This window comes from Ruegeria sp. CI5 (assembly GCF_056536885.1).
The window spans coordinates 1,626,610-1,681,538 of sequence record NZ_JBQFQN010000001.1 but is presented as its reverse complement, the minus strand read 5'-3'; the positions used below and the strand labels follow the sequence as shown (position 1 = coordinate 1,681,538).

At 63.7% G+C, this 54,929-nt stretch carries 58 protein-coding genes (2 of these 58 only partly in view); 31 read left to right on the top strand and 27 right to left on the bottom strand.

Going from position 1 to position 54,929, the window contains the following annotated elements; translation table 11 throughout:
* The 3 genes in view from ACR0BA_RS08355 to ACR0BA_RS08345 are tightly spaced (at most 56 nt apart) and all read right to left on the bottom strand, a layout consistent with a single transcriptional unit that may run on beyond the window.
* Positions 1-992 carry the 5' portion of a TRAP transporter large permease gene (locus ACR0BA_RS08355; protein ID WP_480727320.1) on the bottom strand. Its footprint begins 361 nt before the window's first position, so 992 of the gene's 1,353 nt are visible here — the first part of the coding sequence; it begins with the start codon at positions 990-992; the stop codon falls past the left edge of the window.
* Positions 989-1,495, bottom strand: coding sequence for a TRAP transporter small permease (locus ACR0BA_RS08350; protein ID WP_170357007.1), 507 nt, complete (start codon positions 1,493-1,495; stop codon positions 989-991). The genes ACR0BA_RS08355 and ACR0BA_RS08350 overlap by 4 nt, the downstream gene beginning before the upstream one ends.
* 56 nt (positions 1,496-1,551) lie before the next feature.
* On the bottom strand, positions 1,552-2,571 hold the full coding sequence (locus ACR0BA_RS08345) for a TRAP transporter substrate-binding protein (RefSeq protein ID WP_480727319.1): 1,020 nt from the start codon (positions 2,569-2,571) through the stop codon (positions 1,552-1,554).
* A 166-nt stretch (positions 2,572-2,737) separates the two neighbouring features.
* Between ACR0BA_RS08345 and paaG the strand changes: the two genes are divergently transcribed.
* The 5 genes from paaG (at position 2,738) to ACR0BA_RS08320 (ending at position 6,167) form a co-directional block, all read left to right on the top strand.
* Positions 2,738-3,523, top strand: coding sequence for a 2-(1,2-epoxy-1,2-dihydrophenyl)acetyl-CoA isomerase PaaG (gene paaG, locus ACR0BA_RS08340; protein ID WP_480727317.1), 786 nt, complete (start codon positions 2,738-2,740; stop codon positions 3,521-3,523).
* A 2-nt stretch (positions 3,524-3,525) separates the two neighbouring features.
* A complete protein-coding gene (gene paaI / locus ACR0BA_RS08335) occupies positions 3,526-3,954 on the top strand; it encodes a hydroxyphenylacetyl-CoA thioesterase PaaI (RefSeq protein ID WP_480727316.1) in 429 nt (142 codons plus the stop codon).
* Between the two features lie 15 nt (positions 3,955-3,969).
* Complete coding sequence (gene paaK / locus ACR0BA_RS08330) at positions 3,970-5,280, top strand: phenylacetate--CoA ligase PaaK (RefSeq protein WP_480727314.1); 1,311 nt, start codon at positions 3,970-3,972, stop codon at positions 5,278-5,280.
* A 3-nt stretch (positions 5,281-5,283) separates the two neighbouring features.
* On the top strand, positions 5,284-5,880 hold the full coding sequence (locus tag ACR0BA_RS08325; protein WP_170340282.1) for a TetR/AcrR family transcriptional regulator: 597 nt from the start codon (positions 5,284-5,286) through the stop codon (positions 5,878-5,880).
* 71 nt (positions 5,881-5,951) lie between these two features.
* On the top strand, positions 5,952-6,167 hold the full coding sequence (locus ACR0BA_RS08320; RefSeq protein WP_480727313.1) for a hypothetical protein: 216 nt from the start codon (positions 5,952-5,954) through the stop codon (positions 6,165-6,167).
* Here ACR0BA_RS08320 and ACR0BA_RS08315 read toward each other — a convergent pair whose 3' ends face one another.
* From ACR0BA_RS08315 to ACR0BA_RS08270, 10 genes are all read right to left on the bottom strand, one after another.
* Positions 6,168-6,926, bottom strand: a complete 759-nt coding sequence (locus tag ACR0BA_RS08315; protein ID WP_480727311.1) for a Phenylacetic acid catabolic protein — start codon at positions 6,924-6,926, stop codon at positions 6,168-6,170. It lies immediately after the preceding gene.
* 13 nt (positions 6,927-6,939) lie between these two features.
* Positions 6,940-8,013: a 2Fe-2S iron-sulfur cluster-binding protein gene (locus ACR0BA_RS08310; protein ID WP_480727309.1), complete on the bottom strand. Its 1,074-nt coding sequence runs from the start codon at positions 8,011-8,013 to the stop codon at positions 6,940-6,942.
* Between the two features lie 10 nt (positions 8,014-8,023).
* The gene (paaD, locus tag ACR0BA_RS08305; protein ID WP_480727308.1) at positions 8,024-8,485 is read right to left on the bottom strand and encodes a 1,2-phenylacetyl-CoA epoxidase subunit PaaD; all 462 of its coding nucleotides are present in this window, start codon (positions 8,483-8,485) and stop codon (positions 8,024-8,026) included.
* Positions 8,486-8,491: 6 nt separating this feature from the next.
* Entirely contained in the window at positions 8,492-9,253 is a 762-nt protein-coding gene (paaC, locus tag ACR0BA_RS08300; protein WP_480727306.1) for a 1,2-phenylacetyl-CoA epoxidase subunit PaaC, read from the bottom strand.
* The gene (paaB, locus tag ACR0BA_RS08295) at positions 9,253-9,537 is read right to left on the bottom strand and encodes a 1,2-phenylacetyl-CoA epoxidase subunit PaaB (protein WP_005978248.1); all 285 of its coding nucleotides are present in this window, start codon (positions 9,535-9,537) and stop codon (positions 9,253-9,255) included. Before paaB ends, paaC begins: the two co-directional genes overlap by 1 nt.
* Positions 9,538-9,560: 23 nt before the next feature.
* Complete coding sequence (gene paaA / locus ACR0BA_RS08290) at positions 9,561-10,553, bottom strand: 1,2-phenylacetyl-CoA epoxidase subunit PaaA (RefSeq protein WP_170340298.1); 993 nt, start codon at positions 10,551-10,553, stop codon at positions 9,561-9,563.
* 15 nt (positions 10,554-10,568) lie between these two features.
* Positions 10,569-11,771 (bottom strand): 3-oxoadipyl-CoA thiolase, encoded by a 1,203-nt coding sequence (pcaF, locus tag ACR0BA_RS08285; protein ID WP_480727304.1) that lies wholly within the window; start codon positions 11,769-11,771, stop codon positions 10,569-10,571.
* Positions 11,772-11,962: 191 nt separating this feature from the next.
* Entirely contained in the window at positions 11,963-12,355 is a 393-nt protein-coding gene (locus tag ACR0BA_RS08280; protein WP_480727302.1) for a carboxymuconolactone decarboxylase family protein, read from the bottom strand.
* Positions 12,339-13,463 carry an aromatic ring-hydroxylating oxygenase subunit alpha gene (locus tag ACR0BA_RS08275; protein WP_480727301.1) on the bottom strand — a complete coding sequence of 375 codons (1,125 nt, stop codon included), beginning with the start codon at positions 13,461-13,463 and terminating at the stop codon, positions 12,339-12,341. Before ACR0BA_RS08275 ends, ACR0BA_RS08280 begins: the two co-directional genes overlap by 17 nt.
* The gene (locus tag ACR0BA_RS08270; protein WP_480727299.1) at positions 13,460-14,347 is read right to left on the bottom strand and encodes a MurR/RpiR family transcriptional regulator; all 888 of its coding nucleotides are present in this window, start codon (positions 14,345-14,347) and stop codon (positions 13,460-13,462) included. The genes ACR0BA_RS08275 and ACR0BA_RS08270 overlap by 4 nt, the downstream gene beginning before the upstream one ends.
* A gap of 68 nt (positions 14,348-14,415) precedes the next feature.
* Between ACR0BA_RS08270 and ACR0BA_RS08265 the strand changes: the two genes are divergently transcribed.
* The 6 genes from ACR0BA_RS08265 to ACR0BA_RS08240 are packed head-to-tail and all read left to right on the top strand — an operon-like array spanning position 14,416 to position 22,035.
* Positions 14,416-16,869, top strand: a complete 2,454-nt coding sequence (locus ACR0BA_RS08265) for an FAD-dependent oxidoreductase (RefSeq protein WP_480727298.1) — start codon at positions 14,416-14,418, stop codon at positions 16,867-16,869.
* On the top strand, positions 16,866-17,945 hold the full coding sequence (locus ACR0BA_RS08260; RefSeq protein ID WP_480727296.1) for an alcohol dehydrogenase family protein: 1,080 nt from the start codon (positions 16,866-16,868) through the stop codon (positions 17,943-17,945). Before ACR0BA_RS08265 ends, ACR0BA_RS08260 begins: the two co-directional genes overlap by 4 nt.
* Positions 17,942-18,520 (top strand): dimethylsulfonioproprionate lyase family protein, encoded by a 579-nt coding sequence (locus ACR0BA_RS08255; RefSeq protein ID WP_480727294.1) that lies wholly within the window; start codon positions 17,942-17,944, stop codon positions 18,518-18,520. Before ACR0BA_RS08260 ends, ACR0BA_RS08255 begins: the two co-directional genes overlap by 4 nt.
* Entirely contained in the window at positions 18,517-19,623 is a 1,107-nt protein-coding gene (locus tag ACR0BA_RS08250) for a mandelate racemase/muconate lactonizing enzyme family protein (RefSeq protein WP_480727293.1), read from the top strand. Before ACR0BA_RS08255 ends, ACR0BA_RS08250 begins: the two co-directional genes overlap by 4 nt.
* Positions 19,620-20,726, top strand: coding sequence for a mandelate racemase/muconate lactonizing enzyme family protein (locus tag ACR0BA_RS08245; protein WP_480727292.1), 1,107 nt, complete (start codon positions 19,620-19,622; stop codon positions 20,724-20,726). Before ACR0BA_RS08250 ends, ACR0BA_RS08245 begins: the two co-directional genes overlap by 4 nt.
* Positions 20,727-20,736: 10 nt before the next feature.
* On the top strand, positions 20,737-22,035 hold the full coding sequence (locus ACR0BA_RS08240) for an aspartate aminotransferase family protein (RefSeq protein WP_480727290.1): 1,299 nt from the start codon (positions 20,737-20,739) through the stop codon (positions 22,033-22,035).
* Here the strand turns inward: ACR0BA_RS08240 and ACR0BA_RS08235 are convergent.
* The 3 genes from ACR0BA_RS08235 to ACR0BA_RS08225 all read right to left on the bottom strand — a co-directional run bounded on the left by ACR0BA_RS08235 (position 22,032) and on the right by ACR0BA_RS08225 (position 23,590).
* Positions 22,032-22,250 (bottom strand): hypothetical protein, encoded by a 219-nt coding sequence (locus ACR0BA_RS08235; RefSeq protein WP_093964526.1) that lies wholly within the window; start codon positions 22,248-22,250, stop codon positions 22,032-22,034. The genes ACR0BA_RS08240 and ACR0BA_RS08235 overlap by 4 nt on opposite strands.
* A 123-nt stretch (positions 22,251-22,373) precedes the next feature.
* Positions 22,374-22,769, bottom strand: a complete 396-nt coding sequence (locus ACR0BA_RS08230; protein ID WP_480727289.1) for a carboxymuconolactone decarboxylase family protein — start codon at positions 22,767-22,769, stop codon at positions 22,374-22,376.
* 2 nt (positions 22,770-22,771) lie between these two features.
* Positions 22,772-23,590: a cyclase family protein gene (locus tag ACR0BA_RS08225; RefSeq protein ID WP_149775580.1), complete on the bottom strand. Its 819-nt coding sequence runs from the start codon at positions 23,588-23,590 to the stop codon at positions 22,772-22,774.
* Between the two features lie 251 nt (positions 23,591-23,841).
* On the opposite strand from ACR0BA_RS08225, the gene ACR0BA_RS08220 reads away from it, so the two are divergent.
* From ACR0BA_RS08220 to ACR0BA_RS08195, 6 genes are all read left to right on the top strand, one after another.
* Positions 23,842-25,938 carry a 3-hydroxyacyl-CoA dehydrogenase NAD-binding domain-containing protein gene (locus ACR0BA_RS08220; protein ID WP_480727287.1) on the top strand — a complete coding sequence of 699 codons (2,097 nt, stop codon included), beginning with the start codon at positions 23,842-23,844 and terminating at the stop codon, positions 25,936-25,938.
* Complete coding sequence (locus tag ACR0BA_RS08215) at positions 25,938-27,113, top strand: acetyl-CoA C-acyltransferase (protein ID WP_480727285.1); 1,176 nt, start codon at positions 25,938-25,940, stop codon at positions 27,111-27,113. Before ACR0BA_RS08220 ends, ACR0BA_RS08215 begins: the two co-directional genes overlap by 1 nt.
* A gap of 102 nt (positions 27,114-27,215) precedes the next feature.
* Positions 27,216-28,406, top strand: coding sequence for an acyl-CoA dehydrogenase family protein (locus ACR0BA_RS08210; RefSeq protein WP_480727283.1), 1,191 nt, complete (start codon positions 27,216-27,218; stop codon positions 28,404-28,406).
* 1 nt (position 28,407) lies between these two features.
* Entirely contained in the window at positions 28,408-29,535 is a 1,128-nt protein-coding gene (locus ACR0BA_RS08205) for an acyl-CoA dehydrogenase family protein (protein WP_480727281.1), read from the top strand.
* On the top strand, positions 29,516-29,935 hold the full coding sequence (locus tag ACR0BA_RS08200) for a PaaI family thioesterase (RefSeq protein ID WP_480727280.1): 420 nt from the start codon (positions 29,516-29,518) through the stop codon (positions 29,933-29,935). Before ACR0BA_RS08205 ends, ACR0BA_RS08200 begins: the two co-directional genes overlap by 20 nt.
* A 39-nt stretch (positions 29,936-29,974) precedes the next feature.
* Positions 29,975-31,465, top strand: coding sequence for a class I adenylate-forming enzyme family protein (locus ACR0BA_RS08195; RefSeq protein WP_480727278.1), 1,491 nt, complete (start codon positions 29,975-29,977; stop codon positions 31,463-31,465).
* A gap of 152 nt (positions 31,466-31,617) precedes the next feature.
* Here ACR0BA_RS08195 and rpe read toward each other — a convergent pair whose 3' ends face one another.
* The gene (rpe, locus tag ACR0BA_RS08190; RefSeq protein WP_480727277.1) at positions 31,618-32,307 is read right to left on the bottom strand and encodes a ribulose-phosphate 3-epimerase; all 690 of its coding nucleotides are present in this window, start codon (positions 32,305-32,307) and stop codon (positions 31,618-31,620) included.
* Between the two features lie 184 nt (positions 32,308-32,491).
* Between rpe and phnC the strand changes: the two genes are divergently transcribed.
* From phnC to ACR0BA_RS08165, 5 genes are all read left to right on the top strand, one after another.
* Positions 32,492-33,313: a phosphonate ABC transporter ATP-binding protein gene (gene phnC / locus ACR0BA_RS08185; RefSeq protein WP_480727275.1), complete on the top strand. Its 822-nt coding sequence runs from the start codon at positions 32,492-32,494 to the stop codon at positions 33,311-33,313.
* A gap of 68 nt (positions 33,314-33,381) precedes the next feature.
* Positions 33,382-34,284 (top strand): phosphonate ABC transporter substrate-binding protein, encoded by a 903-nt coding sequence (gene phnD / locus ACR0BA_RS08180; RefSeq protein WP_170339782.1) that lies wholly within the window; start codon positions 33,382-33,384, stop codon positions 34,282-34,284.
* 66 nt (positions 34,285-34,350) lie between these two features.
* Complete coding sequence (gene phnE / locus ACR0BA_RS08175) at positions 34,351-35,232, top strand: phosphonate ABC transporter, permease protein PhnE (RefSeq protein ID WP_480727273.1); 882 nt, start codon at positions 34,351-34,353, stop codon at positions 35,230-35,232.
* On the top strand, positions 35,229-36,596 hold the full coding sequence (phnE, locus tag ACR0BA_RS08170; protein WP_480727271.1) for a phosphonate ABC transporter, permease protein PhnE: 1,368 nt from the start codon (positions 35,229-35,231) through the stop codon (positions 36,594-36,596). Before phnE (ACR0BA_RS08175) ends, phnE (ACR0BA_RS08170) begins: the two co-directional genes overlap by 4 nt.
* Positions 36,597-36,620: 24 nt before the next feature.
* Entirely contained in the window at positions 36,621-37,238 is a 618-nt protein-coding gene (locus ACR0BA_RS08165; protein WP_170357039.1) for an LbetaH domain-containing protein, read from the top strand.
* Positions 37,239-37,244: 6 nt separating this feature from the next.
* On the opposite strand, the gene phnF is transcribed toward ACR0BA_RS08165, so the two are convergent.
* Positions 37,245-37,961: a phosphonate metabolism transcriptional regulator PhnF gene (phnF, locus tag ACR0BA_RS08160; protein WP_480727270.1), complete on the bottom strand. Its 717-nt coding sequence runs from the start codon at positions 37,959-37,961 to the stop codon at positions 37,245-37,247.
* A gap of 102 nt (positions 37,962-38,063) precedes the next feature.
* Here phnF and phnG point away from each other — a divergent pair, with 102 nt between their 5' ends.
* From phnG to phnN, 7 genes are all read left to right on the top strand, one after another.
* Positions 38,064-38,525, top strand: a complete 462-nt coding sequence (phnG, locus tag ACR0BA_RS08155) for a phosphonate C-P lyase system protein PhnG (RefSeq protein WP_170436272.1) — start codon at positions 38,064-38,066, stop codon at positions 38,523-38,525.
* On the top strand, positions 38,522-39,097 hold the full coding sequence (phnH, locus tag ACR0BA_RS08150) for a phosphonate C-P lyase system protein PhnH (RefSeq protein ID WP_480727268.1): 576 nt from the start codon (positions 38,522-38,524) through the stop codon (positions 39,095-39,097). The genes phnG and phnH overlap by 4 nt, the downstream gene beginning before the upstream one ends.
* A 3-nt stretch (positions 39,098-39,100) precedes the next feature.
* Positions 39,101-40,192 carry a carbon-phosphorus lyase complex subunit gene (locus tag ACR0BA_RS08145; protein WP_170581867.1) on the top strand — a complete coding sequence of 364 codons (1,092 nt, stop codon included), beginning with the start codon at positions 39,101-39,103 and terminating at the stop codon, positions 40,190-40,192.
* Positions 40,193-40,430: 238 nt separating this feature from the next.
* Positions 40,431-41,291: an alpha-D-ribose 1-methylphosphonate 5-phosphate C-P-lyase PhnJ gene (locus ACR0BA_RS08140; RefSeq protein ID WP_480727267.1), complete on the top strand. Its 861-nt coding sequence runs from the start codon at positions 40,431-40,433 to the stop codon at positions 41,289-41,291.
* On the top strand, positions 41,288-42,058 hold the full coding sequence (phnK, locus tag ACR0BA_RS08135; protein ID WP_480727266.1) for a phosphonate C-P lyase system protein PhnK: 771 nt from the start codon (positions 41,288-41,290) through the stop codon (positions 42,056-42,058). Before ACR0BA_RS08140 ends, phnK begins: the two co-directional genes overlap by 4 nt.
* A 24-nt stretch (positions 42,059-42,082) precedes the next feature.
* On the top strand, positions 42,083-42,766 hold the full coding sequence (phnL, locus tag ACR0BA_RS08130) for a phosphonate C-P lyase system protein PhnL (RefSeq protein ID WP_480727265.1): 684 nt from the start codon (positions 42,083-42,085) through the stop codon (positions 42,764-42,766).
* Positions 42,763-43,317 (top strand): phosphonate metabolism protein/1,5-bisphosphokinase (PRPP-forming) PhnN, encoded by a 555-nt coding sequence (gene phnN / locus ACR0BA_RS08125; protein ID WP_480727263.1) that lies wholly within the window; start codon positions 42,763-42,765, stop codon positions 43,315-43,317. The genes phnL and phnN overlap by 4 nt, the downstream gene beginning before the upstream one ends.
* Here phnN and ACR0BA_RS08120 read toward each other — a convergent pair.
* Positions 43,293-43,976, bottom strand: coding sequence for a DUF1045 domain-containing protein (locus ACR0BA_RS08120; protein ID WP_480727262.1), 684 nt, complete (start codon positions 43,974-43,976; stop codon positions 43,293-43,295). The genes phnN and ACR0BA_RS08120 overlap by 25 nt on opposite strands.
* A 52-nt stretch (positions 43,977-44,028) precedes the next feature.
* Between ACR0BA_RS08120 and ACR0BA_RS08115 the strand changes: the two genes are divergently transcribed.
* Positions 44,029-45,171: an alpha-D-ribose 1-methylphosphonate 5-triphosphate diphosphatase gene (locus ACR0BA_RS08115; protein ID WP_480727261.1), complete on the top strand. Its 1,143-nt coding sequence runs from the start codon at positions 44,029-44,031 to the stop codon at positions 45,169-45,171.
* Here ACR0BA_RS08115 and ACR0BA_RS08110 read toward each other — a convergent pair whose 3' ends face one another.
* From ACR0BA_RS08110 to ACR0BA_RS08080, 7 genes are read right to left on the bottom strand one after another with little or no spacing between them, the layout of a single operon-like run.
* The gene (locus ACR0BA_RS08110) at positions 45,172-45,648 is read right to left on the bottom strand and encodes a class I SAM-dependent methyltransferase (protein ID WP_480727260.1); all 477 of its coding nucleotides are present in this window, start codon (positions 45,646-45,648) and stop codon (positions 45,172-45,174) included.
* A gap of 18 nt (positions 45,649-45,666) precedes the next feature.
* Positions 45,667-46,419: a polysaccharide deacetylase family protein gene (locus ACR0BA_RS08105; RefSeq protein ID WP_480727259.1), complete on the bottom strand. Its 753-nt coding sequence runs from the start codon at positions 46,417-46,419 to the stop codon at positions 45,667-45,669.
* Positions 46,416-47,558: a glycosyltransferase family protein gene (locus tag ACR0BA_RS08100; RefSeq protein WP_480727257.1), complete on the bottom strand. Its 1,143-nt coding sequence runs from the start codon at positions 47,556-47,558 to the stop codon at positions 46,416-46,418. The genes ACR0BA_RS08105 and ACR0BA_RS08100 overlap by 4 nt, the downstream gene beginning before the upstream one ends.
* A complete protein-coding gene (locus ACR0BA_RS08095; protein WP_480727255.1) occupies positions 47,555-48,139 on the bottom strand; it encodes a histidine phosphatase family protein in 585 nt (194 codons plus the stop codon). The genes ACR0BA_RS08100 and ACR0BA_RS08095 overlap by 4 nt, the downstream gene beginning before the upstream one ends.
* Positions 48,136-49,212: a glycosyltransferase family 4 protein gene (locus ACR0BA_RS08090; RefSeq protein ID WP_480727253.1), complete on the bottom strand. Its 1,077-nt coding sequence runs from the start codon at positions 49,210-49,212 to the stop codon at positions 48,136-48,138. The genes ACR0BA_RS08095 and ACR0BA_RS08090 overlap by 4 nt, the downstream gene beginning before the upstream one ends.
* Positions 49,212-50,459, bottom strand: a complete 1,248-nt coding sequence (locus ACR0BA_RS08085) for a glycosyltransferase family 4 protein (protein ID WP_480727251.1) — start codon at positions 50,457-50,459, stop codon at positions 49,212-49,214. Before ACR0BA_RS08085 ends, ACR0BA_RS08090 begins: the two co-directional genes overlap by 1 nt.
* Positions 50,456-51,670, bottom strand: coding sequence for a glycosyltransferase family protein (locus tag ACR0BA_RS08080; protein ID WP_170440474.1), 1,215 nt, complete (start codon positions 51,668-51,670; stop codon positions 50,456-50,458). The genes ACR0BA_RS08085 and ACR0BA_RS08080 overlap by 4 nt, the downstream gene beginning before the upstream one ends.
* A 373-nt stretch (positions 51,671-52,043) precedes the next feature.
* Here ACR0BA_RS08080 and ACR0BA_RS08075 point away from each other — a divergent pair, with 373 nt between their 5' ends.
* Positions 52,044-54,416: a mechanosensitive ion channel family protein gene (locus tag ACR0BA_RS08075; protein WP_170357903.1), complete on the top strand. Its 2,373-nt coding sequence runs from the start codon at positions 52,044-52,046 to the stop codon at positions 54,414-54,416.
* An 84-nt stretch (positions 54,417-54,500) separates the two neighbouring features.
* On the opposite strand, the gene ACR0BA_RS08070 is transcribed toward ACR0BA_RS08075, so the two are convergent.
* Positions 54,501-54,929 carry the 3' end of a CoA transferase gene (locus ACR0BA_RS08070; protein WP_480727250.1) on the bottom strand. The gene runs 921 nt beyond the window's last position, so the window shows 429 of its 1,350 coding nt (coding positions 922-1,350); its start codon lies beyond the right edge, outside the window — the gene reads right to left on this strand; its stop codon occupies positions 54,501-54,503.

The window sequence follows — 54,929 nt, the reverse complement described above, 5'->3', positions numbered from 1 at the left end:
GCCACGTCATAGGCGGTGACCATGGCGATCAGCGCCTCGGGCAGGCCGGCCAGGTTGATGAAGTTCGAAAAGATCTGCGCGCCGATCAGCACTGCGAACAGCGCGGCGGCGGTAAAGCAGGTTTCCTTCAGCACTTCGAAGGTCGATCCCACGGTCAGCCCGCCGCGGAACAGCGCGATCAGAAAGGCGCCGGCGGCGCCCATGCCTGCGGCCTCGGTCGGCGAAAAGGTCAGGTTCAGGGGTTCGAAATCGAACACGCCATACAGCCCGCCGATCACCAGGAAGAACAGCAGCAGCACCGCCCAAACGGACCCCAGCGCGCTGATGCGCTCGCACCAGCTGGCGCGCTCACCGGCCGGGCCGGCCTCCGGGTTGCGCCACACGGTCCAGCGCACGGCGAATAGGTAGAACAGGATGCCCAGAATGCCGGGGATGATGCCGGCCATGAACAGCTTGCCGATCGAGGTTTCGGTCAGCAGCCCGTAGATGACCAGGATGACCGAGGGCGGGATCAGAATGCCCAGCGTGCCGCCTGCGGCGATCGAGGCGGTCGAGAGTTCGTCGGAATACCCATAACGGCGCATTTGCGGCATCGCGACTTTAGACATGGTCGCGGCGGTGGCCAGCGACGATCCGCAGATCGCCGAGAACCCGCCGCAGGCCGCGACTGTCGCCATGGCGATGCCGCCGCGCATATGGCCCAGAAAGGCATTGGAAACCGCATAAAGCTCGCGCGCCATGCCGCCCTTGTTGACGAACAGGCCCATCAGGATGAACAGCGGCACGACCGACAGGCCGTAATCCTGCGCGGTATCGGTGATCTGGCGGCCAACCATCGACATCGCGGCCTTCAGCCCGCGCTCGTCAAAGATCGAGCCGCCGCGTTCATAGGCAAAGCCCAACGTGCCGACCAGCCCCATGGCAAAGACGATGGGCAGGCGCATCAGCACCAGGATCAGGACAAGGGCAAATCCGATGAGGGCAGCGGTCATTGAGTGGATTCCGTCAGGGTCTTGGGGGCAAACAGGTGCAGCAGTCCGGTGATGATCATCACCACGGCGGTGATCGCCACCGACGCAGTGATGAACCAGCCGACGAGGTATGTCGGGATGCTGAGGTATTCGGTGACATCACCATAGTCGCGGGCGCGTTCGGCCAGAATCCACACGCGCTGGACCGGCCAATATAGCATGGCGCCGCTGAGGATATAGATCACCGCGTCACGCAGGCGGCTGAGGCGCAGGCGGTGGAAGATACCGTCGGTCAGGTCCACGGCGATATGCCCGTTGGTGACCGAGATGATGGGCAGCACCGAGAACACCAGAATGGCCATCAGGATGCGCGTCAGTTCGGTGGCGGCCTCGATCGGCGCGTTGAAGACCGATCGCAGGATCACGTCGCAGAAGGTCATCACCATCAGGATGAACAGGGCCGTGCAGGCGACGATCACCGGCAGGACGCTGGCGCGCCGTACAAGCTGGATGAGAGGGGTCATCGGGTGGCTCCGAATGGGGCTGGGTGGGGGCGGCCCGCGCCGCCCCGCAGCAGAGATCAGTTCGAGGACATTTCCGACTTGATCTTGTCATAGGCGGCTTGAGCATCGACACCGGCGTCGTTGACTTCGGCAATCACCTTGGCGCGCACGTCCTCGGCGATCGTCGAGAATTTCTCCATGTCCTCGGCGGCGGCTTCGTGGATCGCATTGCCCTCGGTGCTTTGGGTCGCTTCACGACCGATGGCGTCAATCTCGTCCCAGATCTTGCCGATCTCGCGGCTCAGCGGCTCGCCGAACACGTTTTCCTCCAGCGCTTGCTGGATGTCTTCCGGCAGGTCGGCAAACGTGTCTTCGTTCATGATGAAGGCAAACGACCCGCGATACAGGCCACCCGGCATCTCATAGACGTTCGGGGCAACCTCGGTCAGCTTGAAGCCCTTGCGCGATTCGAGGGGCATGACCACGCCGTCGGCGGCCTTCGAGGCCAGTGTCTCATAGACCTTCGGCGCCGGAACCTGGATGCCGGTCGCACCCAGCGCGGTGCCTACGTCGCCACCGACGCCACCGGGGATCCGCACCTTGAGGCCCGATATTTGGTCCATCGAGGTCACCGGACTGCTGGTGTGCAGCTGGGCCGGGCCGTGGGTGTGCAGAGCGATGACCTTAACGCCGCGGTGTTCGTCAGCGGCCTTCAGATACTTGTCATAGGCGCGCCAATAGGCAACCGAGGCGGCCTCGGCCGAGCCTTCATAGCCCGGAAGTTCGATCAACTTGGTCGTCACGAAGCGGCCCGGCTGATAGCCGTGGAAGATGATCGACGCATCCGCCGCACCATCCATGATCAGGTCCATCTGGGCCGGGGGCGGGGCGATGCCCAGCTTCAGCTCGGCGGTCACCTTGCCGTCGGTGGCCTCTTCGACCATCTCGACGAATTTGGGCCACATCTTGGCGTTGATCCCGTGGGTGGGCGGCGCCCAGCTGGAAATCGTCAGGGTGTAATCCGCCGCAAATGCCACGCTGCCCGACACTGCCAAGGCAGCCGTCGCCAACAGCGTTTTGATCCCGTTGAGTTTCATGACTGGTTTCCTCCTCCAAAACATGAGTCATAAATGCGTTAATGGTCCTTTTTGTAACCATCAACCGGCCGAAAGCCCGGATTCGGCGCTTCGTCGGAGAAATTTATTGACCAACCGTTCGGTTAATGCAAGAAGAATATCGAAACGAATGCAAAGCGAGCGGCCCATGAGCGATACGATTCTTGCGCAGCGGCGTGGAAATTATGTGGAAATCACTCTCAACCGCCCTGATCGCCTGAACAGTTTCACCGAGGAAATGCACCACGCCCTGCGCCGCGCCATCGAAAGCGCGCGCGATGAGGGCGCGCGGGCGATCCTGCTGACCGGAGCCGGCCGCGGGTTCTGCGCGGGGCAGGATCTGGCTGATCGCGATCCGTCGAAAATGGACGGCCCGCCGGATCTGGGCCACACGGTGCGCACCTTCTATGCGCCGCTGGTGCGGTTGATCCGGTCGCTGAACTTTCCGGTGATCTGTGCGGTGAACGGGGTTGCCGCAGGCGCGGGCGCCAATCTGGCGCTGGCCTGCGATATCGTGCTGGCCGCCGAGTCCGCGAAATTCATCCAGTCCTTCGCCAAGGTCGGGCTGATCCCCGATACCGGAGGCAGCTGGCACCTGCCGCATCTTCTGGGCGAGGCGCGTGCCAAGGGGCTGGCGCTGACCGGCGAGCCCTTGGCGGCGAAAGCGGCTGAAGACTGGGGCCTGATCTGGAAAGCCCTGCCCGATGCCGATCTGATGACCGAGGCGCGCGCGCTGGCCGAACGCCTGTCGAACGGCCCCACGCTGGGCCTCGGCCTGACCAAGCAGACCATCCAGGCCGCCGCGACCAACAGCCTGACCGATCATCTGGAGATCGAGGCCGACGCCATGAAGACCTGCGGTGAATCCGCTGACTATGCCGAGGGTGTCGCAGCCTTTCTGGAAAAGCGCAGCCCGGAGTTTCGGGGCAAATGAGCATGACGCCGAAAGAACGCGCCGAAAAAGCCGCCGCCGCGATGTGGGCGCAGGACCATGCCTCGAAATGGGCGGGGATGGAACTGATCGAGGTCGACGAGGGCACGGCGACGCTGGCGCTGACCGTGCAGCAGCACCATTGCAACGGGCACGGGATCTGCCATGGCGGCGTGACCTTCATGCTGGCCGACAGCGCCTTTGCCTTTGCCTGCAACAGCCGCAACCAGTCGACCGTGGCCCAGCACAACGTGATCAGCTATGTCGCGCCGGGCCGGCTGGGCGACCGGCTGATCGCCCGCGCGACCGAGCAGAGCCTGACCGGCCGCAGCGGCATCTATGACGTGACCGTGACCAACCAGGACGGCCGCAAGATCGCCGAGTTCCGGGGCTTTTCCCGCGCGATCAACGGCACCCTGTTTCCAGAATCTTGAGGTGAGGAGGACATCATGAAGGATCTGACCCCGAACAAAGCGGATCTTGACCTGATCGAGATCGCGTCGATCGATGAAATCCGCAGCTTGCAGCTGGACCGCCTGAAATGGTCGCTGCGCCATGCCTATGACAACGTGCCGATGTACAAACAGCGGTTCGACGAGGCCGGGGTGCATCCCGACGATCTGAAAACCCTGGCCGATCTGGCCAAGTTTCCCTTCACCTACAAGAACGATCTGCGCGACCACTATCCGTTCGGCCTGTTCGCCGTTCCGCGCGAACAGATCATCCGCCTGCATGCCTCGTCCGGCACCACGGGCAAGCCGACCGTGGTGGGCTATACCAGGAACGACATCGACAACTGGGCCGATCTGGTGGCCCGCAGCCTGCGCGCCAGCGGTCTGCGCAAGGGCGACATGATCCACAACGCCTATGGCTATGGCCTGTTCACCGGCGGCCTGGGCGCGCATTACGGGATCGAGCGTCTGGGTGCCACGGTCGTTCCCATGTCCGGCGGTCAGACCGAGAAGCAGGTGGCCCTGATCACCGATTTCAAACCCGACGGCATCATGGTCACGCCGTCCTACATGCTCAACATCCTCGAACAGTATCACAAGGTCGGGATGGACCCGCGCGAAAGCTCTCTGTTGGTGGGCGTGTTCGGGGCTGAGCCCTGGACGGATGCGATGCGCAAAGAGGTCGAGCAGGCCTTTGACATGCATGCCGTCGACATCTACGGCCTGTCCGAGATCATGGGGCCGGGCGTCGCCAACGAATGCGTGGAAACCAAGGACGGCCCGGCCATCTGGGAGGATCACTTCTACCCCGAGATCATCGACCCGCAGACCGGCGAGGTTCTGCCCGACGGCGAAATGGGCGAGCTGGTCTTTACCACGCTGACCAAGGAAGGTCTGCCGATGATCCGCTACCGCACCCGCGACCTGACGCGCCTGCTGCCGGGCACCGCGCGCTCGATGCGGCGGATGGAGAAGATCACCGGCCGCAGCGACGACATGATCATCCTGCGCGGGGTCAACGTCTTCCCCAGCCAGATCGAGGAACAGGTGATGGCCACCGGCGGCATTGCCGCGCATTACCAGATCGAGCTGTACAAATCCGGCCGCATGGACGCGATGCGCGTCTTTGTCGAGGCGATGCCCGACGCGGCGGATGAGCTCAGCAAGACCGCCGCCGCGCGGATGCTGACCAAGCGGATCAAGGACATCGTTGGCGTTTCCACCGAGATCGTTGTAGGGGACCCCGGCGATGTCGAGCGCAGCCAGGGCAAGGCCAAGCGCGTCGTCGACAACCGAGACAAGGAGTGAGGTTTGGCCCGTACGATTGCAAAAGATCACGACCAGAAACGCGCGCAGATCCTGAAATCGGCGGCGCGGGTCTTTGCCCGCGAAGGCTTCGACCGCGCCTCGATGACCCAGCTTGCGCGCGAATGCGGCATCTCGAAGGCCAACATCTATCACTACTATGACAGCAAAGACGCGATCCTGTTCGACATTCTCGAGACCTATCTGCGGGAACTGCGCGACCTGATCTGCGGGCTCGAGATGGACGGCCTCAGCCCGCCCGAAAAACTGCACCGCGTGGTGGCCGAGATCCTGCTGGCCTATCAGGGTGTGGATGACGAACACCGGGTCCAGACCAGCGGCATGTCGGCTCTGCCCGAGGATCAGCAGCGCCTGTTGCGCGGGTATCAGCGCGACATGGTGAATTTCCTCAGCGGGATCCTGTCCGAGGTCGCACCCGACGTGTTCCAGGGCGACGGGGCCAAGCTGCGGTCGGCCACGATGTCGGTCTTCGGCATGCTGAACTGGTACTACATGTGGAATTCCGGCGCCGATGCGCAGGCGCGCCGGGACTATGCCGCGCTGGTCAGCAACCTGACCCTGTCGGGCGTCAAGGCGTTGTAGCACCGGCCCTGCCGGCAATGTGACTTGGCTTTTGCGGGTGTCCCGGCGTTTACTTGCAGTCGGAGGGCGCCATGCAAAAACCGGAACGGTTCGACAAATTCTATTTCGCCAAGGTCGGGATGGGCGAGGCCTGCGGCTGCGCCGAGCGCATCATCGACGTCTATGAATTCAACCGCAAAGCAGGTGCGCGTGACGCGGGCACGGGCAAGGTGGCCCGGACACGGCGTCGCGGCCTGCGATCGCTTGCCCTGAAATACGGCCTGATCAGCCGCCCCAGCGGGCGATGATCATGGGGTGCGCAGGCCCAGCCGCGTGACGACCTCGGCGGCCTCTGCCAGCCAGCGGTTCTTCAGTTCGACCCCCGAGGCCCGGCGCAGGCCCATCTGGCGCAGCTTTTCCATCCGCTCGGGGTTGCCCGCTCCGAAACCTGCGGCCACCCGGGGCCACCAGTAATCGACCGATTCCTGCATCGCCGGTGCCTCGCCCTGATCCAACAGCTTGACCGCGCCTTCCAGGGCCAATTCACCGTGATGCGCCTCGATCGGGGCGATAGCGCGGAACGCCTCGGCCAGCGGCTGATAGGACACCAGCGCGAACTCGGCCAGTTGCACGCCCACGGCCCGGCTCATCAGCAGGTTCATCACCACCGCATCGGTCCAGCCTTCGATCGGATAGTTGAAGACCGCAAGGCGCATGTCATGTTCGCTGCGCGTGGCCCCGATATCGGCGGAACGGTTCAGCCGTGCGGTCCACGGGTGATGCGTGGCATAGCGGTCGGTATCCGCGCCGAACTCGCCCATGATCTTCAGGATGCGGTCGGCATTGTCGGTCTTTTCCAGAACGATCTTCGCCGCCGCGATGCGTTCCTTGATGCCCGGCCCCTGGTTGATGATGTCGGCGAACCCCGCCGCACCGGCCAGTTCGCTGTCGACGAAGGTCGCCATCAACTTCATCAGCTCGGCCCGGTATCGGGGCGGCACGTTGGTCGGGTTGGTCAGAACGCCGCCTGCGGCCAGGTAGCTTTCGATGCTCATGTCTTCGGCCATGGTCCCTCTCCCTTTACTGGTCGTAGTCGACGACGACATTGTCGGTCAGCGGGTAGGCCTGGCAGCTGAGCACATAGCCTTTTTCGACCTCGTAATCCTCGAGCGCGTGGTTGGCGACCATCTCGACCTCGCCTTCGATCACCTTGCAGCGGCAGGTCGAACAGACCCCGGCCTTGCAGGCATAGGGGGCGTCCATCGCGTTTTCCAGCGCCGCATCCAGAATGGTCTGGTCCTTGGGCATGGTGATGGTCTGGGTGGCGCCGTCCAGCGTGACCCGCGCCTGGGTCTGGTTGGCCTGCGCGGCGCTGGCGGCATCGCCCTGCTTGCGTTTGGCGCGGCCGGGCTGGGCGCTGGCGAACAGCTCGAATTTGATCTGGCTGTCGTCCAGCCCGTGTTCGCGCAACGCCTCGGCAATGCCCAGCATCATTGGCTCGGGGCCGCAGATGAAGGCGGTGTCGGTGTTTTCGACGTCGATCCAATGCTGGAACAGTTCGGCGCATTTTCCCTTGGTCACCAACCCGGTGAACAGGTCGATCTCCTGCGCGTCGGTTTCCAGGATATGGATCACGTTCAGGCGGCCCATGTACTGGTTCTTCAGGTCTTCCAGCTCTTCGCGGAACATGATCGTGTTCACGCCCTTGTTGGCATAGACCAACGTGAAGCGCGCATTCGGCTCGCGCGCCAGCGTGGTCTTGAGGATCGACAGCACGGGCGTGATGCCCGACCCGCCGGCAAAGCCCAGGTACTGCCGGTGCGCGGATGGGTCCAGCGGTGTGTGGAAGGCCCCCATCGGTGGCATCGCCTGCAGCCTGTCGCCCACTTTCAGCTCGGTGTTGGCCCAGGTCGAAAAGGCGCCGCCCTCGACCCGTTTGATGCCCACCTGCAGAACGCCGTCATCCTTGCCCGCGCAGATCGAGTAGGAGCGGCGCAGCTCTTCCCCGTCAAATTCGCGGCGGAAGGTCAGGTACTGGCCTTGGACAAAGTCGAATTCCTCGGCCGCGCCGTTCACCGGCTTCAGCGTGACCACGACCGCGTCGCGGGTGGTCTTGTGGATGTCGGTGACTTCCAGATCGTGAAAACGTGCCATCCGGTCCTCCTCAGATGCACTTGAAATAGTCGAAAGATTCCAGGCAGTCGGTACAGCGCCAATGCGCCTTGCACGGGGTCGAGCCGAACTGGCTGACCTTTTCCACTGCCGTGCTGCCGCAATGCGGGCAGCAGTCGGGTCCGCCTGCGGGCTGCGGCGGTGCGATGCCGTACTCCTTCAGCTTCGCACGCCCCTTGTCGCTGAGCCAATCGGTCGTCCAGGCTGGAGAGATGCGGGTCTCCAGCTTGATCTTGTCGATGCCGTGGTCGCGCAGGGCGGTTTCGATGTCCATCGCGATGACCGAGGTCGCCGGACAGCCCGAGTAGGTGGGCGTCACGGCAACCCTCAGCGTGTCGCCCTCCCATGTCACATCGCGCACGATGCCCAGATCGACGACCGAGATCACGGGGATCTCGGGGTCGGGCACGGCGTCGAGCCATTCCCAGACCTGCTCTACGGTGGCGCGGTTCATCGGGCTTTACCAGGTTGCGCCCGGATAGGCCCGCTGCAGCCACTGCATCTGGGTCAGCAGATGGCCCAGATGTTCGGTATGCATACGCCCGTCGCGGCCGCCCTTGTGGGCAAAGCTGCTGTCGGGAATGGTCAGGGTGGCTTCGGTCAGCACGCGCCGAACCAGCGCGTCATATTCCTCGCGCAGGCTGGCCGGATCGGGGGCGATGCCCGCGGCGGCCATCTCCACATCAACCTCGTCGCTGGCGAACATCTCACCCACATAGGGCCAGAGGTAATCCAGCGCCTCCTGCATGCGCCTGTGGCTTTCCTCGGTGCCGTCGCCCAGCCCGACCACCGTGTCGCTGGACCGTTCCAGGTGATAGGCGACCTCTTTGCTGGCCTTCTCGGCAATCGCCGCGACCCGGTCGTCGGACGATTTCAACAACCGGCCCAGCATGATCGAGTGCCACGCATCAAACAGGAACTGGCGCATCAGGGTGCGGCCGAAATCGCCGTTGGGCACCTCGACCAGCAGCACGTTGCGGAAATCCCAAGCGTCGCGCAGAAAGGCCAGATCATCGGCAGACTTGCCTTCGCCCTGGACCTCTCCGGCCAGGCCCAGCCACATCTGCGTCTGGCCGATCAGGTCCAGCGCGGTGTTGGCCAGGGCGATGTCCTCCTCCAGCACCGGCGCGTGGCCGCACCATTCGCTGACGCGATGGCCCAGGATCAACGTGTTGTCGCCCATCCGCAGCAGGAATTGCAGGAATGCCTCGTCGCGGGTCATCACATCGCCCCCACTTCTTCGGGGATGTCGAAAAAGGTCGGATGGCGATAGACCTTGCTTTCGCTGGGTTCGTACAGCGGGCCCTTGTCGCTGGGCGAACTGGCGGTGATGTTGTTGGCCTCGACCACCCAGATCGAGACGCCCTCGTTGCGGCGGGTATAGACGTCGCGGGCGTTCTTGATCGCCATTTCGGCGTCGGGCGCGTGCAGCGAGCCGACATGGCGATGGCTCATGCCGTGCTGGCCGCGAATGAAGATTTCCCACAGGGGCCATTCGTTTTTCATCAGGTGTCCTCCTATCGGGTGGGTTATTCGGCTGCGACCTTGCGGGCGCGTTTCTTGCGGGCATGTTCCAGCAGACCGTCACGCACCCATTTGCCGTCGTCCCAGGCCTTGTTGCGGGCGGCCAGGCGGTCGGTGTTGCAGGGGCCGTTGCCCTTGATCACGTCAAAGAATTCCGACCAGTCGGGCTGAGTGAAATCGTAATGCCCGCGCTCTTCGTTCCATTTCAGGTCGGGGTCGGGGATGGTCAGGCCCAGATACTCGGCCTGTGGCACGGTCTGATCGACGAATTTCTGGCGCAGCTCGTCATTGGTGTTGATCTTTATCTTCCACGCCATCGACTGGGCCGAATGCACCGAGTCCTTGTCGGATGGGCCGAACATCATCAGCGACGGGTACCAGAACCGGTTCAGCGCGTCCTGCGCCATCTTGCGCTGTTCAGGCGTGCCCTCGGCCATCTTGCGGATCGCGTCATAGCCCTGGCGCTGGTGAAAGCTTTCTTCTTTGCAGATGCGGATCATCGCGCGCGAATACGGCCCGAACGAGGTGCGCTGCAGCGGCACCTGGTTCATGATCGCTGCCCCGTCGACCAGCCAGCCCACCGCGCCGATATCGGCCCAGTTCAACGTGGGATAGTTGAATATCGAGCTGTATTTCATCCGCCCGTCCAGCAACATCTCGGTCAGTTCGTCGCGGCTGACGCCCAGGGTTTCGGCGGCGCAGTACAGGTACAGGCCATGCCCGGCCTCGTCCTGCACCTTGGCCAGAAGGATCGCCTTGCGTTCCAGCGTGGGCGCGCGGGTGATCCAGTTGCCTTCGGGCAGCTGGCCGACGATCTCGGAATGGGCGTGCTGGCCGATCTGGCGGATCAGCGTCGCGCGATAGTCGTCGGGCATCCAGTCCTTGGGCTCGATCTTGATGTCGGCGTCGATCTTGTCCTGAAAGGCGCGCTCCTGCTCGGTCATTTCCTCGCGGGATTTGACGCCTGTTCCTGCCGTCTTGATCATCTGAGCGTACATGTCGGGTCTCCTCCCTTACACGCGTTCGAGAATTAGCGCGGCGCCCTGGCCTACGCCCACGCACATGGTGCACAAGGCATAGCGCCCACCGGTGCGGCGCAGCTGATAGGCCGCCGTCATGACCAGCCGTGCGCCGGACATGCCCAGCGGATGGCCGATGGCGATGGCGCCGCCATTAGGATTCACATGGGGTGCGTCATCAGCCACGCCAAGTTCACGCAGGGTGGCCAGACCCTGGGCGGCGAAGGCCTCGTTCAATTCTATCACATCCATCTGCTCGATGCTCAGCCCCGTGCGGGCCAGCACCTTGCGGGTGGCCGGGACCGGGCCGATCCCCATGACACGGGGTTCGACCCCGGCAATCGCCATGCCCACGACACGGGCCATCGGGGTCAGGCCGTTCTTCTGAGCGGCGGCCTCGTTGGCCAGCAGAATGGCCGCAGCGCCGTCATTGACACCCGAGGCATTGCCCGCCGTCACCGTCTTGTCCGGCCCGTTGACGCCCTTCAGGCCCGCCAGCTTTTCGGCCGTGGTGCCGGGGCGGGGGTGTTCGTCGGTGTCCACCACCAGCGGGTCGCCCTTACGCTGGGGGATGGTCACGGGGGTGATTTCCTCGGCAAAAACGCCGGCCTGATGCGCGGCCGCCCAGCGGGCCTGGCTGCGCGCGGCAAAGGCATCCTGATCAGCGCGGCTGACGTCGTAGTCCTCGGCCACGTTGTCGGCGGTCTGCGGCATTGAATCCGTGCCGTACATCTGCTGCATCTTCGGGTTCACGAAACGCCAGCCGATCGTGGTGTCATAGACCGCGTTTGCGCGGGAAAAGGCGCTGGTGGCCTTGGGCATCACGAAGGGCGCGCGCGACATGCTTTCGACGCCACCGGCAATCGCCATATCATAGTCCCCCGCCTTGATGGCGCGTGCGGCCATGCCGACCGCATCCATGCCGCTGGCGCACAGGCGGTTGATCGTGGTGCCGGGCACTTGAACCGGGAAACCGGCCAGCAGGGCGGCCATGCGCGCCACGTTCCGGTTGCTTTCGCCGGCCTGGTTGGCATCGCCCAGGATCACGTCATCCAGGCTGGCCCAGTCCACCTGCGGGTTCCGCTCTTTCAGCGCAGCCAGCGGGATCGCGGCCAGATCGTCGGTGCGAACCTGGGACAGGGCCCCGCCATAGCGTCCGATCGGGGTGCGCTGTGCGTCGCAGATGAAAGCGTCCATGCGTCGGAACCTCGTGTCTTGCGTCCGGGTCAATAAGTGACCGCTTGGTCGGGTAATACGCCCGGAAGCGATTCGCGGCAAGGAAAATGTAACGCAATCGTGCGCCAAATCGAAATTCAGTAACGTATTTGTGCCGACATGAGAAAACCCGCATGAAGGCGGGCGATCTCGATCTTCGGGGCAGGAACCGGCTAAAGCTGACCGGCTTCGGTCAGAACCTTGCGCGCCACGCGAAAGCACTCCAGCGCCTGCGGGACGCCACAATAGATGCCGACGACATGGATGATCGCCCGGATTTCCTCTTTGCTGACGCCGTTGTTCAAGGCTCCGCGACAGTGGATCTCCCACTCGTGCATCTTGCCCAGGGCGCCGATCATCGCCAGGTTCATCATCGAGCGGGTCTTGGGGTCGATCACCTCGTCCCCCCAGCCAAAGCCCCAGCACCAGGCGGTCATGGCCTCCTGAAACGGGCGGGTGAAATCATCCGCCGCGGCCAGGTTCTTTTCCACGTATTCGTCGCCCAGCGTCGCCTTCCGCTGCGCCAGTCCTGTAAGGAACAGGTCTTCGTCAAAGATGTCGGCCATCGTCTACTCCGCTTGCATCTGTATCCACCGCCTCGCGCATCCATTGCTGCAAGCGGGCGATCGAATGTTCCGACATTACGCCGCAAGCCGGGTCCAGCACCAGCGGGCCGGGGCGATAGCCGCGCGATTTCAGGCCGCGATGCACGCTTTCAACCAGACGGATGTCTTCTTCGACCGTGGTTTCCCGGTCCTGCACCGCCAGTTGGCGGATCACCGCGCTTTCGGACCCGCCCTCGGTGTACCATCCGCGCCAGACGGTGCAGTGATCGGCATCCTGCGCGCGCCAGTGATAGGTGTTCAGCACATTGCCGGGATAGCACTGGAACGAGAACATCGGCCACAGAAACCATGACTGATAGTCGCCCGCATGGGGCACCGAAAGGTCGATGGGATAGGTCATCTTGTCGAGGCTCTGACACTCGGTCGTATGGCGCAGGACGTATCCGCCGTCTGCATCGGGTTGAATGTCATAGGTTTCGGGTTTGACCACGCCGGTGGCAAAAGTCGGGTGATTGGTCGGGCAGTGATAGCATTCCGAGTAATTCTCGATACTGACCTTCCAGTTGCAGTTCTCGGGGATCTCGACCCATTCCAGCGGCTCAAGATCGTCGATCTGCGGGACAAAGGCGCGGATTTCCGCGCGCACGCCGGGGTACCAGTCGTCCATTGGCGCGGCGTCATCGTCGAGGTTGACGAAAATGAAGCCGTTGAACAGCTCGGTCCGCACCGGGGTCAGGCAGATCGCGCTGCGGTCGAAGCCCGGAACCGACTTGATGTTGGGCCCGGCGCGCAGGTGCCCGGTGAGTTCATAGGTCCATGCGTGATAGGGGCAGACGACGACGCGGGTGTTGCCGGCCCCGGTCACCATCTCATGCGCGCGGTGCTGGCAGACATTGTAGAAGGTGCGGATTTCGCCGTCGCGCCCGCGGATGCAGAACAGGTTCTGACCTGCGATTTCAAAGGCGAAATAGTCGCCCGGTTCACGCACCTGCGCCACATGGCCGGCAAATTGCCAGGTGCGGGCCAGAAGGCCCTGTTTCTCCTGCTCGAATATCGCCTGGTCGATGTAATAGCGGGCCTCCAACGAGCGGGTCAGCGGTGCGGTCATTCAGGCTCCTCCGCATAGAGGCCAAGTTGGTGCCGGCGGCGGTGAAACCGCTCGACACGCTCGACGATTTCATCGCTGGACAGGGCGACCACGAAGGACAGAAGTGTCTCCAGCAGCGCGATGGTCGAAACCGATGACGGAAAGAACTGGGGCGTGTCGGCGGCGACGACCAACCCATGTTGCGCGTTCAGAACGACCGGGCTGGCGGGGCTGTCGGAAATGCCGACCACGGTCATGCCCTGTTCGCGGGCCAGCTTCACCGCCTCGATCACCTCGGTCCGGTAGGGGTGACAGGTCATCGCAATCAGCACGTCCTGTTCGTCGGCCCAGGCCAGATCGTCCACCGGGGTCGAGCCGGGCCGGGGGATGGCGTGGAATTGCTTCATCCCGGTCGAGGCCAGGTAGGTAAAGTTGCGCGCGTTCGCGTTGTTGACGCCGACACCCAGCGTGAAAACCTGCCGCGATGTCCAGATCGCCTCGGCCGCGGCCTGCAGCCGGGTCGCATCGATCCCCGCGAAGGTTTCCTCGATGTTTCGGATCGCGGCCCCGACCATGTCGGCATAGAGCCCGCCCAGCTCGCCGGATTTGCCGATCTCCTGCAGCCAGCGGGCGCGGTCGGGGAACGATACGGTGCCACGCCGGATGGCGTCGCGGAATGGCGCGCGGAAATCCTCATACCCCTCAAAACCCACCTGCCGCGCCATGCGCACGAAGGTGTTGGGTTTCACGTTCGCGGCCTCGGCGATCTCGCGCACGGTCGAAACGCCAACATCCGTTGGGTTCTCCAACACATAACGGGCGGCCTTCTGCGCCTCGGGCGTCAGGGCGTCCCATTCACGGGTCAACCGGTAAAGAACGGTGTTTGATACATTTGTGTCATTCATGATTGACGATGGTACAAATGTGGCCTTAGCCTGTCGAGAAGAAATGCGACTCGGTGAGAGGAAAAATCATGTCCGGGAAGGAACTGCCGTCACAGGCCCGCGTGGTGATCGTGGGCGGAGGTGTCATGGGCGTGGGTCTGGCCTATCACCTGGCGCACGAGGGCTGGACGGATGTCGTTCTGCTGGAAAAGGCCGAGCTGACCAGCGGCAGCACCTGGCACGCGGCCGGGCAGATCACCCACTCGACCAGTTCCTTTGGTCTGGGCAAGTGCGTGGACTACAACATCGGGCTCTATTCCGGTGCGCTCGAGGCCGAGACCGGGCAAGCGGTGACATGGCACGGATGCGGCTCGTTCCGGCTGGCCTATACCGAAGATGAGATGGACTGGTTGCGCCATACCCTGTCCGTGGGCCGGTCGCTGGGCTTCAACATCGAGCTGGTCGGCCCCGACCGCGTGGCCGAACTGCACCCGTTCTACAACCTCGACGGGGTTCTGGGCGCGCTGCACACGCCGGATGACGGGCATGTGGATCCGACGAACGTGACCATGGCCATGGCGGCGGGGGCGCGTCAGCTGGGCGCGCGGATCATCCGCCGCTGCCGGGCCACCAACATCACCCAGGCGGCCAATGGCGAATGGGTGGTCCAGTCCGAACGGGGCACGATCCGCTGCGAACACGTGGTGAATGCGGGCGGCACCTATGCCCGACAGATGGGCGAATGGTCGGGGCTGCAACTGCCGATGACCTCGATGACTCACCACTATTTCGTGACCGAACCGGTGCCACAGTTCCAGGACCTCGATCACGAGCTGCCGGTGATCCGCGATGATCGCAAGGTCTCGGGCTATATCCGCATGGAGCAGAAGCGCGGGCTGATCGGGATCTACGAGAAGGAAAATTCGAATTCGGTCTGGCATGACCATTGCCCGTGGGACTATGAAAACTGGCTGTTCGATGCCGATTACGACCGGGTTATGCCGTGGCTTGAGGAGAGCCTGAACCGGATGCCGGTTTTTGCCGATCTGGGGATCCAGCGCGAGGTTCACGGGGCGATCTCGCACCCGCCCGACGGCAATCCGCTGATCGGCCCGGCGCCGGGGGTGCGAAACTATTGGTGCTGCTGCGGCACGCAGATCGGCATCGGCTGGGGCCCGGGCCTGACGCGCGAATTGGCGGGGTGGATGGTGCATGGGGCGGCAGACATTTCGATGCGCGACTATGATCCGCGCCGGTTCGGGGCCTATGCCACCAAAGACTGGCAGGTCACCAAGGCGCATGAGGATTACAAACTGCGCCACGAAATTCCGTTTCCGCATTTCAACCGTCTTGCCGGGCGGCCGATCAAGCCGTCCCCGCTGTATGACCGGCTGAAAGCCAAGGGGGCGGTGTTCGAAGAGGTCTATGGCCACGAGCGCCCCCGCTGGTTCGCAAAGCATGGCGTTGAACAGCGCGACCATTATTCCTTCCGCCGCAATGTGGTGCACGACATGGTCGGCTCCGAATGCAGGGCCGTGCGCGAGGCGGTCGGCATCATGGATATCTCGGCCTTCACCAAGGTCGAGGTAAGCGGCCCGGATGCCCGGGTCCTGCTGGACCGGCTGGTCGCCAACCGCCTGCCGCAAAAGGTGGGCGGCATCGCGCTGACCCACATGCTCAACCGCCGTGGACGGATCGAGCTGGAGACCACGGTCGTGAAGCTGGCCGAGGACCGGTACTACCTCGTCTGTGCCGCCTTCTTCGAGCGGCGCATGCTGGATCACCTGACCCAGCATCGCGACGAAGAAAACGTCGATATCATCCTGCGATCCGACGACTGGGCCGCGCTCAGCCTCAATGGCCCTAGGGCGCGCGAGGTTCTGGCCGCCTGCACCGATGCCGACCTGAGCAATGCCGCTTTCAAATGGCTGACCGCGCAGGAAATCGACGTGGCGGGTCACCGGCTCTGGGTTTTCCGCATGTCCTATGCCGGTGAATTGGGGTGGGAACTGCACATGCCGCGTGACAGCGCCTTGGCCGTCTACGATACGCTCTGGGCCGCGGGCGCGCCGCTGGGCATCGCCGATTACGGGTCGTTCGCGATGAACGCGCTGCGGATGGAAAAGGCCTTCAAGGGCGCGGGCGAGTTGACCAACGAGGTCACCCTGGCCGAGGCCGACGTGCTGCGCTTTGCCCGCACCGACAAGGAATACCTGGGCAAGGACCGGACCCTGAACCCCGATCTGCGCTGGCTCTGCGCTTATCTGGAGATCGAACCGGATGGCCAGAACGATGGGCATGGCGGCGAGGCGGTCCTGCTGGACGGCAAGGTTGTGGGTTCCACCGCCTCGGTGGCCTACGGGCATACGGTCGGCAAGATCCTTGCCTTTGCCTATGTCAAACCGCAGGCCAATGTGCCGGGAACCGAAGTGCAGGTGGTGATCGCCGGCGCGCCGCGTCCCGGGCGGATCCTGGGCGCGCCCGCCTATGACCCGCAAAGCCTCCGGCCCCGCACCGATGCCGCGATGGAGGCTGCGGAATGATCCCGAAGACCATGAAGGCCATGGTCCTGACGGGGCATGGCGATCTGGACAAATACGAATGGCACGAGGACTGGCCCACCCCCATAGCCGGCCCGATGGAGGTGTTGATCAGGGTGGGCGCCTGCGGGCTGAACAACACGGATGTGAACACCCGCACCGGCTGGTATTCCAAGGCGGTGGACGAGGCCACCACCGGCGGCGCCTATTCCGAGGTGGATGACGACGACAGCACCTGGGGCGGCGCGCCCCTGACCTTCCCGCGTATTCAGGGCGCGGACGCGGTCGGCACGGTCGTGGCCGTGGGCGAGGGGGCCGATCCTGCGATCATCGGCCGGCGGGTGATCGTGGCGGGCTGGCTGCGCGACTGGTCCGATCCGATGAACCGCGACAAAGCGGGATATTTCGGCTCGGAATGTGACGGCGGCTTTGCTGAATACACCAAGGCCGACATCCGCGGCGTGGCGCCGGTCGACTCCGACCTGAGCGATGCCGAACTGGCGACCTTCAGCTGTTCCTATGTCACGGCCGAGGGCATGTTGGACAGGGCGCAGGTCGGCGAGGGCGACACGGTTCTGATCCCCGGCGCCTCGGGCGGTGTGGGCGGGGCGCTGATCCAGTTGTCCAAGCTGCGCGGCGCCCGTGTGATCGCCATGGCCAGCGCGGCCAAGCACCCCGAGGTCGCCAAACTGGGCCCGGATCGCATTCTGCCGCGCAACCCCAGGAACCTGCGGGCCGAGTTGAAAGGCGAACGGATCACCGTCGTCGCCGACGTCGTGGGCGGAGAGATGTGGCCCAAACTGATCGACATGCTGGAGCGTGGCGGGCGCTATACCTGTTCGGGCGCGATTGCCGGTCCGATCGTGCAGTTCGACCTGCGCACCTTCTATCTGCGCGATCTGACCTTCACCGGATCGACCGTGAACACGCCGCAGAACTTCTTTGATGTCGTGAAATACATAGAAAATGGGCAAATCAAGCCAGCTTTGGCCGCCACTTACCCGTTGACTGAGCTGCGAGAGGCCCAGCAGGCCTTCATCGACAAGCATCATACCGGCAATATCGTGGTGATCCCATGACCCTGGAAAACGTTCTCGAAGCCGCGCGGCACCTGCATCAGAGCATGCCGGCGCTGTCGGAATTCGGCACCTGGCCCACCGACCTGACCGCAACCGGTTTGCAACCGCAGGCGATCCCCGCCACGACACTGGTGCAGGCGCTGGATCAACCCGGATCGCCCCGGACAACGGGGTTGGTTCAGGCGATCCGGTCGGCGGCGCATCTTGCCCACTGGAAACGCACCTATACCGAGGCAGAGGTCGGTGCCGATTTCCGCAATCGGTACGGGTATTTCGAGCTGTTCGGGCCAACCGGTCATTTCCATTCGACCCAGCTGCGGGGCTATGTCGCCTATTGGGGCGCCGGGCTGGACTATGACTGGCACAGCCATCAGGCCGAGGAGCTTTACCTGACGCTGGCGGGTGGCGCGGTCTTCAAGGTTGAAGGAGATCGGGCCTTTGTTGGCGCTGAGGGCACGCGGTTGCACGCCAGTTGGCAAAGCCATGCCATGTCCACGGGGGATCAGCCGATCCTGACATTCGTACTGTGGCGGGGCGAGGGGTTGAACGACCTGCCCAGAATGGACGCCGCATGAAGATCACCCGCATCTCGGTCTTTCACGTCGATCTGCCGCTTGAACATCCCTATTGGCTTTCCGGCGGACGTCTGAAATTCGAGGTGCTGGATGCCACCTTCGTCATGATCGAAACCGATGCCGGGCTGACCGGCTGGGGCGAGGGCACGCCATGGGGCCACACCTATGTACCCGCGCATGGGCCGGGCATTCGGGCGGGGATCGAGACCATGGCGCCCTTCGTCCTCGGGCTGGACCCGCGCCGGGTTCTGGAGGTCGAGCGGGTGATGGACCACGCGCTGCCCGGGCATCTTTATGCCAAGTCGCCGATCGACATGGCCTGCTGGGACATTGCCGGTCAGGCCGCGGGGTTGCCGATTGCCGATCTGATGGGCGGCGGGTCGCGCAGCCCCGCGCCGATCTCCTCCTCGGTCGGGGCCAAGACCGTCGAGGAAACCCGCGCGGTAATGGATCGCTATCGCGGCCGCGGCTATTGGGTGCATTCGGTCAAAGTGGGTGGCGACGTGGATCGTGACATAGAACGCATCCGCGATGTCGAGGCGCACCGCCCGGCGGGTGAGTGCATCCTCTATGACGTCAACCGCGCCTGGACGCGGCAACAGGCGCTGCGGGTGATGAAGGCCACCGAGGATCTGGGCGTGATGTTCGAACAACCCGGCGAGACGCTGGACGACATTGCCGCCATCCGGGCCCTGCATTCCGCGCCGGTCAGCGTGGATGAAAGCCTGGTCACCCTGCAGGATGCCACGCGCATTGCCCGCGACGGGCTGGCCGAGGTCTTCGGGATCAAGCTTAACCGTGTCGGCGGCCTGACCAAGGCCGCGCGGATTCGGGACATCGCGCTGGCGCATGGCATCGACATGTATGTGATGGCCACCGGCGGCTCGGTTCTGGCCGATACCGAGGCGCTGCATCTGGCCGCCACCATCCCGGATCACAACCGCCTGGGCGTCTGGGCCTGTCAGGACATGCTGACGCTAGACGTTGCGGGCGGGCGCGGTCCACGCAACCGTCAGGGCCATCTTGAACTGCCCGAGGCCCCCGGCCTCGGCGTCGCCCCGGATGAAGATCTACTGGGGGAACCAAAGGCCGTGTACCAATGACACGCATCACCCGCATTTCGCTCTGGCATGTGCCGCTGACCAGCCATCAGGCCTACTACATGGCCGACGGCAAGGCCTGCGACACGGTTGAAACGGTGGTTCTGGCGCTGGACACCGATGACGATCTGACCGGCTGGGGCGAGGTCTGCCCGATTCCGCATTACCTGCCCGCCTTTGCGCGCGGCGTGGCCCCGGCGGTTCGGAACATGGCCGCGGTTCTGCTGGGCGCCAACCCGATCGGACCCGAGGCGTTGATGGCGCGGCTGGACCGGCACCTGCCGGGGCATGTCTATGCCAAATCGGCAATCGACATCGCGCTGTGGGATCTGACGGGGCAGGTGGCAGGGCTGCCGCTGCACGCGCTGCTGGGCGGTCGGCGGGCGCAGACGATGCCGCTCTATCACTCGATCACCTGCATTGCCCCGGCCGAGATGGCCCGCATCGCCCGCGAGGCGCAGGCGCAGGGCATCACACAGTTCCAGGTCAAGCTGGGCGCGGATGCCGATTGGCAGGCCGATGTCGAGCGCCTGCGTCTGGTGCGCGAGGCGGTGGGAGACGGGCCGCTGGTCTATGGCGATTGGAACTGCGGCGCCACGTCTCTGGATGCCAGCCGGGTGGGGCGGGCGTTCGCGGATCTGGATGTGATGCTGGAACAACCCTGTGCCACGATCGAGGATTGCGCCCGCGTGCGCGCCGCCACCGGACTGCCGATGAAGCTGGACGAAAGCGCACACGACACCGCCAGCCTGCTGGCCGCGCATGCGCTGGGCTGCATGGACGCGGTCGCGGTGAAGCTGTCGAAATTCGGTGGGCTGTCGGCTGCGCGCCGCGCGCGTGATCTGTGCCTGCATCTGGGGGCGAAGATGTGTGTCGAAGACACCTGGGGGTCTGACATCACCACCGCCGCCCTGTTGCATCTGGGCGCGGCCACCGAACCCGCGCGCCTGATGAACGTGTGCGACCTGTCGGGCTATGTCGCGCCGCGGCTGGCGCCGGATGGCCCAACCCGCAAGGGCGGCCGCATCGCGCCGCCCGACGGGGTCGGCCTGGGCGTCGCGCCCGACCGCGAATACCTGGGCGCGCCGGACGTGATACTGGATTAGGGAGGCGACCATGCCGCGACATCTCAGCCAATCCGATTGGGGCCAACGCGCCCGGGCGGTGCTGCCCGGCGGTGGCTTTGGCAATTTCGACCCGTCGGTTTTCATCCGTGAGGGCCGGGGCAGCCGCGTCTGGGACGAAGACGGCAAGGAATATGTCGACCTGCTGATCGGCTCCGGGCCGATGCTGCTAGGCCACGGCCACCCCGAGGTGTTGGAGGCCGTCGCCGAACAGATGCCCAAGGGCATGACGTTTTTCGCCAACAACGCGCGCGCGGTCGAACTGGCCGAGGAGATCTGCGCCGCCGTGCCCTTCGCCGATCAGATCCGCTATGTCTCGTCCGGCGGTGAGGCCGACATGTACGCGATCCGGCTGGCCCGCGCCTTTACCGGCCGCGACAAGATCGTGAAGTTCGAAGGCGGCTATCACGGCATGAGCGCCGAGGCGCAAATGAGCCTGGCCCCGTCGCGGATGGTGAATTTCCCGCAGGCGGTTCCCGACAGCGCGGGCATACCGGCCAGCGTTCAGGCCGAAATGCTGATCGCGCCGTTCAACGACCCGGATTACATCCGCTCGCTGCTGGCCGAGCACGGCAACCAGGTCGCGGGCATCATCGTCGAGCCGCTGCAACGCATCATCCCGCCCGAACCCGGCTTCTTGCAGCTACTGCGAGACGAGGCCGACAAGTACGGCATCGTTCTGATCTTCGACGAAGTGGTGACCGGGTTTCGTTTCGCCTATGGCGGCGCGCAGGAGCTGTATGGCGTGACCCCCGACATCGCCACGCTGGGCAAGATCATCGGTGGCGGCTTTCCCCTGGCCGCGATCGCCGGGCGGGCCGAGATCATGGCCCATTTCGACAAACCCGCCGTTGGGCCTGGGAAATGGCTGATGCAGTTGGGGACACTGTCGGGCAATCCGGTGGCCGCGGTGGCCGGGCTCAAGACGATGGAAGTGCTGCGCCGTCCCGGCCAGTACGACCGGCTGCGCGCCAATGGTCAGCGTCTGATGGACATGGCCTCGGCCGCGCTGACCAAGCAGGGGGTCGCCCACCGCGTCATCGGCGATCCGACCCTGTTCGAAATCGTGTTCACGGAAGGAAAGGTGCGCGATTATCGCGATGTGGTCCGCGCGGACACGGCCAGGGCAACCCGGTTCAATGCGGTTCTGATGCAGAACGGGATGTTCAAGTCGCCGGGCAAGACCTATCCGTCCCTGGCACTGACCGAAGCGGACTTTGACCTGTGCGAAGCCGCCTATGCCAAGGCCGCGCAGGCCGTGGCCGAAATGCAGGGCGCGGGCGTGTCTTAGTAGACGCCCGCCATCACCAGGCGCACGATGTCTTCGCGCTTGAGGCCACGCGCAGCCAGTTCTTCGTCGGTCAACTCGCTGAGTTGCTTGATCTTGATGACCTTGGCATTTGCTTCGCCCATGCGGATCAAAGCATCATAGATGCCGCTGAACACATCGGCGACGGCCGAGAACAGGTTCAGGATTGCAGGGCGGTGCGTGCTTGTCTGTGCCATGAGCGGAGCCTCTCTGGTCTGTATGTGACCAAAGAGATTTAGACCTGATGCTGCAGTGCAGCTAGGCACTTGAGGGAATAGCCGCTGTGCATCTGGTGCAAGTCTGGCCCGACAGGCGCAGCCTCAGGCCTTGAACTGGTCGTCTACCGGCACCTGCAAGGCGGTGGCCAGGGCGTTGGTCTGGCTGGCCATCGCGATCACCGCCAGCAGTTCGGCCTGCATCTGATCGGTCATGCCCTTGGAGCGGGCCGCGGCCGAATGGGAGTGCACGCAGTATTCGCAATTGTTGGCGACCGAAAACGCCACATACAGCATCTCTTTCACAAGCGGGTCCAGCGCGCCGGGGGCCATGACGGTCTTCAGCCGCTCCCACGTCGTTTTCAGCAGTGCCGGGTCATGGGCCAGAGCGCGCCAGAAACTGTTGACGTAATCGGTGTTGCGGGTGGCGCGGATGTCATCGAAGACGGCCAGCGCCTCGGCGCTGACCTCTTCGTCCGTCAACAGGTGAACCGTTGCCATGCTCAGACCATCGCAAAGATGCGCGCCGGGCCGCCCGACCCGCCACGATGGGCCGGCGCGCCGACCACCAGCGTCGCTCCGCTGGCGGGCACCTTGTCGAGATTAGCCAGGTTCTCGATGCCGTAGCGGTTGGTGGGCAGCCACGCGTAATGCGTCACGAAATCGGCCGATGGCCCGTGGTCAAGTGACAGCGTGTCGACGGCCAGCGCAACCGCGCCGGTTCCTTCGATCAGCATCTGGGCCGCTTCGACGTGGAAGCCGGGGAAATGCATCTTGCCGTCGCCGTCGGCGTTGCGGAATTCGGGCGTGGCGGTCTTGGCGGCCCATCCCGAGTGCATGGCGACGCAGGCGCCATCGGGGATGTCGCCATTTGCAGCGATCCACGCCTTCAGGTCATCTGGGGTCACCTGTGCATCCGGGTCCTCGGCCGCGCGGGCGGCAATGTCCACCACGCACAGCGGGCAGACGAGGTTCGACACCGGGATTTCGTCCACCGACTGCCCATCCGCCGAGAAATGCAGCGGGGCATCGACATGCGTGCCGGTGTGTTCGTTGACGGCCAGGTTGAACAGGTTGAAGCCATGTTCCTTGAAATTGAAGGCCTGTGTCGCCTCGATCCCCGGCTGGCCGAAATAGGTGGGAAAATCGGCATCGTAGACATGGGTCATGTCCAGCACCTCGCCATGGCCGGCCGCAAGCGCTGGTGGGGCAGCCACCGTCCCAAGCGCCGTGCCTGCCGCCATCGCTGCGCCAGCCTTAAAAAAGGATCGACGCGACAGCATCCGGTCTTTCACCGCGTTCATTACGCAAACGTCACACATTTCAAAACTCCCTGTTCTGCAATCTGTTTTCGTTCCGGGCCGAATTCATTGGCCGGGTGGGCAAAGCCTAGCACGGTTTTCCGCGATCCGGTTCACAAGTTGTTTGGGGCCTGCTCGCCGGCAAGAAATGCGGCCCGGCGGCGCAGTCGGGTATAAGGGGTTGAACCCGCGCGCGGACGGGTTCAATCTGTTGCGGAATGTTGTTCCGCAATGCGGAACAAGCTGGGGTTGGCAAGAGGAGACCAAGTCTGATGTCCGAGGCGGTGGAATACGAACGGATTGGCGATATCGCGGTGCTGGCGGCGAACAACCCGCCGGTCAATGCGCTTGGCGTGGATGTGCGCCGGGGCCTGCTGGCCGGAATCGAACGGGCCGAGGCCGAGCGCGCAAAGGCGGTGCTGATCTACGGCAAGGGCCGGACCTATTTCGCGGGGGCCGATATCCGCGAGTTCGGCAAACCCCCGCAAGAGCCGTGGCTGCCGGGCCTGTGCGACCGGATCGAGGCCTCGCCCCTGCTGGTGGTTTCGGCGCTGCACGGCACGGCACTGGGCGGCGGGCTCGAGGTTGCGCTGTCCAGCCACTACCGCATCGCGGTTCCCTCGGCCAAGGTCGGCCTGCCCGAGGTTAATCTGGGCATCCTGCCGGGTGCCGGGGGCACCCAGCGTCTGCCGCGCGTGGCCGGGGTCGAGGCCGCGCTCGACATGATCACAACCGGTCGCCATGTCCGCGCCGACGAGGCGCTGAAGCTGGGCGTGATCGACAAGATGCAGGATGGCGACCCGCGCGAGATCGGGCTGGCCTATGCGCAGGAGCTGCTTGACTCGGGTGCGTCCCGCCGCGCGGTCGGAGAGATGCCCGCGCCGGACCCTGTCGATTTCGATGCGGTCTACGAGGCCGTTCTGAAAAAAGGCCGGGGCCAGCTGTCCCCCGCCATTGCCGTGCGTGCCGTGCAAGCCGCCTGCGAGGCGCCCAGCTTTGCCGAAGGCATGGCGCGCGAGCGGGAACTGTTCATGCAATTGATGGAATCGGATCAGCGCAAGGGCCTGATCCACGCCTTCTTTGCCGAACGCGCCGTGGGCAAACTGCCCGAACTGAAGGGTGTCGAGCCGCGTCCGGTGCATCAGATCGGGGTCATCGGCGGCGGCACGATGGGCGCGGGGATCGCCACCGCTGCCTTGTTGGCAGGTCTGCCCGTGACCTTGCTGGAGATGACGCAGGAGGCCGCCCATGCGGCCAAGGAACGGATCGCCGGAAACCTGGCAGGGGCCCTGAAGCGCGGCAAGATCAGCCAGCAGCAGCACGACGCGATCCTGTCGGACCAATTGCAGCTTGCCACTGGGTATGACGCGCTGAGCGCCGTCGATCTGGTGATCGAGGCCGTGTTCGAGGATATGGACGTCAAGAAGCAGGTCTTTTCTCAGCTGGATGTGGTCTGCAAGCCCGGGGCGGTTCTGGCGACCAACACCTCGTATCTGGACGTCAACGAGATCGCCGCCACCACCACGCGGCCGCAGGACGTGATCGGGCTGCATTTCTTCTCGCCCGCGCATGTGATGAAGCTGCTTGAGATCGTGGTGGCCGACAAGACCGCGCCCGAGGTGGTCGCAACCGGCTTTGCGCTGGGGCATCGGCTGAAGAAGGTCTCGGTGCGCGCAGGGGTGTGCGACGGGTTCATCGGCAACCGGATCCTCAGTACCTATCGCACCTGCGCCGACCACATGGTTCTGGACGGGGCAAGCCCGTTCCAGATCGACAAGGCGCTGACCGATTTCGGCTTTGCCATGGGGCCGTTCGCGGTGTCCGATCTGGCCGGGCTGGATATCGGCTGGGCGGTACGCAAACGCAAACGCGCCGAGGGGCTGGACCCGCGCGCCCGCGACAGCAGCTATGCCGACAAACTCTGCGAGGCCGGGCATTTCGGGCAGAAGACCAGCAAGGGCTTCTATGTCTATGAAAGAGGCAAGCGCGGCGGCACGCCGAACCCCGAGGTTCTGGACCTGATCGCGGCCGACCGCGCAGCGCAGGGCATCACCCCGCGGACGTTCACGGATGACGAGATCGTGCGGCGATATATGGTCTCGATGGTCAACGAGGCCGCCAAGGTGGTGGGCGAGGGCATCGCGCGCCGCCCCTTGGACGTGGATGTGGTGCTGCTCTATGGCTATGGGTTCCCGCGCTATCGCGGCGGGCCGCTGAAATGGGCCGATCTGCAGGGTCTGCCGGGTATTCTGGACGACATCCGCGCGTGGTCGGCCGGGGATGACTATTTCTGGCAACCCGCGCCGCTGCTGGAAAAACTGGTGGCCGAGGGCCGCAGCTTTGACGATTTGAACAAGGACGCCCAGTGATGAAACAAGCCGTAATCGTATCCGCCGCACGCACCGGGCTGGCCAAGTCGTTCCGGGGCTCGTTCAACATGACCCACGGCGCCACGATGGGCGGCCACGCGGTTCAGGCCGCGGTCGCGCGCTCGGGGCTGGACGGCGCCGAGATCGAGGATTGCATCATCGGCTGCGGCTTCCCCGAGGGCGAGACCGGCGGCAACATCGCCCGCCAGATCGCCATCCGGGCCGGGCTGCCGGTCAGCGTTTCGGGGATGACCGTGAACCGGTTCTGCTCGTCGGGGCTGCAGACCGTGGCGCTGGCGGCGCAGGCCGTCACCGAGGGCAGCGCGGGCCCCATCGTGGCCGGTGGGGTCGAGAGCATCTCGCTGGTCCAGCCGAAGACCCGCCCCGTGCCCGAGGCGTGGATTCACGAGCACAAGCCGGCGATCTACATGACGATGATCGAGACCGCCGACATCGTGGCCGAGCGCTATGGCATCAGCCGCGAAGAACAGGACGCCTACGGCCTGCGGTCGCAACAGCGCATCGCGGCGGCGCAGGCGGCGGGCAAGTTCGACGACGAAATCGTACCGATGCAGACCACCATAGCGGTCAAGGACAAAGAGACCGGCGAGGTCTCGCACCGGCAGGTCACCGTGGACCGGGATGAATGCAACCGGCCGAACACGACGCTGGAGGGTCTGGCCTCGCTGGAGCCGGTGCGGGGCCCCGGAAACTACATCACCGCCGGCAATGCCAGCCAGCTGTCGGACGGCGCGGCCGCGGTGGTCGTGATGGACAGCGCCGAAGCCGAGCGTCGGGGTCTGGAGCCCTTGGGTGCGTTCAAGGGGTTCTGCGTGGCGGGGTGCGAGCCCGACGAGATGGGCATCGGCCCGGTCTTTGCGGTGCCGCGCCTTCTGGAACGGCATGGTCTGAGCGTCGAGGACATCGACCTGTGGGAGCTGAACGAAGCCTTCGCCTCGCAAGCGCTGTACTGCCGAAACCGTTTGGGAATCGATGACGAGAAATGCAACGTGAACGGCGGATCGATCGCCATCGGGCATCCGTTCGGCATGACCGGCGCGCGGATGGTCGGCCATCTGCTGCGCGAAGGGCGGCGGCGCGGGGCCAAGCTGGGTGTCGTGACCATGTGCATCGGCGGCGGCATGGGCGCGGCCGGTCTGTTCGAGATATATTGAAGAAAGAGGCGCCGGGCCAGCTCATCGAGGGCCGGCCCGGCGCAGCCCGGCCCTGGGGGCCGAGCAGGCAAAGTTCCGATCGCGTCGAGGAGGAGGGCGGCTGTGGACTTGAATTATACGGACGAGGAGAAGGCCTTTCGCGACGAGGTTCGAGCCTTTCTGGCCGAAAAGCTGCCCAAGGAGATCTCGGACAAGATCCGGGCTGGCCGGAACATCGGCAAGGAAGGGTATGAGTGGTGGCACGCCACGCTGAACGAGCGCGACTGGTTGAATTTCAACTGGCCGAAGGAGTTTGGCGGCGCCGAGTGGAACGCGGTTCAGCGCCATATATTCGAGGAGGAATGCGCCGCCGCCTATGCGCCGCGTATCGTGCCGTTTGGCCTGTCGATGCTGGGCCCGGTGCTGCAGAAATTCGGCTCGAAGGCGCAGCAGGAGTATTTCCTGCCGCGCATCCTGAATGGTGAACATTGGTGGTGCCAGGGCTATTCCGAGCCGGGTGCCGGGTCGGACCTGGCCTCGCTGAAGACCCGCGCGGTGCGCGACGGCGACCACTATGTCGTCAATGGCCAGAAGACCTGGACCACGCTGGCGCAATACGCCAACTGGATCTTCTGCCTAGTGCGCACCGACCCCGAGGCCAAGGCGCAGGAGGGAATCTCGTTCCTGCTGATCGACATGAACACGCCGGGGATCGAGGTGCGCCCCATCGTCCTGCTGGACGGCACGCCCGAGGTCAACGAGGTGTTCTTTGACGATGTGCGCGTCCCGGTCGAAAACCTGGTGGGCGAGGAGAACAAGGGCTGGACCTATGCCAAGTATCTGCTGACGCATGAACGCACCAACATCGCCGGTGTCGGCTTCAGCCAGGCGGGGCTGGACATGGTCAAACGGATTGCCCGGATCGAAACCGCGAATGGCCGCCCCCTGATCGAGAACCCGCATTTCGCCGCCCGGCTGGCACGGGTCGAGATCGACCTGATGGCCATGGCCACCACCAACATGCGCATCATCAGCAAGGCTGCGGCCGGACAGGCACCGGGGGTCGAAAGCTCGATGCTGAAGGTCAAGGGTACGATCATCCGGCAGGAGATCAACGACCTGGCCCGCCGCGCGGTGGGGCCTTATGCGATGCCTTTCGCATCCGAGGCAGTGGCGGGCGACAACGACCCGATCGGGCCGGACTATGCCACGCCGGTCGCCGCGCAGTATTTCAACAACCGGAAACTGTCGATCTTCGGCGGGTCGAACGAGATCCAGCGCGGGATCATCGCCAAGGTCAAGATGGGGGGCTGAGATGGATTTCAACCTGACCGAAGAACGGCAGATGCTGCAGGACACGCTGCGGCGCTATCTGGCCGACAGATATACGACTCTGGTGCGCAACGACATTCTGGACAGCCCGGCGGGGTTCAGCGCCGACATCTGGCGCGAACTGGCCGATCTGGGCGTTCTGGGCGCGCTGTTCGACGAAGCGGATGGCGGGTTCGGCGGGGCGGGCTTTGACATCGCCACCGTGTTCGAGGAACTGGGCCGGGCCGGGGTGGTCGAGCCGGTTCTGGACAGCTGCATTCTGGGCGGTCGGCTGATCGCGCAGGTGGGCAGCCCCGATCAGCGGGCGCTGCTGGATCAGGTGGTCTCGGGCGCGCTGCATCTGGCGCTGGCGCATGGGGAGCCTGCCAGCCGGTATGACCTGAGCCGGGTCGAGACCACCGTGCGGACCGACGGCACAGACTTGATCCTGAACGGACGCAAGGCTGTGGTCGTGAATGCCGAGGTCGCCGGGCAGTTGATCGTTTCCGCGCGCGAAACGGGCGGGCCGTTCGATCTGGACGGCATTTCGCTGTTTCTGGTGCCTGCTGGCACGCCGGGTCTGGGCTTGCGCGGGTATCCGATGCTGGCCGGGGGCCGCGCGGCCGAGGTCACTCTGGACGATGTGCGCCTGCCGGAAACCGCGCGTCTGGGCGCGGCGGGGCAGGGGTTCGAGCCGCTGATGAACGTTGTGGCCGCCGCCAATGTCGCGCTGGTCGCCGAGGTGCTGGGTGCGATGGAAAGCGCGGTGGAACTGACACGGCAATACCTGATGACGCGCAAGCAGTTCGGCCGTCCGATCGGGACCTTTCAGGCCCTGCAGCACCGGTTCGCGGATATGCTGATCGAGCTGGAGCAGGCGCGCTCGGCGGTGATCAACGCGGCCGGTCACCTTGAAGCGCCCGATCGCGACCGGCAGATCGCCGCGGCCCGCAACCTGGTGTCGCGGGTGGGCCGGTTGGTGGCCGAGGAAACGATCCAGATGCATGGCGGCATCGCCATGACGCAGGAATATGAGCTGGCGCATATTGCCAAGCGGATCGTCATGTCGGATCACAGGTTCGGCGACGCGGATTATCATTTGGAGCGGTTCATTGCACTCGGCGCGGCCTGAAGACGACCCAAAGGTCCGGCGGTCGGGCTGTCAGAACGCGATCGGGTTCGAGGTGGATCTGTCCGACCCCGACGGCCGTGCCCGGTGTCATTTGACCATCCGGGCGGATCACCTGAACAGCCAGGGCATCCTGCATGGCGGCATCATCGCCATGCTGCTGGACGTGGCTTGCGGCAACACCGCCTCGGCCTGGTTCGACCGGGACGAACATCCGCTGGTTCTGACCCTGTCACTGAACACAAGCTATGTGGCGGCGGTGCGTCAGGGGCGCGTGACGGCCACGGGGCGCGCAACGGGGGGCGGGCGCACGATGGCCTATGTGACCGGAGAGTTGCACAGCGACGACGGAACCCTGATCGCGACGGCGGCGGGGGTGTTCAAGCGCACCACGAAACGCTGAGCGAAAAACCGGTTCCGGCGCAGGGGAGGGCGAAGGGACATGAACAAATGGCACGACTATCCGGATGCCCAGATCCGGACCCGCCCGCAGGCCCGCGCCTTCGCCGACGGGTTCGGCGCCAATTGGAGCTTTGCTGACCTCGACCGCGCGATTTCCGATCTGTCAGGCATCCTGCTGGCCTCGGGGGTGCGCCCCTGCGATCGGGTCATGCTGGTGCTCGAGAATTGCTGTGCGGCAGTGGCCGCGCTGTTTGCCTGTTCCCGGATCGGCGCTTGCGTGGTTCCGGTGAATGCCCGCCAGACCGAGGCTGAGTTGGCACGCATCGTGGATCACATCACCCCGGCGGTGATCCTGTTCACGTCGGCGGCGTCGCCGGAGGCGTGCGACCATGCGCGAATGGCCGGGGCCCAGCCTGTTTCCGGGGGCTTCGGGCAGATGCACCTGGCCGCGCCGAACCCGAGCGCGCCCGACCCCGATCTGACGGATGTCGCGGCGATGTTGTTCACCACCGGCACGACCGGAACGCCCAAGGGTGTGATGCTGACCCACGAAAACCTGCGGTTCGGCGGGCTGACCTCGGCGAATTTCCGGGGGCTGACGCAGGATGACGTGGTCTATGGCGTGCTACCGATTTCGCACATCTTCGGGCTGGCCTCGATCGTCACCGGGTCGGCGCTGGCCGGGGCCTTCGTCCAGCTGGATGCCCGGTTCGCGGCGGACCGCGCCTTTGCCGCGTTGAACGCGGGCGTCACGGTGTTTTCGGGTGTGCCGCAGATGCATGCGCTGCTGATGCAATATGCTAAGGAACAGGGGTTGGAGCGGCTGCCGTCGGACGCCCTGCGCTACACCTCGTCCGGGGCTGCCCCGCTGGATCCGGCGTGGAAACGCAAGGCCGAGGCGTTCTATGGCGTCGCACTGCAGAATGGCTATGGCATGACCGAAAGCACGGCGGGGATCTGCGCCTCGCACAACCGGATCGGGGATCCGGATATCTCGGTCGGCCCGCCCTTGCCGGGGGTCGAGCTGCACATTGACGAAAGCATACCCGGCGGCGGAGATGGCGTGGGCGAGATCCTGACGCGCGGCCCGCATGTGATGAAGGGGTACTATCGCAACGGCGAGGAAACGGGCCGGGTTCTGGTCCGGGGATGGTTGCGCACGGGTGACCTCGGCCGCCTCGACGCGCAGGGCAATCTGCACGTCGTCGGCCGCGCCAAGGAACTGATCATTCACGGCGGCTTCAACGTCTATCCGCCCGAAGTCGAGACCGCGCTGAACGACCATCCGCAGGTGATCCAGTCTGCGGTGATCGGGCATCGGGTGGGCGGCGACGAACAGGTGCTGGCCTTTGTTCAGGTGCCTGAAATCGGCGCTGTGTCCGAGGCAGAGTTGGCGAAGTTCGTGGCGGAACGTCTTGCGGGCTACAAACGGCCCAGCCGGATCGTGCTGGCCAAGTCACTGCCCGCCGCGCCCACGGGCAAGATCCTCAAGCACAGGCTGCTTGCGCATTTCGCGGATCAACTGGCCTAGAGGCAGGGTCGGCAAAACGCTCCCGCGTCCGCGCGACATCGGCTGCGCCGATCCCGCTTGCGGCCTTGGGCCCGGCATCGCGCATGGCGCGATGCCGGGCCCAACAGGAGGAGACGTTTTGCAAAAACGTAGACGACGGGCGGGAGCCGCCGTCAGACCGCGTGGCCTTCGGCTGCGGCCCGAATGGCACGGATGTTCTGGCCATAGATTTCGGGGTTCGCAACCGACCCGCCCTTGAAGACCGCCGAACCGGCAACAAGAACGTCGGCACCGGCCGCTGCGACCAGCGGGGCGGTCGAGGGGTCGACTCCCCCGTCGATTTCGATATGCACCGAGCGGTCGCCGATCATCTCGCGCAGGTGGCGGACCTTCGCGGTCATGTCGATGTATTTCTGCCCGCCAAAGCCGGGGTTCACCGTCATCACGCAGACCAGATCGGCCAGATCCAGCAGGTGCTCGACCGCGTCGGCCGGAGTGCCCGGGTTCAGCGCCACGCCTGCCTTCATTCCGGCCGCGCGGATCGCCTGCAACGTGCGGTGCGTGTGCGGACCGGCCTCGACATGGGTGGTCAGATAGTCCGCGCCGGCATCGGCATAGGCCTGGATGTAAGGATCGACCGGCGTGATCATCAGATGCACATCCATCACCGTCTTGACATGCGGGCGGAACGCTTTGACCGCCGGCGGGCCGAAGGTGAGATTTGGCACGAAATGACCGTCCATCACGTCAACATGGACCCAGTCGGCGCCCTGGGCCTCGATGGCTTGGATTTCCTGTCCGAAATTGGCGAAATCGGCGGACAGGATCGACGGTGCGATCTTGATCTTGCGGTCAAAGCTCATGGCGGCCTCATGTGACAGATCTGACGGTTCAGGTGTTGAGCTCGCGTATAGACGGGACGAGCGGCATTGCCCAGCCCTTGCATAGGCCATCCGCTTTCAGCCCGTTACAAAAGCTTCACCGGATCGACACATCACCGTTGAGCACCAGCTGTAGACGACCTCCATCACGAATTGGGGGTGGCACGTGCTGCGCATCGAAAAACTGACCAAGCGCTTCGGCGACAATACTGCCGTCGATACCGCAACGCTGGACGTCGACAAACCGTGCATGATCGGGATCATCGGGCGGTCGGGCGCGGGCAAGTCCACCCTGCTGCGTATGATCAACCGCCTGACCGATGCCAGCGCAGGGCAGATCCTGTTTCACGGGTGCGACGTGACCAAGTTGAAAGGGCGCGAAAAACGTGCGTGGCAGGCCGATTGCGCGATGATCTTCCAGCAATTCAACCTTGTGCCCCGCATGGACGTGGTCTCGAATGTGCTGCATGGAACGCTGAACCGGAACTCGACCCTGGCCACCCTGTTCAACCTGTTCCCGATGGAAGACATCCATCGCGCCATCGACATTCTCGACCGTCTTGGCATCGCCGAACATGCCCCCAAACGGGCCGAGGCGCTGTCGGGCGGGCAGCAGCAGCGTGTCGCCATCGCGCGGGCGCTGATGCAGGACCCCAAGATCATCCTGGCCGATGAGCCCATCGCCTCGCTGGACCCTATGAACGCGCAAGTCGTGATGCAGGCCCTGCGCCGCATCCACGAAGAGGACGGCCGTACCGTGATCGCCAATCTGCACACTTTGGACACTGCGCGCCGCTATTGCGACCGCGTAGTCGGCATGCGCGACGGACGCATCGTGTTCGACGGCCTGCCCGAGCAGCTGACCACCGGCGTCGCCCGCGAGATCTACGGCGCTGATGCCAGCTTCTCCGAGGCCGCGACCTCGACCGAGATCGAAACGCTGGATGCCACCCGGAAGGCTCTGATGGAAGCCGAGGCCACGATCTGAGCCCCAAACACCTCATTCATCGCCCGGCCCGATGAATGGGGTGGGCCAATCAACCTGGAGAGAGACAGATGAAGAAACTTGTTGCCGCCCTGGTCGCGACCACTGCCCTGAGCGCGCCTGCCATGGCAGAGGAGATCAGCGAATTCCGTATCGGCATTCTGGGCGGAGAAAACGCACAGGACCGTCTGAACAACAACGAATGTCTGCGTGAATACACCGAGGACGCGCTGGGTGTCGAAACCAAGCTGTTCGCCCCGGCTGACTACAACGGCGTGATCCAGGGCCTGCTGGGCGGCACGATCGACATGGCCTGGCTGGGTGCCTCCGCGTATGCCAAAACCTATCTCAGCGACCCCGAGGCGGTTGAGCCGGTTCTGGTCAAGGTGAACGTGGATGGCGGGTATGGCTACTACTCGGTCGGGTTCGCCCGCAAGGACAGCGGCATCACCTCGCTTGATGACATGAAAGGCAAGGTGTTTGGCTTTGGTGATCCGAACTCGACCTCGGGCTATTTGATCCCCTCGATCGAAATCCCTCAGGCAACGGGTGCGACGATGGAGTCGGGCGACTACTTCGGTGAAGTGAAGTTCACCGGTGGCCACGAGCAGACAATTGTCGCCGTGAACAACGGTGACGTGGATGGTGGCGTGACCTGGGCCGATGGTCTGGGCAACTGGGAAGACGGCTACAATTCGGGCGCGCTGCGCCGCGCCGTGGATGCCGGACTGGTCGACATGAACGACATGGTGGAAATCTGGAAATCGAAGCCGATCCCCGAAGGTCCGGTGGTTCTGCGCAAGGCATTGCCGGCGGATGTCAAAGAGAAGATGACGGCTCTGATGGCCGGGCTGGCCGACAAAGACCGTGAGTGCTTCTATGGCGTGGCCGCAGGTGAAGCCAAAGCGTTCGAGCCGATCACCCACGAGGCCTACGAAATCATCATTGAAGCCCGCAAGCTGAAGTCGAACTAAGCCTGCGCAACTTCTGTTCGGGGTCCGGCCGCAAACCGGACCCCATTATCCCCATCGGAGCCTTTCATGACCGACCTGACCGCGGGATCCGCCGGCCTCGACCGGATCCGGGAGGATTACATCAGCATGACCCGTCGAAAACGGGTTTACGGTGGGATACTTCTGATCCTGTTCGTGGCACTTATGGCGGCCGGATTCCGGACCGCCGACATGCGAAACGCCGGTAGTTTTGCCGATGGGTGGAACCGCATTTTCGATTACCCTGCCGAGGTTCTGACTGAGGCCTGGGAGAAGATCGGGGAATTGCCCGCGAATTTGGTCGAGTTCTTTCCCGCGCTGATCGAAACACTGAATATCGCCGCCGCGGCCACGCTGGTGGGCACTCTGGGCGGCACCATTCTGGCGCTGATGTCCACCCGCGGCATGGCGCTGTGGCCGTCGTTGATCCCCGTTTTTCGCCGTATTTCTGATATTTGCCGGGCCGTTCCGGAAATCGTCATCGCGTTGGTACTGATCTTTGTTCTGGGCGGCGGGCCTGTGCCTGCAATGATTGCCATCGCCATTCACACTGCCGGTGCTCTGGGCAAGTTGTTTTCCGAAGTGAATGAAAACGCCTCTCTGAAACCGGTAGAGGGGCTGCAGTCGGTTGGCGCCAACTGGTCGCAGCGGATGTATTTGGGCGTGATCCCGCAGGTCGGGCCAAACTACGTCAGCTACGCCCTGCTGCGGTTCGAGATCAACATCCGCGCTTCGGCCATTCTTGGTTTCGTGGGGGCAGGTGGCTTGGGGTACGAACTGCGCAACGCCATGTCCTGGGGGCAGGGGCGTTACGACGAGGCGGCGGCCATCTTTCTGCTTCTGTTCGTCACCATCGTGGCCGTGGATCAGCTGTCCGGCATTTTGCGTGACCGCCTGACACACGGTTCCGCCAAAGGAGCCGCAGCATGAGCACCTTTGCCACTGATCTGCCGATCAACGACTTGAAAGCCAAAGCCGACCACATCTTTCGGCACAAACGGGCTGTGAGTTTCGGGTTGCCGGGGCTGCTCATTCTATACCTGGTCTATGTTTTCTTTGCCTTTGACGTGCCCGGCTTGACCGAGCGGGCCAACTGGGAAAACGGCAAGACGCTTGTATCCGACAGCTACAGCTACAAGACTCATGTGACCCGGGACAATCGAAACGGACAAGTGTCCGTCGCGATCGAGGGAGAGCGCAAGGGTGCTTACCCGGATGGCACTGCGCCGGAATGGGTCGCTTTGGGCGAAACCACGGTGATTGACCTGGAAGATGGCCATATCGTTCGTTTTGGACCTGAAACCGTGGAATATGACATCCCCGGTTACGGAACAGTGCGCGCAACGCCCAGCCGGTCTGCCGGAGTGCAGGCCGAGCTGCCGACTGCCGAGGTGCCGGACTGGATCAACATGTCAAAGAACCGCCTGGCGATCACCACGCCGGCGGGCCGGCTGACCGTGACACGCAACCGGGCCGAGGTGTTCCGGTATTTCAACGGGTGGGAACTGTTCTGGTTCACACTGGACAGCCCCTATCACGGTCAGTCTTTCAGCCAGTTGATGGGGCGTGCCGCATCGGGCGAGGCCGCGGAAATATTTGACGATTTCTGGACCAACAAAATGTGGCGCCATCAGGATGTTGCGTGGGCGATCTTTGAAACGCTTCTGATGGCTTTTCTAGGTACTCTGGGGGCGGGGATGATCGCTTTGCCCCTCGCATTTCTGGCGACACGAAATTTCAATCCGTTTAGAACGGTCCGATTTGCCACCCGTCGTATCTTTGATTTCGTGCGCGGTGTTGATGCGTTGATCTGGACGGTGGTTCTGGCACGCGCCTTCGGGCCGGGGCCGCTGACAGGGGCGCTGGCCATCCTGGTCACCGATACCGGCACCTTCGGCAAGATCTTCTCCGAGGCGCTGGAAAATGTTGATCAGAAGCAGATCGAAGGCGTGCAGTCCACCGGGGCCAATGCGCCGCAGAAATATCGTTTCGGTGTGATCCCGCAGATCACGCCGGTTCTGCTCAGTCAGCTCCTGTACTTCCTGGAATCCAACACCCGCAGCGCAACCGTGATCGGGGCGATAACCGGGGGCGGGATCGGTCTGTTGCTGACACAGGCGATTATCACCCAGAAAGACTGGGAGGAAGTCGCCTATTACATCGTGCTGATCATCCTGATGGTCATGCTGATGGACTGGTTTTCGGGCTGGCTGCGCAGGCGGCTGATCCAGGGCGGGCCGCCCAAGTCGCGCAAACAGCGCGATCCGCAGGCCAAGCCCCTGATGTTGCCTTGAACCGTATACGAGGACTTGCAGACCATGGCGCGCTTGCGACCGGACCAGCCTTTCATTCACCCGGATTGCCAGATAACCGGCAGCAGCTTTGGCGCCTTTGTCGAAATCGGTGCCGGAACGCGGGTGACGAATTCGGTGTTTGGGGACTATACCTATTGCGACCGCACCTGCGACATCGCCAATGCACGGATCGGGAAATTCGCCAATATCGCCAGTTTCACCCGGATCGGCGCCACCGACCATCCGATCGAGAAAGCGTCGCTGCATCACTTCCACTACCGCTCGGCCGACTATTGGGACGATGCCGAGGACGACGCGGACTGGTTCGCCCGGCGCGCCGGGCGGTTGGCGCATATCGGGCATGACACCTGGATCGGCCACGCGGCCATCATCAAGCCCGAGGTGACGATCGGGCACGGGGCAATCGTAGCCTCCGGGGCGATCGTGACCAAGGACGTGCCACCTTATACCATCGTCGGCGGCGTCACTGCCCACCCCATCCGACGCCGGTTCCCCGAACACGTGGCCGAGCGTATGATGGCTCTGGCCTGGTGGGACTGGGACAATGCCCGACTGCGCGCGGCGCTGCCGGATTTCCGCGCGTTGCCCGCCGAGGCGTTTTTGGAGAAATACGAGGATTGACCGGCATCACCCGTGATCGTCATCCAGCGTCAGAGTGACCCGCTCGCCCGCAAAGACGGTCTTGCCGTATTCAACCGGATGCCCCTGCGGATCGGCGTTGATGCCGACCGAATGCAGAACCGGCGCGCCCTCGATCAGGTGCAGGTGCCGGGCCTGAATCGCATCAGCCGCGCGGGCGGTCAGGCGCGTCGAGATGCGGGTATAATCCGCCACGCCGCAGTGCCGCAGCGCCCGCGTGACCGAGCCGTTCTGGGCCAGCGCTTCGGACAGGTCGGGCAGGCGCGCGGCGGGAAAGACGCTTTGGAACACCGCGATCGGTTGGCCATCGGCCAGCGACAACCCGTCATAGACATGCACCGGGTCGCCGGGGGCCAGGGCCAGCGCCTCGGCCTCGGTCTTGTCGGCGGCGCGGGTGATCAGCGACAGCACCTGCTTGCCCGGGATCTTGCCGCTGGCCGAGATGTTCTGGTGGTACCGGACCCGTTTGCCGATCGGGTAATCGGTTGCGGCTGCCGAAACAAACACGCCTGCCCCGCGGCGGGGATGCACCAGCCCTTGCTTGGCCAGTTCGGCCAGGGCCCGGCGCACCGTGTGGCGGTTCACGCCGTGGGTCGCGGCCAACTGCGCCTCGGTCGGCAGGCGGTCGCCGGTTGCAAAGCGCCCCTCGGCGATGTCGGCGGTCAGCGCCAGCGCGATGGTCTTCCAGATCGGTGTTTGGCTCATGTCATCAAAACTTCACAGCATATTCGTTGCGAGTCACCCTTTGCTCCGCTATTATTTGTCTAGTTGTATAGTAGGTGTAGACAACTTGGCCAAGAGGCTTTGATGGCGGATCAGACAAAAATCGCGACGGGTGATCGACGGGCCTGGCTGGGCCTTCTGGCACGTGCGCCGGCCGAGGCGCTGGCTGCCTTGTGGACCGCCTATGGCGCAAGTCCCGAATTCCAGTGGTTGCGCACGCCCGAGATCGGCGGCGTCATGGTGCGGGGGCGGGCAGGCGGCTCGGGCGCGCCCTTCAATCTGGGCGAGATGACGGTCACGCGCTGCGCTCTGGTTCTGCCTGACGGAACCGAGGGCCACGGATATGTGCAGGGGCGCGACAAGACCCATGCCGAAACCGCCGCTCTGATCGACGCGCTGATGCAGACCGGGCACGCCGACGCGGTGCGGGCGAGAATCCTGGAGCCGCTGACCCGCCAGGTCCAGGCGGCCAGAACGGCCCGGGCCGCCAAGGCCGCGGCCACCAAGGTCGAGTTCTTCACGATGGTTCGGGGAGAGGATCAATGACCCAACAGACCCGTTTTTCAGGCGGTTTCACCGATGCGCCGGTTCAGGCGGCCCACGCCTTTCGTGCGGCCATGACCGTGATGGCGCGTCCGGGTGAGCTGCGGCAGCTGAATGGCGCGACCCCGCCCAACGGCCTGTCGGTCGCTGCGGGAACGCTGCTGCTGACGCTGTGCGACCCGGATACGGGCGTTTATCTGGCGGGCGCGGCCGACAACCCGGCCATTCGCCAATGGCTGACTTTCCACACCGGAGCGCCCCTCGTGCCCGCCGCGCAGGCGGATTTTGCCTTCGGTTTCTGGCAGGATCTGGTGCCGCTGGACCAGTACCGGATCGGCACGCCGGAATATCCCGACCGATCCGCCACCCTGATCGTGGAGTGCGACGTATTGCACCAATCCGGCGCCACCCTGCGAGGGCCCGGCATCCGCGACACTGCACGCCTTGCCCTGCCCGATGTCGCGGCGCTGCAGGCCAATTCGGACCTGTACCCCTTGGGGTGCGATTTCTTCTTCACCTGCGGGGATACGGTCGCGGCCCTGCCGCGCAGCACCCGCATCGATCCAAAGGGTTAGGCCATGTACGTAGCCGTAAAAGGGGGCGAAAAGGCAATCGAAAACGCCCATGCCTGGCTGGCCGAGGAACGCCGGGGCGATCCCGGCGTGGCTGAATTGTCCTTGGCCCAGATCCGCGAACAGCTCAGCCTTGCGGTGAACCGCGTGATGGCCGAGGGCTCTTTGTACGATCCCGATCTGGCCGCGCTGGCGATCAAACAGGCGCGGGGTGATCTGATCGAGGCGATCTTCCTGATCCGCGCCTACCGTACCACCCTGCCGCGGTTTGGTTGTTCGACCCCGGTCGATACCGGCGGCATAGCCTGCGACCGCCGGATCTCGGCCACGTTCAAGGACGCACCGGGCGGGCAGGTTCTGGGCCCGACCTTCGACTACACGCACCGTCTGCTGGATTTCAAACTGGCCGCCGATGGTGCGGAGCCTGAGGCCCCCACCGCCGCGCCGCGTCACGAGCCGACCCCGCACATCACCGAATTCCTCAAGGACGAAGGTCTGATCCAGGACGAACCCGCCAGCGATGAGCCGCCCGGCGACCTGACGCGCGAACCGATGGAGTTCCCGGCGGACCGCCCCCTGCGTCTGCAAGCACTGACGCGCGGGGACGAGGGGTTCGTGCTGGGCATGGCCTATTCGACCCAGCGCGGCTATGCCCGCAACCACGCTTTCGTGGGCGAGCTGCGCATCGGCACCGTCGCGGTCGAGATGGAGATCCCCGAACTGGGTTTCGCGATCGAGATCGGCGAGATCGCCCTGACCGAATGCGAAACAGTGAACCAGTTCAAGGGATCAAAGACCGAGCCGCCGCAATTCACACGCGGTTATGGGCTGGTCTTCGGCCAGTCCGAGCGCAAAGCCATCGCCATGGCGCTGGTGGACCGCGCCTTGCGCTGGGATGAATTGGGTGAAGACGATCTGGGCGCCCCGGCGCAGGATCAGGAATTTGTCCTCAGCCATGCCGACAACATTCAGGCGACCGGTTTTCTGGAGCATATCAAGCTGCCGCACTACGTCGATTTCCAGTCCGAACTGGAACTGGTGCGCAAATTGCGCCGTGAGGCCGAAGAACGTCTGGCCCTATTGGAGGCGGCGGAATGACTTCAGTGACCTTCCTGCATCCTGTCCGCTTGATGGGGTATCTTTTCGGCAGCCAACGGCCGAGTGGCGGTTTCCGAGCCGATCGCGGTCCATTCGCCGTGTTGGTCGCGCCGCATGGCCCTGCGCCGTCGCCGGGAATGTATCCTGCGCCAGAGAAAGTAGAGCATGACGACCGCGAAGGCCGAGGTAACCAGATAACCGTCCACAACAACACCAAAAACCGAAAGTGATACATCAAATGAATGAGTATAACTTCGCATATTTGGACGAACAAACCAAGCGGATGATCCGCCGGGCCATTCTCAAGGGCTTGGCCGTTCCGGGTTATCAGGTGCCGTTTGCCAGCCGCGAGATGCCCATGCCCTATGGTTGGGGCACGGGCGGGGTTCAGGTCTCGGCCGCGACGCTGACCCCGGATGATGTGTTCAAGGTGATCGATCAGGGCGCCGACGACACGACCAATGCCGTGTCGATCCGAAAGTTTTTTGAAAAGACGGCGGGCGTGGCCACAACCGAAGACACCGAGAAGGCCACCATCATCCAGACCCGCCACCGCATCCCCGAGGCTCGGCTGCGTGCCGACCAGATCCTGGTCTATCAGGTTCCGATCCCCGAACCGCTGCGGTTTCTGGAACCGCGCGAGACGGAGACGCGCAAGATGCACAGCCTGCAGGAATACGGGTTGATGCATGTGAAGCTCTACGAAGACATCAGCCAGCACGGCGCGATTTCCACGGCCTATGCCTATCCGGTCCGGGTGGCCGACCGCTATGTGATGGACCCGTCTCCGATCCCGAAATTCGACAATCCGAAACTGGAAATGGACGCGATCCAGCTGTTCGGGGCCGGGCGCGAGCAGCGGATTTATGCGGTGCCGCCGCATACGCGGGTGGTCAGCCTCGATTTCGAGGACTACCCGTTCGAGGCCAGCAAGGCCGATCATGCCTGCGATCTGTGCGGGGCCGAAGACAGTTACCTGGACGAGGTAATCACGGACGATGCCGGCAACCGGATGTTCGTGTGTTCGGACACCGATTACTGTCGGTCCCGCCGCCAGGCCGGACACCAAGGCCGTTTGGCGCAGGAGGATGCGGCATGACCCCGCTCTTGCAGGTCAAAGGCATCGAGAAGCGCTATGGCGCGCGGATCGGCTGCCGGGATGTCAGTTTCGACCTCTACCCCGGCGAGGTGATGGGGATCGTCGGCGAAAGCGGGTCGGGCAAGTCGACCCTGCTGAACTGTCTGGCCGGGCATTTGAAACCGGATGCCGGGCAGGTGATCTTTGATACCCGCGCCGACGGGCCGGTGAACACGGTCACGATGTCGGAACCGGCCCGCCGGATGCTGGGGCGCACCGACTGGGCATTTGTGCATCAGCATGCCCGCGACGGGCTGCGCATGTCGGTCAGCGCCGGCGGCAATATCGGCGAGCGACTGATGGCCGTGGGGAGCCGGGACTATGGTCAGATCCGCGGGCAGGCGCTGGATTGGCTCGGCCGGGTCGAGATTGCAGAAAGCCGCGTGGACGACCGACCCAGCGCGTTTTCGGGCGGCATGCAGCAACGGTTGCAGATCGCGCGCAACCTGGTGACCGGTCCGCGGCTGGTCTTCATGGATGAACCGACCGGCGGGTTGGATGTCTCGGTGCAGGCGCGGCTGCTGGACCTGCTGCGCGGCCTTGTGCGCGAGATGGGGCTGAGCGCTATCATCGTCACCCATGATCTGGCCGTGGTGCGGCTGTTGGCGGACCGGTTGATGGTGATGAAGGATGGCGAGGTGGTCGAGGCGGGGCTGACCGATCAGGTGCTGGACGACCCGCAGCATGCCTATACGCAACTGCTCGTGTCCAGCGTGCTGCAGGTTTGAATGCTACAGAAAAGATGAAATCCGATGATTGAACTGATCGACGTGAGCAAGAGCTTTACCCTGCACAATCAGGGCGGCGCCGTGATCCCCGTGATGGCGGGCGCGTCGCTACAGGTCGGGGCCGGAGAATGCGTGGCCCTGACCGGGGCCAGCGGGGCCGGGAAGTCGACGCTGATGCGGGTGATCTACGGCAACTACTTGGCGGCCTCGGGGCAGGTGCGGGTGGGCGGCCTGGACGTCGCCCGGGCCCAACCGCGCGAGATACTGCAACTGCGCCGGGAGACCCTGGGCTATGTCAGCCAGTTTCTGCGCGTGGTGCCGCGTGTGCCGACGCTGGAGGTCGTGGCCGAACCGCTTCTGGTTCAGGGGTGCGAGCGGCAGACCGCACTGGAAAAGGCAGCGGGCCTCCTTCAGCGTCTCAACATTCCGGAACCGCTTTGGCGCCTCAGCCCCACGACGTTTTCGGGCGGTGAACAGCAACGGGTGAATATCGCGCGTGGATTTGCGCATGACTATCCGGCTCTGTTGCTGGATGAACCCACGGCCAGCCTTGACGCACGGAACCGCGAAACCGTGCTGTCCCTGATCCAAGAGGCAAAGGCCCGCGGCGCGGCGATCATCGGGATATTCCACGACCAAGAGGCCCGTGACCGGGTCTGCAACCGCGTGGTCGACGTCACGCAGTTTGCGCCGGGGGCGGCGGCATGAAGATGGCCCCGGTCATTGCAGTTGTCGGGCCTTCGGGTGTTGGAAAAGACAGCGTGATCCAAGCACTACTGGCGCGCGTGCCGAACTTCGAAAGGGTGCGTAGAGTCATCACCCGTCCCCATGGCGAAGGCGGCGAGGATTTTGACCGCGTGTCCGAGCGGGCGTTTCAAACATTGGTCCAAGAGGGCGGCTTTGTTCTGCACTGGGCCGCGCACGGGCTGCGCTACGGCATACCCGTTGCGATCACGGAACAACGCCGAAGGGCCGACGCCGTTCTGGTCAACCTCTCAAGGGCTGTGTTGCCCGAGGCGCAGAAGGAATTTCGAGAGCTGATCGTGATATCCCTGACGGCCGAACCAAAGGTTCTGGCACAACGTCTGGCAGTGCGCGGCCGGGAAAGCGCGGCTGATCAAGCCCGGCGTTTGGGGCGCGCCACTGCAGCCCTGCCCGAAGGCCTGAACCACGTGATCGAGGTCGACAATTCCGGGTCACTGGATGCAACCGTTGAAACGATCTTGTCCGGCCTTCAACCCGAAAGGGCGTACCGTTGAAGCATATGGAACCGCCCGTCTTCAGCCTCGCCCACAAGGGCCAGGTCCCCTATGTCAAAAGGGGCTGGCAGCAATGGGACAAGCCGTTGGTTCAGAACGGTTTGCACGTTTTCCAGCATCGGCTTGCTCAGGCGACCGGACAGGGTGATGTGAAAGCGGAAAGCCTCCAGAACGTATGGGTAGCCCCAGTTCGTCAGATTGGCGTCCTGCTCCATGGTCAGCCCGGCCGCTCGGCGCCGGTTCATCTCGGTTTCCGAGGCCGGGGCACGAAAAGGGTCCAGGTCGCGGACACAAGCCGCCGCAAGCGCGTTCAGGTCCCGTGTGTCGCCCACGGGCCGCAAAGCAAGAAACCGACCAAGGCGGGCAACTTCGAGCCTGTCCAGCAAAACGGGGGCGAATTTACCGGCCAGACGGGCGCAGGTATCCTGCAAAGCGGACAGCGACTGATCTTCACGCATGCGAAACGGCGGCTTCATCGTGGCATGAAGCCCGTATTTGCGCGGCACTTGTGTTACCGAGGCGACGTCCAACCCGTCGATGGTCGGATGGTCGACGGTCCGTCCCGCATCGATGTCCCACCCCAGCCACGCGGTTGCAAACCTGCTCCAGTCGGATTGGGCTGGGGGAACGAAATAGATCGCGTATCGCGCAAAATTCACAATGGCCTCCTGTTGCGTGGCCTCTCCTTACCTCAAACCACGTGAAATTCCGATGACAGATGAACTGACCCTTGCCAATGCGTTGCTTGTCCTGCCGGATGAGACTGTCCGGGGGTGTGTCCGTATCGTCGGCCAGACGATCGCTGACATAGACACCGGCGCGGCTGTTCCGAAAGGCGCGATTGACTGTGGCGGGGACTATGTGTCGCCCGGCCTGGTCGAGTTGCACACCGACAACCTGGAACGCCACATCCAGCCGCGGCCCAGGGTGGACTGGCCCCATGCCGCAGCCATTCTTGCGCATGACGCGGAACTGGCCAGCACCGGGATCACGACCGTCTTTGACGCTATGCGCGTGGGGTCGATCCCGTCCGGTGCTGGACGGTATCTGAAATACGCGCGCGGACTGTCGCGCGAGCTGTGGGAGTTGCGAGAGCAGGACGCACTCAAGATCAGCCACTTTCTGCATCTGCGCGCCGAAGTCTGTTCCGAGACGCTGGTCGAGGAACTGCAGGAATTCGGTCCAGAAGACCGGGTGGGCATCGTTTCGTTGATGGATCACACGCCCGGCCAGCGCCAGTTTCGGGACCTGTCCAAGTTCGAAGCCTATCTCAAAGGCAAGTACGCTATGGATGACAACATGTTCGCACGGCACGTGGACCAGTTGCGGGGGCTGAGGGACCGCAATGGAGACCGCCACGAGCAAGAGGCCGTGGACGCCGCGCGCCGCTTCGGAGCGGTTCTGGCCAGCCACGACGACACGACCGAGGCGCAAGTGGCGATATCCGCCCGTCATGGCATTCGGCTGGCCGAATTCCCAACGACGGTCGACGCCGCACGGGCCTGTCACGCTCATGACATTCAGGTCATGATGGGCGCGCCAAACCTGATCCGGGGCGGGTCACATTCTGGGAATGTGGCAGCACGGGAACTGGCCGACTTGGGGTGTTTGGACATTCTGTCGTCGGACTATGTGCCGTCAGCCTTGCTGTTGTCAGCCGTTACTCTTGGGCGCATCTGGGATGACATGGCGCGTGGCATCGCCACTGTGACACGGGCTCCGGCGCGGGCGGCGGGCCTTTCGGATCGCGGCGCTCTGAAACCGGGGCTGCGGGCAGACCTGATCCGTTTTCGAATGCGGGGCGACGTCCCGGCCCTGACCGCGGTCTGGTCGCGCGGGCAGCGCGTGGCCTGATCAGGCCAGATAGAAGAGATAGCGGTCAGGCGCGATGGAGTCCGGGCCGTTGATCTGCTCGAACCCTTCCAGCGGTTGGCCGGAAATCAGCAATCCGCCTGGGACCATGAGCGAGCCAATCAGCTTGCTGAGCCTCGCCGCTTCGGCCACGTCTTCATGTTTGATCCCGCGACCGAAATCATAATGCGCCAATGCGATCCGCGGGCCGTCTTCGGCCAGCTTCTTCAGCATCGGTTCGGCCTCGCCCTGCAGAAAATCTTCGGCCGGCGGGGTGCTGTCCGGGTGACACTGCAGTACCCGGTCCATGACCCAGATGCGCCGGTCGGGCAGGATCTCGCGCAGGTGGTCATAGGTGCGGCCGTTGCCCAAACCCATGTCCAGAACATCGCCTTTCAGCCCTTTGATCCGCGCCGCAGCCCAGTTCAGCCCGTCGCGCTGGGCGGTCAGGCGTCGCAGCATGGAATCCAGTCGGCTCATCAATGTCTCCTCGGGTAATCAGTGTGGTCCCTCGGACCAGACGCGTGTGGGGCCCGCCATGAGACAATCCAGAAGCGCCTCGGTAAAGTCCCAGATCTGTTGATCATGGACAAGATGATGGGTCAACACGCCAAAAGGTTCGGTTGGGTCGGCACGTTCCTCGCGGCGATCCTGCAGCATCGAGATGGTTTTGGCGATCAACGCATTCGGATCGGCCAACCCTCGCGTACCGCGCCAGTCGATCGGATCCAGATGGGTATTGACCTGAGTCAGGCCTGGCGCTGCTTCTACGTGCGTTCTGGGCGTGGCCGTGGACAGGAACTGATAGCCGATCTCCGCAAGCTCTGCCGTCACTTCGGGCGCGATGCGGTTCCAAGGGGGGACGAACATCGGGCACAGACGATCACCGAAGGACTCCTGCAAACGCAGGAAGCCATGGTGTGCATCAGACACAATCGAGGCGAGCGGACGATGCAGGCGGAACTCGGACTTCTTTTCGCCTTCAGGCGCGTGGTTCTGGTGCGCCCAGCCGTGAACCACCGGAACCAAGCTGGTCTGGTCGGCAACCTGGTCGACCAGACCCTGACTGGCATCGCGTGGAATGATGGCCAGATGAACCGGCAGCCCGGTTCGGGATGACAGGTCCACCAAACGGTCCAATTGCCGGCTGGGCGCGATCGCGTCATCGTCCCGCCACCACAGTGGAAGCGTAAGCCCAGCCTCTCGCCACACCTGCAATTCGGATCGCAGCGGCGCCCAATCGGTTGTCATTGCCGAGCCTCCCAGAGCGAGGTGGCAATCTCTACCGACTTGCGGGCTCCGTCAAACCCGCCGTTCAATGGTTCGCGCGGGCCTTGATGCAGAACGCGGTCGGCTGCTTGGGCCAATGCCTCTCCGGTCAGCTTCGCGCTGGGCAGCACGTCGACGGCAGGCAGGCGCGCGAGGCTCTTTGCCCTCAGGGTTTGTTCCACTTCCTTGCCATCGTCAAATGGGATCAGAACGGCCGGGGTCGCGCATTGCAGCAAGTCCATGGCGGTGTTGTACCCGCACATGCTGACCGAGGCTGCGGCCAGCGGTAGCATCTGTCTGAAATCCGGACGTACGGGCTCCAGAATGACATTTTCGCCATTTGTCATATGCCTCAGTTCGGCAATCCGGTCTTCGGCATCCTGACCGCCGACCAGCAGGCGCCAGCGCCTGTTGGGCATCTTTTGGGCGGCCTCGATGGCCGCGCGAAAGATCGGTTGTCCGACCGATCCGCCGCCAGCGCTGACCAGGATTTCATTCGCTCCTTCCCCTTGTTCATGAGGGCCCGGCGCAGGCGGGGCAACAAAGCCCGTATAGAACATGCGCCCGGCCAAACTGTCTGTAACCGGCCAGCTGGCATCCAGCGGCGTGATTTCTGGGTCGGAATGAACCAGTACGCCGTCATAGAAACGCTCAATGATTTCTTCGGTCCGCGCAGCTTTGGCGACTTTCGACGGTGGCGCGAGGATGTCCCGGACCGAACTCAGAACAACCGGACTGGACGGCAGTGACCGCGCAGTGGACAGCAGGGCCAGAAATTCGCCGGCCAGGCTACGGCGGCCGAAGGGATAGAGTTCCGTTATCAGGACATCGGGGTTTACTCGTCGAACAGCCTCGGTCAGGGCAATAGCGCGGGAGTTCAGATAGGCCGCGTCTACAATATCTCCGTCGGCCGTCAGCAACCGCGTGAAATCGGTACCGTCCGAACGCAGGGGTGGCAGTGCCAGCAGGGAAACTCCATCTGTGTTCAGTTGAGGTGCAGGCATCCCGCCGGATGCGACGGTCACGTCGTGTCCGGCATCCGCAAAAGCCCGACCCAAGGTCAGGGCGCGGCTGAGATGTCCGGTCCCCAGCAGATGGGTGACGACGATCATGGTCCTCATAACCCGGCCTCGCGCGGGATAAGCCGGACGGGCTCTGCCTCCGGTCGCATTTGCTCTAAATCGACCACGTAGAGACGATTGCGTTTGATGCGGAACGGCGCGGGGCCTGTAAACTCCCACCCCCAGGCAAGGGCCAGGATGACCCGCATGATTCCGATATGGCAGACGGCAACGTTGTCACCGGTAAGGCTGGACAGCCATGGCACAAGGCGGCGGCGAATGTCGGCCGGGCTTTCGCCGTTGGGGGGACGAAATTCCCAGCTCCAATCCTCGATATGCCGGTACCCAGTGTTGGCATCTGCAATCAGGTCTTCTCCGCGTTGGCCTTCCCAGTCGCCCCAATTCATCTCGACCAAAGCGGCCGAGGTTGCGGGTTCGCGCCCGGCCACCAGCCGCGCAGTTTCGCTGGCGCGGGTCAGGGGGCTGGACCATAGTTCGGCCCGGTCCCAAGGGGCGGGCAGGCGATATCCGGCCAGTTCGGCCTTTGCTTGATCATCGAGGCTGATGTCGCTGCGCCCTTGAATGCGTCCTGCGCGGTTCCAGGCGGTATGACCGTGGCGCAGAAGGGCCAGACGTGTCATGACATCTCCCCTACCAGCGAAGAAACACCCGACCAGAACGTCCGCGTTGCGGTTGGCATCAAATGACGGCCGGCCACGTAGTCGCGCGCTTTTTGACCTTCGCTCCGACGCAGTTCGGGATCGGACAGCAGCCGGTCAATTCGCTCGGCCAGCGCGGCGGCGCCGTAATCAGGGGCAGGATGATTGGCAGGCGCCAGTACGTCGCGCACTCCCGGGCGATCCTGGGCGACAACGGGGACGCCCGCGGACTGCGCCTCGAGATAGGTCATCCCGTAGGCTTCGTTGACGCCCGGCCATACCAACAGAGCAGCATCGGAGTAGATCGTTTCAAGGTCATCGCGGCTGAGCAGGCCCAGAAACCGGACGCTTGTGCCGAAGGGGGCCATCAAAGCCTCGACATCCGGGCGGGCTGGTCCGTCGCCGGCGATGTTCAGCGTCCAATCCCCATTCAGCAATGCCAGCGTATCGGCCAGAATGCGGAAAGACTCCAACTTGTCCCCGTAACGCATCATTCCCACCGTCAGCATCGGCCCCGTGCATCTAGAGGGTCGAGGCAGGTCCGATCGGGGCAGGAAGGGTGGGAGTTCAATCAATGACTGATCACCGAACCGCTCGCGTTCCAGTGTGATCAAGTCATTTGCTGTGTGATAGAAGATCACCTGCGCGGCGTCGCAGGCATCGTGCGCAGCTTGGGCAAAGCCGGCCCAGGGCCCGGAAAGGCGCGACATGGCGCGGGTGCTCTCAAGCTGAACATAGGGTATTCCCCGCGCGCGGCAGACCGCGGGCCCCAAAAGGTCCGGAGCTTTGTAGTAGTTGTGATAGGTCACCCAGAGGCCTGTATCTGCAGGCAGTTCTGTGCTCAGTCGGGTGACCTCGGCCGCGGCTTCGCGGTCGAGACGGTTCTGAAGGTCCGGGTCTCCGGTTTTGTCATAGATGCGCAGCCGCGAGACCAGATCAACACGATGCCCGTCGGCCCCGATTGCAGCCATCAGGTTGCGAGCCATTTCGCGGTCGCCGGACGGAACCGGGCTGTCTGGGGCTTTCATCGGCGCATAGAAGGCGACCCGAACCATCAAGTACCCTCCGCGCACAAGGCTTTCAGGCGGCGGGACAGACGCGCAATGCCGGGGTCCATGCGAAAATTGGCAAGCAAGCGGTCATAAGCCGCATCGGCCATGATTGCCGCTTTCTGCGGGTCGGCGGCCAGGGTGGAAATGGCGTCTGCCAGCGCCTTGGGTTCGTCATCGGACAAGATGCCGTGCACGTTGGTCTGGATGAATTCGGGAATGGCCGAGACCGGAGTGGACAGGATCGGCAGTTTTTGCGACGCGGCTTCCATCAGGACATTGGGCAGGCCGTCCCGGTCACCGTCCGCGGCGATGCGGCTGGGCAGCACGAACAGATCCGCCTCGCGCATGGCCGCAATGACCTCGGGTTGATCGCAGGCGCCTTTCCAGGTGATGCGATCCTGTAGGCGCAGATTTTCCGCTAGGCCGCGCAGGTTGTCCGACAAGGTGCCGCCGCCAATGTGGGTCCAGTGCCAGTCGATCTCTGGGGGGAGCATGGCCAAGGCGTGGATCAAGCGATTAAAGCCTTTCTTTTCCACCAGTCGTCCAACGGACACCATATGGAACCGGTCATCGATGGATCGTAACTCTCGTACGGGCGGCTCAGGAAATCGCGTCAGGTCCAGCCCGTGATAGATCAGATCGACACGGGCGGGGTCATCGGCCAGATCGCGCAAGTGCCGCGCGCCGATCTCGGTGCAGGTTGCGCCGAACGCCGCTCCGAAGGTGTCAGCGTGAAGTTTTTCACGCTTTTCCCACTCGGGCGACGTCCAGATATCCTTGGCGTGAGCCGAAAAGCTCCACGGCAGGCCGCGCATGATTGCAGCATAGCGGGCAACCGAGGACGGGGTATGCAGGAAGTGGGCATACAGCGCGCGCGTGTCGCCGGGCAATTCCGCGGCCAGAACGCAAGCCTGTCCAAAGCGGCGGATCCGGTTGTGCGTGGGATCGCGACGCAGATCCTGTCGCCACACCCGGTAGGCCTGTGCGTAACCCGGAAGCGCCTGTGCGGTTCGTCTCGCCGCCCATACGCGTTGGGGTTCCTGGTACAGGTATTCGGGAAGATAGTGCACCCGCCCCTGAAACCGGTCGTGCAGGGGGTGGCGTTTGGTGTCGGTCGGGTGGCGCAATGACCAGATGTCGAAAGCGTGGCCGGCATCCTGCAAAGCAACCAGTTCCTGAGCGATGAACGTCTCGGACAGGCGCGGCCAACCTTTGACCAACACCGCCAGTCTCGGCTCTGCGTCGGTCATCCGGTCGCTCGTTCCTTTTCGACGCTTAGCAGGGCCTCGACCCGATCAGAGACATAGTCCAAGCCATCCAGCAAACCTGCCTTGATCGCCTCCGACGGAAGGGGCTGCTGCGGCAGGTTGCGAATGGCCGTGATCATCGCATCGGCCGTCAACCCGTCGCGGGTTTCGTCCAGCATCCGCACAAGACCCAGTTCCTCGGCGCGCGAGGCACGGATCCACTGTTCCAGCCGCGGGGTGGTTCGCGGGACGATAACCGCGCGTTTGTCAAAGGACAGCACCTCGCAGAACGTGTTGTATCCGCCCATGCAGACCACACCCGCCGCGCCGGCGAACAGGGTTTCGATCTGGGATTCGAACCCGACCGCCGTCACACGACCGTTCAGGGCCGCCACGCGGGTCTCGAACTCTTCGCGCAACTCACCGGACAGGAAAGGGCCATAGACAAGCAGGGCTCGGGGGGACAGCTTAGGGTCTTTTTCGTACGCGGACAGGACAAGGTTGACCATCGCCTTCCCGTCGCCACCGCCTCCGGGCGTGATAAGGATATAAGGCTGCTCGGGAGGTTCGCCGACAGGGCCGAGATCGCGGCGCAGATAACCGGTCCAGTGAATGCGGGCCTGCGCCGACGGGCTGAGCGGCAATCCTTCTGTCGGGTCATAAACGGACCGCAGGCCGTAGACCCAGATTTCGTGATAGTATTTCTCGGTCGCGGCGACGGCATCCTTTCGGGCCCATTCCGCCGCCAGAACCTCGGGTTCGTCCAGAACGTCGCGAAGACCCAGCACCAGTTTGGCGCGCCCGGATTGATACAGCTGTTCCAGGGTGGGCAGCAGTTCGCCTCGGAATCCGGTCGGCTCCTTGTCGACGACGACGACGTCCGGATCGAATTGGCGCACGGTGGTCTGGATCAGTCCCGAACGCAGCTCGGTGACCTCGTCAATCCCCATTCCGATCGTGCGCGCGGCATACGAACCATCGGCCCGCTTGGTCACGCCCGGCAGGCGTACATGGTCCACGCGCCGCGGAAAAGTGAAGCGCCCGGCAACGGGCGAGCCCGTCAGGATCAGGGCCGAGGCCCGCGGGTTCGCCCGCGTCATTGCCGCAGCCAGCGCTCGGGAGCGTCTGAGATGACCCAGTCCGAACGTATCGTGACTGTAGAACATTATGCGCGGAGCGCGACCGGTCTGTTTGTCGTCGATGCCTAGGCTCATGCCCTCGCTCGTATCTTTGTTACGGTGCAGTTTCCGCGCGTTTCGCACCAGTTATCTTATATTTTTTGACGCCGCCTGCCAAAGGGTCTGTGTCAAAGCCGCAAATGCGTCAATCATTGCGATTTGGCAACAGCCATTGCGCAAGTCACCAATAACGCGAAGCCTGCAACATTCCCCGAAGTTGGCAAAGCCCGGATTTGCCGGATGCTGCCTGCTCTTATAGGAATTCCATAGGGTTGGAAACATCCTGCCTTTGGGCTTGCGCCAAAAACACGGTCCTACACGATGTCGGGAAGCAGCGAGTGGATCGTTTGATCAAGGCCGGTGCGTTCTATAGGCTGTCGTGCAGCAAGAGATCAGGATGCAAGACCTTATGAAACCGAACTTTCTTGTCCGTGTACTGTTCCTGACGTGGACAATCGCTCTGGCCTTCGCGACCGGTGCGGCGGCGCAGACCTCGCTGATCCCGGGGTATCCCGGGGCGTCCGGTGAAACAGAGGCCCCGCAGGACAACGATGTCGCGGCCGCGATCCGCGCCGCGACCGAGGCGGGCGCCAGCGTGATCGTCATTGACAGCGCCGGGCAGGTCGTATCCTCGGTCGGGCAGGCTGGTGGCCAGCCCGAGGACGTCGCTCATGATCCGATGGCGGAAAGTTCGCAGTTGATGAAGGCGCAGGAGCGCTTTGCCAAGTTCAGCGAAGCCGTGCGATCCCGCCTTGAGGCGTTGCCCTATTCGATCTTCGAGGTGCGCTACATCCTCGAGCAAACCAGTCCTGATGGCCGGATTTTCACCTATGTCGAGGTGCTGGGATGGAACATACTGTTCCTGATGGTTGGCCGATGGCTGTCGATCGAGCTGTACGGCAAGCGCTTTGCCCGACGGTGGGTCGTCGCCCGGATCAAGGAAAACCCGCAGGGGTATCGGGAAAAGATGCCGTTCCTTGTGTTCCGGTTTCTGATGGGTATCGGGGCCACGGTGTTCGCAATGCTGATGGCTCTGATCGTCGGGTATCTGTTCTTCGGCGAGGCCGAAGATATCTCGATCCAGTTCACCGTCACGGCGATTTTCACCGCGTTTTTCCTGTCACGTACGGTATCCGACTTATGGCGGATGGTGCTGTCGCCGTATCTCAGCCAATACAGGTTGCCGCCATTCTCGGACCGTGACGCCAAGCGGCTGTACATCTGGGCATCGGCGCTGGCGACCTATGATATTACCGCTGTTCTGTTTTCCACTTGGGTGGCGGATTTCGGGCTAAACTACAACGTCTACGCGATGGTTTATGGCGGACTGACCCTGATCGGGATGGTCGGAAACATCCTGATGATCCTGTTCAATGCCCGGGCCATTTCGAACGCCATCCGAGGCGGCCGTCAGCCGGACCAGGTGTCTTGGTTGCTGCGGTTCGTGTCATTTGGCTGGGCCCCGGCCCTGATCGTGTATCTGGTCTTCAGCTGGTTCAAGCTGGCGGTGGATCTGGTGCTCGAGACCGAGGACTCGCTGCCGATCGTCGCAAGCAGCTACATGATCTTCATGTCGGTCGTCATCGCATATGGCGCCATGAACTATCTGCTCGAGCGGTACTTCGATCGCAACCGGCAGATCGAGGCTCTGAATGCCGAACTCGATTCCGATGAGGAGGCCGTTCGCACCTCGGAGACGCCCGAGGCGGAGAAGCGCAAGCACACATTGGTGACCTACGAAGATCTTGCGCGGCGTGTCGCGGGCATCCTGGCCTTTGTCGTCGGCATCTATGCGCTGGTCGTCATCTGGAATCCCGAAGCCAGCTGGAGCGAGGATTTGCCCATTGGCAGGGCGCTGGATGTGATGGTGATCCTGTTCATCGGCTACATCCTGTTCCACTTCTTCCGGATCTGGATCGACACCAAGATCGCTGAAGAAACCGATGATGGAGCCGCCGAAGCCGAGTTGGGTGACGAGGGCGGAGAGGGCGGTCAAAGCCGCCTTGCCACGCTGCTGCCTCTGTTCAGGGGCGCCATACTGGCCGTGGTGGTCGTGACCATCGTGCTGATCGTTCTGATGGAACTGGGAATAAATGTCAGCCCGCTGTTTGCAGGCGCCGGCGTTGTCGGTCTGGCCGTGGGCTTTGGCTCGCAAACCCTGGTGCGGGACATTTTCTCGGGCGCGTTCTTCCTGCTGGATGACGCGTTCCGCAAGGGAGAATACATCGACATCGGAGATGTCAAAGGTACGGTCGAAAAAATCTCGGTCCGGTCTTTCCAGCTGCGCCACCATCTGGGGGCCCTGAACACGATCCCGTTTGGTGAAATCAAGGTTCTGACCAACTACTCGCGCGACTGGGTGATCATGAAACTGCCTCTGCGCGTGACCTATGACACGGACGTCGAGAAGGTCCGTAAACTGATCAAGAAGCTGGGACAGGAGTTGCTGGAGGACCCGGTGATCGGGGACAACTTCATCCAGCCGCTCAAGTCGCAGGGCGTTATCGAGATGCAGGATTCCGCGATGATCATCCGGGTGAAGTTTATGACCAAGCCGGGCGACCAGTGGCTGGTGCGCAAAAAGGTGTACCAAGAAATCCGCGAGTTGTTCGCGCGCGAAGGCATCAAGTTTGCCCACCGCGAAGTCACGGTACGACTGGCCGATGGCAAGGAGCCCGAAGACCTGTCTCCGAAACAACGCGAGGCGGTCACCGGCGCGGTGCAAGCCGCGATTGACGAGGATTATCTGGACGATATCGGCCCCGGTGGAGACGACCGCTAGGGCGCTCCCGCCCCTTTGACCTGCGGCGCAGGTGTGCCGCCGTTCCAAGCGTTGGGCAGGGCCGCGCGGCGGTCGGGCCTTTGTTCAGGTGGTTTGCCACGTTGGATCGGACGTGCCGAGCCGGGATGCCGGGATCGGCCAGTGCATCCGTGCCTCACCGACGCTCAGCGCGGGTTTCAGCCGTTTGCCGGGGCCCCAGCCGGACTCTTCCGATCGGGATGCGTAGTCCCCGGGTTCGGCAGCGGTGATCGGGTCGCCTGTCTCGGATTTCGCGAGGCTGGCCAGCAACTCGGCGGTGCGCGCCAGCGACAGGCGCCCATCCATGATCGAATGCCCCGAAGCCGCTTCTGTCAGGGCCGAGAGGACAGCGGCGGCCATCAAATAGCCGGTGGCATGGTCAAGTGCTTGAACTGGCAGCGGGGTGGGTTTGTCGGCTCCGGCCCAAACGCGACCGGCGTCAGCGATCCCCGCGCTCATCTGGACGAGGCTGTCAAATCCGCGACGGGTGGCCCA

What these genes read in the sequence shown, in the direction of transcription:
- phnE (WP_480727273.1), top strand. Translation starts at nt 34,351, where the DNA reads ATGACCGACCTGACCGCGGGATCCGCCGGCCTCGACCGGATCCGGGAG.
- paaK (WP_480727314.1), top strand. Translation starts at nt 3,970, where the DNA reads ATGAAGGATCTGACCCCGAACAAAGCGGATCTTGACCTGATCGAGATC.
- ACR0BA_RS08085 (WP_480727251.1), bottom strand. Translation starts at nt 50,459, where the DNA reads ATGACCGACGCAGAGCCGAGACTGGCGGTGTTGGTCAAAGGTTGGCCG.
- ACR0BA_RS08195 (WP_480727278.1), top strand. Translation starts at nt 29,975, where the DNA reads ATGAACAAATGGCACGACTATCCGGATGCCCAGATCCGGACCCGCCCG.
- ACR0BA_RS08245 (WP_480727292.1), top strand. Translation starts at nt 19,620, where the DNA reads ATGACACGCATCACCCGCATTTCGCTCTGGCATGTGCCGCTGACCAGC.
- phnD (WP_170339782.1), top strand. Translation starts at nt 33,382, where the DNA reads ATGAAGAAACTTGTTGCCGCCCTGGTCGCGACCACTGCCCTGAGCGCG.
- ACR0BA_RS08275 (WP_480727301.1), bottom strand. Translation starts at nt 13,463, where the DNA reads ATGACCGCACCGCTGACCCGCTCGTTGGAGGCCCGCTATTACATCGAC.
- ACR0BA_RS08080 (WP_170440474.1), bottom strand. Translation starts at nt 51,670, where the DNA reads ATGAGCCTAGGCATCGACGACAAACAGACCGGTCGCGCTCCGCGCATA.
- paaD (WP_480727308.1), bottom strand. Translation starts at nt 8,485, where the DNA reads ATGAACCGCGCCACCGTAGAGCAGGTCTGGGAATGGCTCGACGCCGTG.
- ACR0BA_RS08225 (WP_149775580.1), bottom strand. Translation starts at nt 23,590, where the DNA reads ATGTGTGACGTTTGCGTAATGAACGCGGTGAAAGACCGGATGCTGTCG.
- ACR0BA_RS08215 (WP_480727285.1), top strand. Translation starts at nt 25,938, where the DNA reads ATGAAACAAGCCGTAATCGTATCCGCCGCACGCACCGGGCTGGCCAAG.
- ACR0BA_RS08235 (WP_093964526.1), bottom strand. Translation starts at nt 22,250, where the DNA reads ATGGCACAGACAAGCACGCACCGCCCTGCAATCCTGAACCTGTTCTCG.
- ACR0BA_RS08205 (WP_480727281.1), top strand. Translation starts at nt 28,408, where the DNA reads ATGGATTTCAACCTGACCGAAGAACGGCAGATGCTGCAGGACACGCTG.
- paaC (WP_480727306.1), bottom strand. Translation starts at nt 9,253, where the DNA reads ATGACCCGCGACGAGGCATTCCTGCAATTCCTGCTGCGGATGGGCGAC.
- ACR0BA_RS08345 (WP_480727319.1), bottom strand. Translation starts at nt 2,571, where the DNA reads ATGAAACTCAACGGGATCAAAACGCTGTTGGCGACGGCTGCCTTGGCA.
- ACR0BA_RS08250 (WP_480727293.1), top strand. Translation starts at nt 18,517, where the DNA reads ATGAAGATCACCCGCATCTCGGTCTTTCACGTCGATCTGCCGCTTGAA.
- ACR0BA_RS08280 (WP_480727302.1), bottom strand. Translation starts at nt 12,355, where the DNA reads ATGGCCGACATCTTTGACGAAGACCTGTTCCTTACAGGACTGGCGCAG.
- ACR0BA_RS08260 (WP_480727296.1), top strand. Translation starts at nt 16,866, where the DNA reads ATGATCCCGAAGACCATGAAGGCCATGGTCCTGACGGGGCATGGCGAT.
- ACR0BA_RS08075 (WP_170357903.1), top strand. Translation starts at nt 52,044, where the DNA reads ATGAAACCGAACTTTCTTGTCCGTGTACTGTTCCTGACGTGGACAATC.
- ACR0BA_RS08140 (WP_480727267.1), top strand. Translation starts at nt 40,431, where the DNA reads ATGAATGAGTATAACTTCGCATATTTGGACGAACAAACCAAGCGGATG.
- ACR0BA_RS08310 (WP_480727309.1), bottom strand. Translation starts at nt 8,013, where the DNA reads ATGGCACGTTTTCACGATCTGGAAGTCACCGACATCCACAAGACCACC.
- rpe (WP_480727277.1), bottom strand. Translation starts at nt 32,307, where the DNA reads ATGAGCTTTGACCGCAAGATCAAGATCGCACCGTCGATCCTGTCCGCC.
- ACR0BA_RS08145 (WP_170581867.1), top strand. Translation starts at nt 39,101, where the DNA reads ATGTACGTAGCCGTAAAAGGGGGCGAAAAGGCAATCGAAAACGCCCAT.
- phnG (WP_170436272.1), top strand. Translation starts at nt 38,064, where the DNA reads ATGGCGGATCAGACAAAAATCGCGACGGGTGATCGACGGGCCTGGCTG.
- ACR0BA_RS08240 (WP_480727290.1), top strand. Translation starts at nt 20,737, where the DNA reads ATGCCGCGACATCTCAGCCAATCCGATTGGGGCCAACGCGCCCGGGCG.
- ACR0BA_RS08095 (WP_480727255.1), bottom strand. Translation starts at nt 48,139, where the DNA reads ATGACACGTCTGGCCCTTCTGCGCCACGGTCATACCGCCTGGAACCGC.
- paaG (WP_480727317.1), top strand. Translation starts at nt 2,738, where the DNA reads ATGAGCGATACGATTCTTGCGCAGCGGCGTGGAAATTATGTGGAAATC.
- ACR0BA_RS08320 (WP_480727313.1), top strand. Translation starts at nt 5,952, where the DNA reads ATGCAAAAACCGGAACGGTTCGACAAATTCTATTTCGCCAAGGTCGGG.
- ACR0BA_RS08265 (WP_480727298.1), top strand. Translation starts at nt 14,416, where the DNA reads ATGTCCGGGAAGGAACTGCCGTCACAGGCCCGCGTGGTGATCGTGGGC.
- ACR0BA_RS08115 (WP_480727261.1), top strand. Translation starts at nt 44,029, where the DNA reads ATGACAGATGAACTGACCCTTGCCAATGCGTTGCTTGTCCTGCCGGAT.
- phnN (WP_480727263.1), top strand. Translation starts at nt 42,763, where the DNA reads ATGAAGATGGCCCCGGTCATTGCAGTTGTCGGGCCTTCGGGTGTTGGA.
- phnE (WP_480727271.1), top strand. Translation starts at nt 35,229, where the DNA reads ATGAGCACCTTTGCCACTGATCTGCCGATCAACGACTTGAAAGCCAAA.
- paaB (WP_005978248.1), bottom strand. Translation starts at nt 9,537, where the DNA reads ATGAAAAACGAATGGCCCCTGTGGGAAATCTTCATTCGCGGCCAGCAC.
- phnL (WP_480727265.1), top strand. Translation starts at nt 42,083, where the DNA reads ATGATTGAACTGATCGACGTGAGCAAGAGCTTTACCCTGCACAATCAG.
- paaA (WP_170340298.1), bottom strand. Translation starts at nt 10,553, where the DNA reads ATGTACGCTCAGATGATCAAGACGGCAGGAACAGGCGTCAAATCCCGC.
- ACR0BA_RS08230 (WP_480727289.1), bottom strand. Translation starts at nt 22,769, where the DNA reads ATGGCAACGGTTCACCTGTTGACGGACGAAGAGGTCAGCGCCGAGGCG.
- ACR0BA_RS08270 (WP_480727299.1), bottom strand. Translation starts at nt 14,347, where the DNA reads ATGAATGACACAAATGTATCAAACACCGTTCTTTACCGGTTGACCCGT.
- ACR0BA_RS08110 (WP_480727260.1), bottom strand. Translation starts at nt 45,648, where the DNA reads ATGAGCCGACTGGATTCCATGCTGCGACGCCTGACCGCCCAGCGCGAC.
- pcaF (WP_480727304.1), bottom strand. Translation starts at nt 11,771, where the DNA reads ATGGACGCTTTCATCTGCGACGCACAGCGCACCCCGATCGGACGCTAT.
- ACR0BA_RS08100 (WP_480727257.1), bottom strand. Translation starts at nt 47,558, where the DNA reads ATGAGGACCATGATCGTCGTCACCCATCTGCTGGGGACCGGACATCTC.
- ACR0BA_RS08220 (WP_480727287.1), top strand. Translation starts at nt 23,842, where the DNA reads ATGTCCGAGGCGGTGGAATACGAACGGATTGGCGATATCGCGGTGCTG.
- ACR0BA_RS08350 (WP_170357007.1), bottom strand. Translation starts at nt 1,495, where the DNA reads ATGACCCCTCTCATCCAGCTTGTACGGCGCGCCAGCGTCCTGCCGGTG.
- phnF (WP_480727270.1), bottom strand. Translation starts at nt 37,961, where the DNA reads ATGAGCCAAACACCGATCTGGAAGACCATCGCGCTGGCGCTGACCGCC.
- phnH (WP_480727268.1), top strand. Translation starts at nt 38,522, where the DNA reads ATGACCCAACAGACCCGTTTTTCAGGCGGTTTCACCGATGCGCCGGTT.
- phnK (WP_480727266.1), top strand. Translation starts at nt 41,288, where the DNA reads ATGACCCCGCTCTTGCAGGTCAAAGGCATCGAGAAGCGCTATGGCGCG.
- ACR0BA_RS08105 (WP_480727259.1), bottom strand. Translation starts at nt 46,419, where the DNA reads ATGACAACCGATTGGGCGCCGCTGCGATCCGAATTGCAGGTGTGGCGA.
- ACR0BA_RS08315 (WP_480727311.1), bottom strand. Translation starts at nt 6,926, where the DNA reads ATGGCCGAAGACATGAGCATCGAAAGCTACCTGGCCGCAGGCGGCGTT.
- ACR0BA_RS08255 (WP_480727294.1), top strand. Translation starts at nt 17,942, where the DNA reads ATGACCCTGGAAAACGTTCTCGAAGCCGCGCGGCACCTGCATCAGAGC.
- ACR0BA_RS08090 (WP_480727253.1), bottom strand. Translation starts at nt 49,212, where the DNA reads ATGGTTCGGGTCGCCTTCTATGCGCCGATGAAAGCCCCAGACAGCCCG.
- paaI (WP_480727316.1), top strand. Translation starts at nt 3,526, where the DNA reads ATGACGCCGAAAGAACGCGCCGAAAAAGCCGCCGCCGCGATGTGGGCG.
- ACR0BA_RS08165 (WP_170357039.1), top strand. Translation starts at nt 36,621, where the DNA reads ATGGCGCGCTTGCGACCGGACCAGCCTTTCATTCACCCGGATTGCCAG.